Raw genomic sequence first — 57671 nt, 5'->3', positions numbered from 1 at the left:
TTTCAAAAAAAGCATTATTATCACGTGGTTACGCCGCAGCGCAGCATCACGAGTCCGCATTTTTGGGGTTTGATTGCAGGACCAGCAATGGCTAAGCTCATCCTACTACGGTGACGTAGAGCGGGGAGAGACAGCCAATGACAAGCCAGCCAACCCACGGCAAGCGACTGATTCTATGCGATTGTTCCGGGACACAGAAGATCGACCCAGAGGAGATCTCGGCATCGACCGGCCTATCTTGTTCGAAGGTTCACACCGCGCTTTGCACCCACGAAATCGACATCGCGAGCGAGGCAATTGGTAGCGGTGATGTGATAATTGCCTGCGGGCAAGAAACTGAACGCTTCCAAGAACTTGCCTATGATCTTAATGTCAGTCCGCCAGAATGTGTTGATATTCGTGACCGTGCCGGCTGGACCACTGACAAAGACGCACCCACACCAAAGATGTCAGCGCTTATCGCCGAAGGCCTATTACCGCAGTCAGAACCAAAGGTACGCGACATCACGTCGGAAGGGACTTGTCTGATTATCGGTACAGGCCCCGTTGCAATAGGTGCGGCCACACAACTGGCCGAGGTCTTAAGCGTGACCTTGCTTTTGACTGCAGCGGATAACGCCCCAATGAGTAGCAGTTTTGATACAGTTAAAGGCCAAGTCACCCGTGCGGTCGGTAGCTTGGCACATTTTGAAATCCATTTCGACGCCCTTCAAGAGGTCGACCCAACTGGCCGCGGCGTGCAGCAATTCACCGCCCCCCAAGATGGCGCGCAATCACATTGCGATATTATCCTTGATCTAAGCGGCAACAGCCCGCTGTTCCCGGCACATGAAAAACGCGACGGTTATTTACGCGCTGATTCAAAGCACGCGCCATCCGTGGCGAAGGCTGTTTTTGATGCGGCACAAATGGTCGGCACATTTGAAAAACCGCTTTATGTCAAACTAGAAGAAAGCCTTTGCGCCCATTCACGTGCCGAACAGGCCGCCTGTTCTAACTGTTTAAACGCCTGCCCGACCGGTGCGATCACGTCCGCCGGGGATCATGTCGCAATTGACCCGCTGATTTGTGCAGGCTGCGGTGCCTGCTCAGCGCTTTGCCCTTCGGGGGCCATCGCATATGATGCGCCATCCGTTGATAACACCTTCCGACGGCTAGAAACGCTTGCGCGGACATACCGTAAAGCGGGCGGTCAGAACCCCCGCCTGTTGGTTCACGATGATGCACATGGCACCGAGATGATACAGCTTTCCGCGCGATTTGGTCGCGGTCTACCGAGTGATGTAATCCCGTTCGCAGTCTCCGCGCTGGCTGGCTTTGGTCATGCCGAGATGCTCGCCGCCTTTGGCGCTGGTTTTGCAGACGTCCACGTTCTGCTTTCACCCAAATCCGACCGAGACACGATTACACGAGAGGCAGCACTAGCCGCAACGCTAAGCGGTCGCGCGGTGCCCCTTCTTGATGTTGCGGATCCTGACGCGATGTCAGATGCATTATACGACGCGACACCAAGTATCGCAGTCGAAACCCCGATTTTGCCTATTGGCACACGCCGCCAAGTGACACGCACAGCCACCAAGGCACTGAACCCGAACGATATCATCGCGCTGCCTGAAACCGCGCCCTATGGCGCTGTTCTGGTTGATACCGACGCATGTACGCTTTGCCTATCTTGTGTTTCGCTTTGTCCATCGGGCGCATTGGCTGACAACCCGGACATGCCACAGCTTCGGTTCCAAGAAGATGCCTGCCTACAGTGCGGGCTTTGCAGCAATATCTGCCCGGAAAAAGCAATCACACTTGAACCGCGCTTCAACACGACCGACACGGCATTGACCCAAGTCGTATTGAACGAAGAAGAACCTTTTGCCTGTATCGAATGCGGCAGCCTATTTGGCGTTAAATCGACAATTGAGATGATCACTGAAAAACTGGCTGGCAAACATGCGATGTTTGGCAATCCTGACGCCGCCAAAATGATTCAGATGTGCGACAACTGTCGTATTCAGGCCCAGTATCATTCTACCGACAACCCATTCACCGGCGCAGAACGCCCACGCGTTCGCACGACAGACGACTACCTGTCCAAGCGCCGCGATCACTAATAAGGAAAACCCATGAGCGACGATTTCAACATGTCCATGCGCAAGTTTCTAAAACAGGTGGGGGTCACGTCCCAACAAGCAATAGAAGAGGCAATGCGTGGCGCGGACACTGCCGGAAAATCATTTGACGCCAAGGTCGTACTGACCATTGGGGACCTAAATCTTGAACATGTCGTAACTGGCGCCATCACGGGGCAGGACGACTAAAGTGACAATTACCCGTGACGCGGTTATCGCGACCCTAAAGACCATCAAAGACCCCATTACTGGCGACGATATCATGGCAGCGGGCCTCGTGCGGGCCCTATCCGTGGATGACGACAACGTGCGCTTCGTGTTCGAAGTAGCCCCATCGCTTGTACCGCAATTGGAACCCGTGCGTGCCGCTGCAGAGGAGGCCCTGAAAGCCATGCCCGGCATTGGGTCGGTCTCGGCCATAATGACGGCCCATAGCAGTCAAGCAGTCCCACCCGATCTGAAACCAAACCGTCAGTCGGAACCGACAGGTCCACAAAAAGTACCCGGCATTGATCGGATCGTCGCGATTGCATCTGGCAAAGGTGGCGTTGGAAAATCAACCGTTTCAGCCAATCTTGCCTGTGCGCTCGCGGCCGAAGGACGGCGCGTTGGGTTGCTGGATGCAGATGTCTACGGACCATCGCAACCACGGATGCTTGGCGTTTCTGGGCGCCCTGCCTCGCCCGATGGCAAGACAATCCTGCCGATGCGCAACCACGGCGTCACGATGATGTCGATTGGGCTTATGCAGAACGAAGATCAGGCCGTTGTCTGGCGCGGTCCTATGCTAATGGGCGCGTTGCAGCAGATGATGAACCAAGTCCAATGGGGTGCGCTTGATGTCCTGATCGTGGACCTGCCCCCCGGGACCGGCGATGTTCAAATGACGCTGGCGCAAAAGTTCGACCTTTCTGGCGCGATTGTCGTGTCCACTCCGCAAGACATCGCGCTGCTTGACGCCCGTAAAGGGATCGACATGTTCAAACAACTGCGTACGCCCATCATCGGCATGATCGAAAACATGAGCACCCACATCTGTTCGAACTGTGGCCACGAAGAACACACGTTTGGTCACGGTGGTGTCGCGCAAGAGGCCGCCAAACTGGACGTGCCACTGCTCGCAGAACTACCATTGCACTTGGATATCCGCCTTGCTGCGGATGGTGGTGCACCGATTGTGGTATCAAAGCCCGACAGCCCACCAGCGCAAGCATTTCGCGCCGTCGCACGAAAGTTGATCGAAAGCGGAGATGCATGACCGGACCCGTATTCCCTCCACTGTTCACGGGACAGGCAACCGTCGATGACCCGATGCAAGTCGCCGTAGACATGGCACGACAGGGCTGCGACGCCGGCACAATCGTGTACAATCTATCTGGCCGCGATCTACGCGCCGCGATCATCTTTGCCCCCGAGGTCCCGCTTGCGCAGGCAATGGCGATGCTGCCGGTCTGCGGCATCGGCTTTCAAAACGCCCTAGGGTCTGTGGCCCCGCCCGAGGTCGCCGTGCATCTCAAGTGGGACGGAACGATTATGGTGAATGGGGCAGCTTGCGGAGCTTTAACGGCGCAAAGCGCGACGGGGGTTCATAATCAATTACCGAATTGGCTAACTGTCGGACTGACCGTACCACTGTGGCCCGCGCATGACCCACCCGGTGAAGCGCCGGATGTGACGGCACTATATGCAGAAGGCTGTTCTGACATCACCACCATAGACCTGATTGAGGGCTGGGCGCGCCACACTCTTGTCTGGATCAACCGCTGGCTGGATGAAGGCACGCGCCCAATCCACGCTGAGTTCACGGGGATATGGCAGAAAAACGAAGGCGAACTGGGCCTTGACCCTGACCTCGGACTGTTATCCAAATATGATGATGTCATGATCCTGACGCCGCTCACCAAATTACTGGAGCCCGCATGACCGACCGCTTCCTTGCCCGCGCGATCCATTTCGACGAAAGCGATCAGATGATCTTTCATACCCCTGCACGCACTGGCGAATGGTGCATTTCGGGTGGCTTTGAATTCTCAAACTGGTCCGAAGGCGACCTATCAGGCAAATCGCGTCAGGCATTTGCAAACGGATGGCTAGGGCTTGAGACATTCGGGCGGGTTACAGTCGTCGCGATTACAAAAGTCGAAGACCAAGAAATCGATGCATTGGCACAGGCGCTGGCCGGCCATTTTGTCAGCCATTATGGTGCGCCGAGCATTGATGCAGCAATGGGCGTGGCAAAAGAAGAGATCAGCCAGATGTGCGATCTTTGTGCGGACCAGCCCCCAAACACGCTACTGATGGTAAGTCGTGAATTAACAGAGGCTGGCGTGAAAGAAAGCTACCGCATGGTTGAACCGCAATCTGCCGGGCTGGATCAGTTTGCGGTTCATGGTTCGCTGGATGAGCCAGATCAAATTTAGCTAAATTTGATCGCGCCGCCTAAAAGGCGGGCTGCGCGTTGAACGTGAACAAGGTTTCACCGTTTATGGTATAGTCGTTGATCAATGTCGCGGCACGTGGTGCCGTAAGCCACCGTTCCAATTCCATCGCCAGCTCATTCTTCACATGCGGATGCAGTTCCGGATTCACTGGGATATAGGCGTATTGGTTAAACAGCACTGGGTCGCCAGAAAACAGCAGTGCCAGATCAGCCTTGTTACCAAAGTTGAGCCAGCTCGCGCGATCCGCAAGAATATAGGCATTCATACCCGCCGCCGTGTTCAGCGATGCACCCATCCCTGCCCCAACAGGACGATACCAATCACCCCCACGTGACACGCCCGCAGCATCCCACAACGATAGCTCTTTTTTGTGGGTACCACTATCATCGCCACGGCTGACGAATGGTGCCTCTATCTGCGCGATACGGACCAGCGCATCGGTGGCAGTGGGGGCATCGGCAATATCTGCTGGATCAGTTTCCGGGCCAATGAAGACAAAGTCATTATACATAATTTCGCGGCGATGGGTGCCATAGCCACCTTCAATAAACGCTTCCTCTGAGGCGCGCGAATGCACAAGGATCGCATCCACGTCACCAGCTTCGCCAAGACGCAGCGCCTGCCCGGTCCCCACGACCAAAAGCTGTACATCAATTCCGGTGTCTTCTTTGATCGCTGGCAACAAAATTTCGGACAAACCAGAATTATGAAACGAAGTCGTCACCGCCATCTTCAAATCTTCGGCGGCAGACGCAGTACCAGTTAATGCCAACACACATGCAAGTACGCGGATCATTCTACAATATCTCCCTGAAGTAGCGCCGCAGCTTGCGGCGTTTTCGGCCCCGCGAAAAAATCCTGAGCGGGACTGTTTTCGATGATATGCCCATGCATGAGAAACACAACATCCGTGGCCAGCCGTTTAGCCTGACCAATGTCATGCGTTGCCATGATAATACGTGTCCCAGCCGCGCAGGCGTCTAGTAGGATCGTCTCAATCTCTCGCATGGCGCGCCCATCCAGATTGGCGCAGGGTTCATCCAGAAATATAATGTCAGGTTCCAGTATCAGCGCCCGCGCCAATGCGAGCTTCTGCTTTTCTCCACCGGACAATTGCGGCGCTTGCTGCTCAAGCGTACGGGCCAATCCAACCCGTAGCGCCCATTCTTCGGCCAGCGCGCGGGCCTTGACCTTCTTGGTCCCACGCAGGGTTAGTGGATAGATTAGGTTATCCCTCACGCTGCGCCGTAGCATGATCGGTGTTTGAAAGACAAAGGCTTGTCGCAAACGCGCTTCGGTCAATGGAACCTGCCACGTCACTTCGCCTTTCGATAGCCGCTCCAACCCGTGAAGCGTGCGCAAAAATGTCGTTTTCCCTGCGCCATTCGGCCCCATCACAATGGTGAACCCTGATTGTGAAACCGTCAGATCAACCGGCCCCAACAGCGTCTTACCGCGACGCTTTACCACCGCCTCTGACACCTCGAGTGGAAGGATTGGGGTCACCATTTCCCCTCACTCTCTGTCTGGCCGATCGCGTGAATTGCGATATTCACCGCGACCGCCAAAGCGATCAAGACAAAGCCCAAGCCCAGCGCCAAGGCGAAATCGCCTTTTCCTGTCTCAAGCGCAATCGCTGTGGTCAGCACGCGCGTCGCATGGTCAATGTTACCACCGACAATCATGATCGCGCCAACCTCGCCTATCGCACGGCCAAAACCAGCCAGCGCGGCCGTCATTAGTGCCCGTCTGCCATCCCAAATGAGTGTGGCAATCCGCTGTCGTTTGGTGGTGGAAAACGAGATCAGAAGGTCATGATATTCGGCCCAGATGTCGCGAACGGACTGATGGGCGATAGACGCAATAAGTGGTGTGATAATAATGACCTGCGCGATAATCATCGCGGTGGGCGTGAACAACAGGCCAAACACGCCAAATGGGCCCGACCGTGACAAAAGCAGATACACGATCAAGCCGACCACAACGGGCGGCAGGCCCATCAATGCGTTCAGTACAGCAATTGTCGCGCGCCTATGCCTGAACCGTCTGATCACCAACCAAGCCCCAAAGGGAAGCGCAATCAGCGATGCGATCACCGTCGCCGTAACTGTAACTTGCAAAGACCGTAGCGTGATTTCGACAAGATCAGGATCAAGGGTCACAACCAGCCAAAAGCCAGCGACCAATCCTTCCCAGATATCCCCCATATGTCTTGCCTACTCACCTGCCCCTAAAGGCAGGCTTTCATGCAACGCGTTTGGGATCAATAAAAATCAAACAACGGCAGCGGCTTGGCGCGTCTTGCGCCCTGCCCGGATAAACGCTGCAATGAAGATTGCTGTCAGAACAAGGATGATCGTCGGTGCAGGTGCGCTGTCGATAAAGAAGCTAATGTAGACGCCTGCAATTCCGGAAAACAATGTCACGGCCACGGCAATGGCCAGCATAAATTCGAACCGCTTTGTTAACAGAAACGCAATTGCGCCGGGCGCAATCAGCAGACCAATCGCGAGAATGATCCCAACAGCAGAGAGCGTTGCAACAATGGTAAGCGAAATCAGCGAAAGCAGCCCATAGTGCAGCCATCCGACGCGTAGCCCAACGGCTTGCGCCTGTACCGGGTCAAAAGCGTGCAGCAGGAAATCGCGTCGTTTCGCCAAAATCACGGCAGCAACAAAGCCCGCGATAATCCCTGCGGTCCACAGGTCTGCCGTGCCAACGCCAAGCATGTTTCCGAATAGAATGTGATCCAAGTGAACGTCGGTCGAGATTTTCGTGTACAGCACGATCCCAAACCCAAACATCCCGGAAAACACGATCCCCATCACAGTGTCTTGTTTCACCCGACTGTTGTCCGACAGAAAACCAGTGCCCACAGCGCAGACCATCCCGGCCACAAATGCCCCGATAATCAACGGAATATTCAGCAGATAGGCAATCACCACACCGGGTAGCACCGCATGGCTGATGGCGTCGCCCATCAACGACCAGCCCTTAAGCACCAGATAGCAAGACAACAGGCTTGTTGGCACCGCGATGATTGCCATCATCAAGAAAGCTTTGTTCATGAACGCGAACTGAAAAGGAAATAGCAGCGCTTCCATTATAACGCCCTCAATGCTTCTGCTGCGCGACGACGCGCAGCAAGATAGCCGTGCTTGGGCGCGAGTATAAAGACGGCTAGGAAGATCAGCGTTTGGAGCGTCACAATGATCCCGCCAGTTGCCCCGTCCACAAAATAGCTAAGATAGGCCCCGACAAAACTGGTCCCTGCGCCGATGGCGACACTCAGCATCAGCAGACGCGGAAAACGGTCGGTCAACAAATAGGCCGTTGCGCCCGGTGTGACGACCATCGCGATCACAAGGAATGCGCCGACGGTCTGCAATGCTGCGACGCATGACGCCGATAGCAATGTAAAGAACACCACCCGCAACAGATCAACGCGTAGCCCAATAGACCGTGCATGTGTTTCGTCAAAAAAGGTGACCATCAGGTCTTTCCACTTTGCCAACAGGATCGCCAGCGTCACGAAACCAATAATCGCCAGTTGCAGTGTGTCGGATGGCGTAATGGCAAGAATATTCCCCATCGTGATAGTCTCAACGCTCACGGATGTCGGCGATAGGGACACCATGAACAGGCCAAGCCCAAAGAACGATGTAAAGATGATCCCGATAATTGTATCTTCTTTTAGCCCCGACCTTTGGTTCAGGAATAGCATTGCCCCGGCGGCCAAGCCGCCAGCGGCGAAAGCACCCAACGCGAACGGAAGCCCCAGCATATAGGCCCCAGCGACGCCCGGAACGATTGAATGCGACAGCGCGTCACCGATCAAAGACCAGCCCTTAAGCATCAGATATGCAGACAAAAATGCACATACCCCGCCGACCAAAGCACTGACCCACATGGCGTTAAACATGTAGCTGTAACCGAATGGCTGAAGCAGCGTTTCGATCATGTGCTGTCGCCTTCGTCATGGCCATAGACAACGAAGGGACGTTCATCGTCGGTAATCACGCGGATCTGCCGTTCGTCGTCATCGTCGTGCAGATCAGAGCCACCGATCACAAAATGACGCAGGACCCCGCCAAAAGCCAATTCTAGGTTTTCGCGGGTAAATGTCGTTTCGGTTGGCCCATAAGCCAGTACCGTTTCCTTGACCAATACGGTCCTATCGCAAAACTCTGGGACCGAACCAAGGTTGTGAGTCGAAACGAGCATCACACGCCCTTCGTCGCGCATATCGCGCAGCAGCTGAACAATCGCCTCTTCGGTTTGGACATCAACACCAGTGAAGGGTTCATCAAGCAAGATGACTTGGCCTTCTTGCGCCAAAGCCCGGGCAAGGAATACGCGTTTGCGTTGCCCGCCAGACAATTCACCGATCTGACGATGGCGAAATTCTTCCATCCCGACACGCGCCAACGCTGAAGTCACCGCATCGCGGTCGGCCTGCTTAGGCGTGCGAAAGAACCCCATGTGGCCATAACGGCCCATCATCACAACGTCTTCGACCAATACTGGAAATGACCAATCGACCTCCTCAGACTGCGGGACATAGGCGACAATATTCTTCCGCAGGGCTTCTTTTACGGGCATACCAAGAACGCTGATGCTGCCGCCGGCCGCAGGGACAAATCCCATAATCGCTTTAAAAAGCGTGGATTTCCCAGCGCCGTTGACGCCCACCAAAGCAGTGATCGTTCCAGACGGAATCTCAAAACTGGCGTGGCGTAATGCTGTGTGACCATTTCGGTAAGTAACAGTTACATCGTCTGCGATAATTCCCGGCTTGACGGTCATTCAGCTAGTCCTGTTGCAATCGTTTCTGAAGTCACACGCAGCAAATCGATATAGGTTGGCACCGGACCGTCTTCTTCGGTCAGGCTATCGACATAGAGAACCCCACCGTAGTTTGCACCGGTTTCACGGGCGACCTGCTGCGCAGGCGATTGCGATACGGTGCTTTCGCAAAATACAGCCTGAATATCGTTATCGCGTACTGTATCTATCACCCGGCGCACCTGTTGCGGCGTGCCTTGGCTGTCGGCGTTGATGGGCCACAGATATAGTTCATGCATATTAAAATCACGCGCAAGATAGCTAAACGCACCTTCGCAACTGACCAACCAACGCCGATCCTCGGGTATTTCAAGAATTGCGGCACGTAGCGGCTCAATTGCTGTTGCGATCTCTGCCTTATAGCGATCGGCATTTGCGGTATAGATCGACGCATTTTCCGGATCATGCGCAACAAAGGCGTCGCGGATATTATCAACATAAATCAAAGCGCTTTCCAAACTCATCCACGCATGCGGATTGGGCTTACCTTCGTATTCACCTGCCGTGATACCGATTGGCGCGATACCATCGGTAAGTGTTACACTGGGTACGTCGCCGAGATTTGCAAGAAATTGTTCGAACCAAAGTTCAAGGTTCAGCCCGTTCCATAGGATCAAATCAGCGTCATGGGCGCGGATAATGTCACGTGGGGTCGGTTGGTATCCGTGAATCTCTGCCCCGGGTTTCGTGATGCTTTCAACAATTGCTGCATCCCCTGCCACGTTACGTGCCATGTCCGCGATAACGGTAAAAGTAGTGACCGCTTTGAACCGTTCATCGTCAGCCAAAGCAGTATTTCCCGCAAATGAAGCAATAAGCCCAAAAAATGTGCATTTTAATAGATGACGCATAGCAAAGCTCCGATCTGTGACTAGCATTAGATGCATATGAGAATTATTCGCAACTGTAAACAGCTCATCCCGGCACACAAGGGCGTTTCTACGTCATAATTAGTCGCAATTGCACAATACACATTCAACCACCGCACCCAACAATGCACGGAACCGCACAACTAGCACACGAGAGCACGCATTGATGAAAAGCCAAAACGACCGAATCTCGATGAATAGCGATAATATTTCCCCAAATAGGTACCTGTTACGCACGCAAACGGCCTGAAACAAAAAAACTCCGCCTTTCGCGTTGCAAAACATTGTGATGACCGTTTTAGTTAGAGGCGAAAATGCCAATCCTCGGGGGAACTGGTTTGTCAGAAGCCAAGAGCGACAATGCGTTCGTAGAATTTGAACGCGTACAAAAGAGTTATGATGGTGAAAATCTGGTCGTAAAAGACTTGAACCTATCAATGCCTAAGGGCGAATTCCTTACAATGCTTGGGCCGTCAGGGTCTGGGAAAACCACCTGCCTGATGATGTTGGCTGGTTTTGAAACTGCGACGCATGGGTCGATCCGGCTTGATGGTGTTTCCATCAACAACATCCCACCGCACAAACGCGGCATTGGCATGGTTTTTCAAAACTATGCGCTTTTCCCACATATGACCGTCGCCGAAAACCTGTCCTTCCCATTGGAAGTACGTAAAATCGGCAAGTCGGACCGTGAAGAAAAGGTGATGCGCGCACTTGGTATGGTGCAGATGCAAGATTTCGCAGGGCGCCGTCCTGCCCAACTGTCTGGTGGCCAACAACAACGTATCGCGCTTGCCCGTGCACTAGTATTTGAACCAGAATTGGTTTTGATGGATGAACCGCTTGGGGCGCTTGATAAACAGCTACGGGAAACGCTGCAGTTTGAAATCACAAACCTTGCGCATGAACTGGGCATTACCGTGGTTTACGTGACTCACGACCAAACCGAAGCCCTGACAATGTCCGACCGCGTCGCTGTATTCGACGACGGCCGCATTCAACAGCTTGCGCCACCTGACGAACTGTACGAAGCGCCGCAAAACAGCTTTGTTGCGCAGTTTATTGGTGAAAACAACACGCTGGAAGGCGTTATTCAGGAAATCAAAGGCAACACCTGTATTGTCAAGCTGGACAGCGGCGACGTTATCGACGCAATCCCAGTAAATGTCAGCAAAGTAGGTGAACGGACCAAAGTATCGATCCGCCCAGAGCGCGTTGAGTTTGACAAATCCCGTCTGAGCCCCGACGCCCACACACTGAAAGCTGAGGTGTTAGAGTTCATTTATATGGGTGACATCTTCCGCACACGGCTTCGGGTTGCTGGAACCGACGAATTCATCATCAAAACACGCAATGCCCCCGATCAAGTCCGTCTGACACCGGGAAGCCAAATCGAAATTGGTTGGCTTGCAGAAGATTGCCGCGCGCTCGACGCATAACGGCTGAAATAGGGCAGGCCTTCACCCGGAGGGCCGGCTCGAACGAACTAAACCGGGTATAATAACGGGAGACTACAATGACTTTGACCAAAGCACTCATGGCCACTTCGGCTCTGACGCTGGCCGGTTCAACTGCCTTTGCAGACGGCCACATGGCAGACGAAATGACCATCGTTAGCTGGGGCGGCGCATACTCTGCGTCACAACAAGCCGCGTATCACGACCCCTATATGGAAAACACCGGCGTCACGATCATCAACGACGAAAGCTCGAACGAAGCGGTCGCAAAACTGCGCGCGATGAACGAAGCTGGCAACGTGACTTGGGATGTTGTTGACGTTGTTGCATCTGACGCGATCCGCCTGTGCGACGAAGGCCTCGCGATGGAAATCGACGCGGACGAAATGCTGGCAGACGGCGACGACGGTTCAACTGCATCGGAAGACTTTGGCGACCTGATCGTTTCTGATTGCTTCATCCCGCAGATCGTTTACTCGACAACTGCTGGCTACCGCACTGACCTTGTCGGTGATACACCGCCAACATCCATCTGTGCGTTCTTCGATCTTGAAGCCTACCCAGGCATGCGTTCGCTAGAAAAGCGTCCAATCAACAACATGGAATGGGCTTTGCTTTGTGACGGCGTCGCAAAAGAAGACGTCTATGACGTTCTGGAAACAGAAGAAGGCCAAGCGCAAGCATTCGCTAAGCTTGACACAATCAAAGACAGCGTTGTTTGGTGGTCTGCTGGTGCTGACACGCCACAGCTGTTGGCTGATGGCGAAGTCGTCATGGGCACAACATACAACGGCCGTCTGTTCAGCCTGATCGTTGAGCAAGAGCAGCCAGTTGGCATGCTGTGGGACGCGCAAGTGTTTGACCTTGACGGTTGGATCATCCCAGCGGGCCTAAGCCCAGAGCGTGAAGCACGCGCATTGGACTACATCCGCTTTGCGACAGACACACAGCGTCTTGCTGACCAAGCGAAGTATATCTCTTACGGTCCAGCACGTGCATCTTCTGCGCCGCTTGTTGGTCAGCACGCGACACTGGGTATCGACATGGCACCACACATGCCAACAGACCCAGCGAACGCGACAAACACCTTCTTGTACAACTACGAATGGTGGGCTGATTACCGCGACGATCTGGATGCAAAATTCCAAAGCTGGCTTGCTCAATAAGCCATAATAACTGCGCAAGGTGGGGGAACCTGCCTTGCGTATTTTCATCTACGGGAATTCAAGATGCCAAAAGGCTATATCATCGGTCATATCACCGTGAACGATCCTGATGCCTATCAGGAGTATATCGTCAAAGATACGCCCATGATCAAAGCTTTCGGCGGTACACCCATTGTCCGCGGCGGACAGTCCGAAACGCCCGAAGGGGCCGACTTTGACCGCCACGTGATCTTTGAATTTCCAGACTTTGATAGCGCCAAAGCGCTATACTATTCCAAAGAATACCAAGAAGTCGCGCGTATCCGCCGCGAAAACGCAACCAGTATGATTATCTTGGTAGAAGGGGTCTAAACCATGGCAGAGCAAGTTCTTGCCGCAGACGGCACACCACTTAAGGCAAGCCTAAACCGCGCCTTACGCCGCCAAAAGATGCGCGCGCTGATGCTAATCGCGCCCCTGCTTTTGTTCATTATGCTAACGTTCATTATCCCGATCGGACAAATGTTGTTCCGCTCGGTCGAGAACCAGATCGTTGGCGATACAATTCCACGTACCGTCGAGGCACTTGATAGCTGGGACCACGACGCAGACGATATCCCCCCTCCCCCCGTGTTCGATGCATTGGCCCAAGATCTAATGGTCGCAGTCGAGCTGAAAGAGCATACACGCCTTGGTAGTCGCCTAAACTATGAAATGTCGGGGATTTCATCCCTATTCCGCAAATCGGGCCGCAGGGTTGACGACATCGGCGAAGTTTACACCGATCAGTTCGTGGCGCTTGATCCTGCATGGGAAGAACCCGCAACATGGGTCGGCCTGCTTGCTGATCCGAAATGGATTGCTGCACGTGAGGCATGGGATGGCACTGGCGATGAGCCGGCGTTCATCATGTCACGCGCGGCTAAAACAGTCCTACCGCAGACGGCCAGCATCTATGCTGACTTTGCCCGTGTGATCCAAACCGAAGATAACGACAGCCCAGCCGAGGAAGAGCCGTGGCATGTCGTTTACTTGGCTCTTTATAATGATCTGACCGCGAACCCATCGTTAGAGGTCACCGGCCCATTGTCAGGCTTAATCAGTTCTGCTGCCGCAGCAGTGCCTAGCTTTGAAACCGAAGATGTGGTTGCCACCTTTGAAGGTTTTGACGACGACTGGAAGAACCCCGAAATTTGGGAAACAATCTATACCTACAGCCCGGCCTACACGAATGGCTACTTCTTGAACTCTGTTGATCTTCAGAAAACAAACGAAGGCGTCGCATGGCAGCCAGAGAACGAGCAGATCTATCTGACTCTGTTCTGGCGTACCATGGTCATGTCTTTGACGATCACGTTCAGTTGCATCTTGTTAGGCTACCCCGTGGCGTGGATGCTCGCGAACCTGCCCGCACGCAAAGCAAACTTGTTGATGATCCTTGTGCTGCTACCATTCTGGACATCGCTTCTTGTTCGAACCTCCGCATGGAAAGTCTTGCTGCAGAACCAAGGGGTCATCAATGATCTGCTAGTTTGGGTCGGTTTCGTCGCCGATGATAACCGTCTGGCATTGATCAATAATGCAACAGGTACGGTCATCGCAATGACACACATTCTGCTGCCATTCATGATCTTGCCGCTGTATTCTGTCATGCAGACGATCCCAGCTACCTACCTGCGTGCAGCGAAATCGCTTGGTGCCACAAACTGGACAGCCTTCTGGCGCGTCTACTTTCCGCAATCCGTGCCGGGTATCGGCGCTGGGTCGATCCTCGTGTTCATCCTATCTATTGGTTACTATATCACCCCCGAAATCGTGGGTGGTACCAAGGGTGTCTTTATCTCAAACCGGATCGCATACCACATCTCTAGCTCGCTTAACTGGGGCTTGGCTGCGGCACTTGGCGCAATCTTGTTGGCAATCGTTCTGGCGCTTTACTGGGCCTATGACCGGATCGTCGGCATCGACAACGTGAAACTAGGGGGCTGATCTGATGAGCTTGCCAATCTACGCAACCACCGGTCAAAAGATCTGGTATTATTCTTTCCGCGTTATCGTGGGGCTGATCCTGTTTTTCTTGATCGCACCGATCATCATCATCATCCCACTGTCGTTTAACGCCGAGAACTTCTTTACGTTCACACCAAAGATGCTCGCGTTGGACCCCGAAGGGTATTCGCTGAAACACTACCGTGATTTCTTTACGAACCCTGACTGGATCAGACCTCTCAAGAACTCTCTGATCATCGCGCCGTTCGCGACGATCATCTCGGTTTCACTGGGCACGTTGGCCGCGATCGGCCTGTCACAATCACACGTCCCTTTCCGCCGTGGGATCATGGCGATCCTGATTTCACCAATGATCGTTCCATTGATTATCTCGGCGACCGGCATGTTCTTTTTCTACAGCCAGATGGGCCTGTGGATGGAAGAAACCTTTGGTATCTCAAAGTCACTGTCCGGCTATATCAAGGTCATCTTGGCACATGCTGCATTGGGCATCCCCTTTGTCATCATCACTGTGACCGCGACGCTTGTTGGCTTTGACCAGTCACTGACACGTGCGGCTGCAAATATGGGTGCTACGCCTACTGTGACGTTCTTTCGGGTGCAAATGCCACTGATCCTGCCTGGTGTGATCTCAGGCGGCTTGTTCGCCTTCATCACGTCGTTTGACGAGGTCGTCGTGGTGCTGTTTGTGGGTGCCGCTGCACAGAAAACACTGCCATGGCAGATGTTCACAGGCCTACGCGAACAAATCAGCCCGACGATCCTAGCGGTTGCGACTGTGTTGGTTGGCATTTCGATCTTGCTGCTGGCCACTGTGGAACTGCTGCGCCGCCGGTCAGAGCGCCTGCGCGGTATGTCACCAAGCTAACAATTCTACATCCTGAACGCAAAAGGCGGGCCAATCACGGCCCGCCTTTTGCGTTTCTGATCGTCCGTATCAGGGAAGAACGTGCAACCAGCCCCAGACGGTAATGATCGATAGTCCCGTCCCCATCAACACAGCCGAAGCCGCAACGCGACGCGCCCGACCATACATGTTAGCAAAGACGTAAGCATTCACACCGGGCGCCATTGCGCTGGTCAGGATCGCTGAACGCGAAGCGGATACGCTCAAGTCGTTGATATCGGCAAGCACCCAAACGATTGCCGGATGCAATAGAAGCGAAATCGACACCACGAACAAAATCGCGCGCATGTCGCCCTCGGGACGATAGCGGTAAAGCACGCCACCCAATCCAAACAGCGCCGCAGGCAAAGCCGCCCGCGCAATCAGATCGACCGCATCAGTTAGAACGCCAGGCAGCGGGATGCCACCAAGGTTAACGACAAACCCAAGGCAGATACCAATAATAAGTGCGTTGCTAAACATCGCCGTCAGCACCTTGCGCGGCAGCGTCGAAATGCTTCCGCCCCAATTGCGCACGATCTCCATCGCGGTAATGCCCACGCCGTAACAAAACGGCGAATGGATTGCGATAATGGCATAGTTGGCTTCTAACGCATTAGGACCATAAGCACGTTCGGTAATCGGCAACCCCAATAACAACGAATTTGAAAACAATCCGCAAAAGCCGAAAGTCACGCAATCTTCCCAGTCACGCTTAAACAATACGCGCGCCCCGAAAAAACCAGCGACGAACCCTGCCATGGCACCTGTGTAGAATGAAAATAGCAATGCGACGTCAAAGCTTTGCTGCAAATCCAACGTCGAAATCGCACGGAACAAAAGGCACGGGATAGCAAATCCCTGCGTGAACTTCATCAATCCGTCGACAACGATTTCGTCAAAGTACCCCTTCCAAACGGCAAGGTATCCAAACCCAATCACAAAAAAGACGGGTAAAATAACATCAATAAGCGCGGTCATCAGTAGCCATTCCTTTAGATACGGCTGCGCCGCAGATCTTTGCTAAACCCACCTCTGTTAAAGGTTAGGTCACGTCGAACGTCAGGGTCATACCATCATAGGCGGGCACGACATGCGCGGGCGTCTCAGCTGCCACCGTCGTGTAATCCAAATCGTTATGCATATTTGTAAGAACTGCCTGTTTTGGCTGCGCCTTTGCGATCCAATTCAGCGTTTGTTCAAGATGTGAATGCGAAGGATGCGGCGCACGGCGCAGCGCATCAATAATCCAGCAGTCTAGGTTTTGGAGTTGATCCCATGCAGCTTCGGATATCCCAGAAACGTCGGGGATATAGGCAACGTCATTCATCCTGAAACCAAGCGCGTCGATCTCACCGTGGCGGACGGTGAAGGACGACAGCGTAATCGCGCCGCCTGCCCCGTTAACAGTCACGTCTTGGGCGATTTCTTTCAATTTACAAATCGGCGGGTAGGACGATCCTGCCGGCGTTTCAAAGATGTACCCAAAACGTTTGCGTAAACCCGACGCCGTTTCGGGATCGGCCCAGACCGGCAGCATGGTACGTGTGTTGAACACGATCATCCGCAGATCGTCGATCCCGTGCACATGGTCAGCATGGCCATGTGTGTAAACCACGGCATCCAATGTCCCAACATCGGCATCTAAAAGTTGGTCGCGCACATCAGGTGACGTGTCGATCAAGACCCGCGTTTCGCCCTGCCCGTTCGATCGGGTCAGCAGAATAGAACAACGGCGACGCCGGTTCTTGGGATTGGTCGGATCACAGTCCCCCCACAGTCCACCAAGCCTTGGCACCCCACCAGAGGAACCACAGCCCAGAATAGTCACCGTGAGCGTATCTGTCATTGCGCGGCTTTCCAGAACAGCCGATCAAAGTTCTCGGTCGTTTGGCGGGCAAAGTCGGCGTAGTCCATGCCAAAGGTTTCGGCCCCCACGCGCGCGGTCAGTGCCGAATAGGCGGGTTCATTCCGTTTGCCGCGGTGCGGCGGTGGCGCAAGGTAGGGGCTGTCCGTTTCAACCAAGACCCGGTCAATCGGCGCGCTCGCGAAAATATCGCGCAGGTCTTTGCTTTTGGGAAATGCCGCAATGCCGGACATCGACAGATAAAACCCAAGATCAAGCGCCGCCTTGCCCAGTTCGGCAGAGCTTGAAAAGCAATGCATCACACAAGTGTAGGCACCGTTCGCATATTCCTCGGCCAGGATCCGCGCCATATCATCGTCAGCGGCACGCGCGTGGATAATCAATGGCAGTTTGGTTTCACGTGCAGCGGCAATATGCACCCGCAAGCTTTCTTGTTGAATGCCCATGCTTTCGGCGGTGTAGTGGTAATCTAGACCCGTCTCACCAATCCCGACAAACTTTGGGTGTTCTGCCAATTTGACCAATTCATCGAACGTCGCCAGCGGTTCTTCAGCCGCGCTCATCGGGTGGGTGCCTGCGGCATAATAGACGGGCGCGAATTCTTCGGCGATTGCACGGACTTGAGGTTCCAGCCGTAGGCGGGTGCAAATTGTCACCATCCGTTCGACACCAGCATCAAGTGCACGCTGAATGACGTCCGGGCGTTCCGCATCGAAATCCGAAAAATCTAGGTGGCAGTGGCTATCGACGATTGTTGGTTGGCTCATGGCGCGGCTTTCAGGCTGCTGCGACGCCGAGCGCCGTCTCTTCTATCTTAAAAATGATATCAAGGATCAGCGCAGCAGGGTCAAGGTTCACCGCACGCCCATGCCGAGATCGGTTCGACAAATCTTGTTGAAGCTGCGCCCACTTGCGGGCCATCCGGTCATCCGGTGATATCCGGGTCAGCAAACGGGCCTCGCCCATGGCGCCTTGGGCGTTGGGTTCACCCATCAGCCCTGCCCGCGCGGCACGCGACAAGAACAGATCGATCAAATCGAGCGTCATACCAAAGCGCACGTCAGCCGCACGCCCTGTGCAGCTATCCGCAAGTTTGAGCGCCGCTGGCCGGTCGATACGCGGCATTCCATCGAACAGTTTGACCAGTTCGCCGTACAGCTGCAGGCCGTCATGATTCAATAGCCGGATCGCATCGCCTGCCGAACCGCCAGCCAAGGCCGCTAGGCTTTCGGCATTATCGGCGGCGTGACCGGATTGTTCTAGCGCTTGCTGCAAGTCAGCCGCATTTAGGGTGCCACAGCGCAATTCGCGGCAGCGTGACCGGATCGTCGGCAATAGCCGTGACGGCTGATGCGCGATCAGCATAATCACCGTATTCGCGGGCGGCTCTTCCAGTTCTTTCAGGATTGCGTTGGCAGCGTTGCGGTTTAGTTCATCCGCCGCATCAACAATCACAACACGTCGCCCGCCATCCGCTGATGACATCTGAAAAAATGTTTTAAGCGTACGCACAGCATCTACAGTGATTTCACTGCGCAGCTTCTTTGTCTTTTCATCCCAAGGACGACGGATTACCGATAGGCGCGGATGCGCGCCAGAATGCACCAACCGTGCGTCTGGATGCTCTGGATCGACATAAAGCGTGGGATCACCGAACAGCCCGGCGCCTTCGTCAGCCAGCAAGAACGTGGCTATCTTCCACGCAAGTGTCGCCTTACCAACACCACGCGGCCCCGTGATCAACCAACCAGAATGCATCCGCCCGGATTGAAACGCGTCTAGAAAATCAGCTTCGGCTTTTGACTGTCCAAACAGGCGGGCTGTTTCACGCGGATGGGGTGCGCCCTCGATCCTGTCGGGTTCAGGGAGTGTATCGTCAGTCATAGGTGGGCCGCGATTTCGCTGGCAATTTGTTCAGGCGTCCGATTGCCATCGACAAGTACACAGCGATTTGGATGCGCATGTGCCAGCGCTAGAAATCCGTGGCGCAGCGTTTCTTGGAAACCCAGACCGAAGTCTTCGAACCGGTCTTCGCCAGATTTACGCGCTAGACCACGCTCGAGCGCCGTAGCCGGGTCCATGTCGATAATAAAGGTCAGATCAGGTTCGCGCCCGATCATCAGTTCATGCAGGCTGTCGACCATCGCGCGAAGATCACCACGTGTCGCGCCCTGATAAACGCGGGTGCTATCGGCAAAGCGGTCACAGATAACCGTCTTTCCAGCAGCCAAAGCCGGCTGGATCGTTTTTTCTAGATGATCACGACGGGCTGCAGTGAATAGCAAAATCTCAGTCTCGGCAGACCAGCGGTCCGGGTCACCAGTTAAAACAAGTTGCCGGATTTCTTCGGCACCGGGGCTACCGCCCGGTTCGCGCGTTAAGATGACATCATGCCCCTGCGTCCGCAGATGATCTGCGAACAACCGTGACTGCGTAGATTTTCCGGAACCGTCGATGCCTTCAAACGTAATGAACTTGGGCGTGGTCATGCCTCTTCGGGTGCCTCTGATGATTGTGGGCCAAATTTGGTCCATAGCACCGTTGCAGCCGTACGCAACCGTGTCGCAAAGCCGCCTTCGGATACCGCAGCGTCAGCGATAAGCGGAACACGTTTTTCGGGCAGGCCGTCAAGGTTGATCACAAGCTCTGCCAATTGGTCGCCTGCAGCAATGGGCGCTTCGATTGGTCCGTTATAAACAACCTCGGCCTCGACCGTTCCTTGGTTCAGAACTGGCACCAGCAAAGACAGATCTTCGGCGACAGTTAGCCCCACGGTCGGCGCAGCACCACGCCAAACATCTGCTGTTGCAATACGGTGCCCGGCATCGACCACATCCTTTTGTGCAAATTGGCGATAGGCCCAATTGACCAGACGCTCTGCTTCTTCGGCGCGTGCCTGCTCTGACGAAAGCCCCGTTAGCACGAAAATAATACGACGATCGCCCTGTTTCGCAGACCCGACAAGGCCATAACCAGCCTCTGAGGTGTGGCCTGTTTTCAAACCGTCAGCACCGATACCTAACGATAGGACCGGGTTACGATTGCGCGAGTTCGCAGGAACACGGCCATCAAAGGCAAATTCGCGTTCGGCGAACAGCGGGTAATAGGTTGGAAAATCACGGATTAGGTGATCGGCTAGAATACCAAGATCTTCTACAGACATGCGATGTCCAGCGGCCGGCCACCCGTTAGAGTTAGCAAAGGTTGAGTTGACCATGCCCATCTGATGCGCACGTTGGGTCATCATGCGTGCAAAACCAGCCTCTGATCCATCAGGGGACAGCGCCTCGGCCAGAACGGCGCTCGCGTCATTGCCAGATAGAATAATCACGCCACGCAACAGATCTTCGACCGTGACCCGATCGGTCGTGTCCAAGAACATCGACGACCCAGTATAGGCCGCAGCATGCGACGACACGGGCAATTCTTCATCGATGGTCAAACGCCCATCCGCGATTGCCTCAAACGCCATATAGACGGTCATGAGCTTGGACATTGACGCAGGTGGCAGCGGTACGTCTTCTTCTTTTGCCAACAGCACAGTGCCCGTTGTCTGGTCAAAGACATATGCAGCACGCGCAGCAGTATCAAAAGTTTGCGCGAAACTGGCAGTGGCACCAAAGCAAAGCGCAATCGCGGCGAAACGTAGTTTGGATAAGATCATTTGATCAATTCTCCGAATTTTGGGTGTTACTCTGCGGGAACAACAAACGCGTCAACAAAACCAATGGATTTCAGCTGCTCTAGCGCAGCATCATCAGACACGGGTCCAGCAACAACACGCCACACGGTACGACCACCGGCATCAAGCGGTTCCACATTAGCCTTTATGCCAGTGTTACGAATTTCTTGCGCAGCGCCGTTTGCATTCCGCTCAACGCTAAAGACACCGACTTGTGCAAATGGAGCCGTCGCTTCACCGGTTGCGGTTGCAACAACGGGCACTGTGACCTCGGTCGTGACAGAACCACCTGCCCCTCCAGCCTCTGCCGCAGCGATAGCGGCAGCAGCGCCCGCAATGGGATCAATCGAAGGCGCATCTGGTGATGCGACCGCGGCAGGACTATCGATATCAGCCTCCAAGCTGGTTTCAGCGACGCCAACTGGCGCAGCAAGGCTTGCAACAACAGGATTTTCGTCTGGTGTTTCAACGGGTTCTTCAGGCACTTCAATTTCGACGCGACGTAAAGCCACCACATTTAACTCTGTCGGGGCACCTGCCAATAGGCCTAGTTCCTCGGCGGCATCGGATGACACTTGCAACAAAGGACCAGGGTTTTCACGTTCACGGCGGAACAGCGCACCAATAACCGACTTTCCGTTTTCGGGGTTCCGGATCATGACACGTTCTGGGTCAGACACATCTGGATGCGCCACCCAAACGCCGCCCAAAGATGGGCGACCATCCCATAAACCACGGTCAGTCACTTCAAATACATCGGGTCGTTCGACATCGCTATCAGTTTGAACAAGCTTCCGTGTCGGCTGACGACTTGTCTCAGTCGCCGCATCATCTTTGCTTGGAACCGAAAACCCGCCATTTTCATCACAAGCTGCCAACCCGGTCAGCGTCACAAGCGCCAAAACCAGGGGTCTTGAGACACTATTGGAATATTTTTTGCCCGTCATTTTTTTCGCCCCTACGTTGCGCCCCATAATTAAGGGGATTTTGACTGTTTACCAGTCGCTTTTATTTCTGCCCGCCACGGGTTCGGATTGACCACAAAATAACGCCAAACACCAACGCAGCACCTGTCTGCGTGGACGATAACGCCCCCTCGCCCGTTATGGAACCCTACTGCGAAAATTGTCGGCGGAATTCCCCATTGCAAAAAGATGCTTTTCGAATCATTTCGGACCCGTTAGAGACCGCCCAACGGAGGCTTGGCAGAGTGGTCGAATGCACCGGTCTTGAAAACCGACGAGGGTGAAAGTCCTCCCAGGGTTCGAATCCCTGAGCCTCCGCCACCCACTCATTTTTAATCGTACAATCGGCCCTTTGGCCGATTTTGTTTGTGGTGTGGCGACGCACTAGGCATCTCTTTCTTTGCATTTTCAGGACATATCATGGCGCAGAAATCCACCATTTATAAAGTTGAACTTTCCGTGTCCGATATGGATCGTCATTATTATGAAACTCACAAACTAACCGTTGCCAAACACCCTTCTGAAACGGATGAGCGGCTCATGGTGCGCATTCTTGCTTTCGCGCTGAACGCGGACGAGCAACTGGAAATGACGAAGGGCATATCCACCGATGACGAGCCTGATATTTGGCAAAAAAGTCTGAGCGGTGAGCTTGAGCTATGGGTTGCGCTCGGGCTTCCTAGTGAAAAAATCGTCCGCCAATCCTGTGGTAAAGCTGACAAGGTGGTGGTTTACAGCTACGGCGGCAGGACCGCTAACATGTGGTGGGAAAAGATCAAAAACAGCACCACCCGCTTTGATAACCTACAGGTCGTGAACTTTTCCGAGGATCACACAGCTGAGCTAGCAAAACTGGCAAATCGGTCCATGAAGCTGAACGTAACCATTCAGGACGGCGAAGTGATGGTAAGCATTGATGACAGCGTCGTATACGTCACACCCGATAAATGGAAAACTGCGGATCATTAAAGTGTGAACACTCCCAAAAGCAACGATGCACCAACATTTCAATGTTGATGCATCATCGTATTTTCAAATGGTCGTAGTGACCGCTCGCAAACCCTAGGCTTACTTTTGTCCGAACTGATCCAAACGGTCCCACAGGGTTTCATCAAGCATGATGCGCATCCGAACATACATGCCTTCTTGGGTCAGCGGGCTGTTGATCGGCGACCGACCGATGGATTTGTTGTAACCCAACGATAGCATCGCGCCTTCGTCGAACGCGTATCCTAGTTCTGCACCGATTGCATTTGTGCTTGAGTCCGCGTCATCCCAAAGATGCATCAGGTTCAGACCCGCAATCCATTGGTCGTCGCCAAAGTCCCACTCGATGCCTGCTTGCACGAGCTGTGTCATGGTTTCAGCGTTCACAGTGTTTGCACCTTCGCCTACTTTGATTTCGGTGGCTTGGCCGGCATATTTTGCATTCAGTTTCACTGTTTCACCGGCTTCATATGTGCCGTCAATGGACCACAGATGTGTTGTGTTAGTCTGCTCGCGCTTTTCAAGCTGCTGTTCATACCAAGCAAGCATGTTCAAACGCGCATCATCGACAGGCCGATATGCAACACCTACACGCGCGCGGTGACGTATGTGGTCTGGGCCATCGCCGCGACGATCAACACCGATGCGCGAACGCGCAAGGAATGTCAGATCAGGAGAGATTTGCGCAGCGGTGCCAAAGTCCCCGTAGATCGTCCGCCCTGCATCTTCGAATGTTTGGTCAACATCCATGTCAACGATCCAAGACCGGTCTTCTGCTTCCCACGATGCGCCAACAGATAGGCTTGTCAGCGCGCTGCCGTCGTCATCCAATGGCTGTGTGTGCTCAAAGTTCGCTTGTAGCTTAAGCTGCTCGGTCATCGCCCAATCTGCGCGGAACCCTTGCACCACTTGGGCACGTTCAAGATCGTTCCCATTCGCAGTGTAATTGGTGTAGCCAGAAACCAGCTCTCCAATGCGGTAATCTGCACTGAGCTGTACATTAGTCACTTTGTCTTCGTTGGTTTGACTGTTGGATTCAATGTCCACAGATGCGCCCAACGTCCATCCTTCACCGAAACGGTAGTTCGCACCAAGGTTAGCCGTTGAGACCGGGCCTCCCTCGACCGGAACTTCAAGTTCAGATGTGAACGTCAGTGATGGTGCAGATTCAGGCTGCCAAGTACTGCCCAACAAAACATAGGTCTCTGTTGGTTGTCCTGCCGCTGACAGGTCAACGTTGCTTCGCACACCAATGCTGCTGCTTAACCGGTCATTTACCTTGCGGTTGTAGGTTAGTTCCAAGCTGGCGGTTTCCGTATCAGCAATGCGGTCAGCCAGATAACGTGCGCTTGTGGTCACGCTTGTTTTACGCGTGAGCTTGCGATCAAAGTCGATGGTCACGAGATCGCTGTCAGCGCGCGTGTCTGCGCCTGACGGGTCAAAATATTCATCGGTACGCGTTGCCTCGATTTTCAGCGTACTAACCGCACCATCGAATTCATAAGCAATACGGCCCGCGTTTCCTGTATCACCAGCGTTATTTTCAGACTGCGCCAGTTCCAGCTCTACGTTCGAAGCACGGCTAAGTTCAGTCCGCGTATAAACCGCACGAATACGTTCACGTTCGGCGGACACACCATCAGCGTCAGCATGCACAACGCGCGCGCCGATTTTTGTCGCTTCGGTCGCTTGGTAAGACACTTCACCGCCATACAACCAGTAACGATCGTTATCATCGCCTTCCGTTTCATAGGTCACGCGAATACTAACTGGGTTACCATCGGCATCGGCTTGCGCCACCGGCGTGTTGAACACGATTGCATCGCGAAAGAAATCCAGCACATAGTCAGTTCCACGGCGCTGCGCGAATGTTTCCAGCACGTCGCCCGTTTCACTGTCGCGGATCAGGATTTCGATCTTTTCTGAACCTTCTAGATATCCATCAAGATCAAGATCATATGGCCCAGAGATACCCCGCCCTGCAATTTCACGCACCTGCTGTTGCTGCGCGATATGTGCGGCAAAAACGGACACAGACACATCATTACTTTCCCAGTGCGCCTTTGCACCGGTTGCGACGCGGTTGTACCCACCTAGGCGGAAAGCAGAGCTTTCGGCTTCGATCGCCATGTCCCCATACAGAACATAAGACTGTCCATTTTCGATTTTGACATAAAGATTACCAGATGATTGCGCGTCAAAGCCACGCTCTGAATTATCGCCGTAAACAGGATAGTATTCGTCGCCGCGAATATCACGGAATAACCGATCATCTGTATCTTTGTCAGAGCTATAGCGCAGGGTCAGCAGTGCATCCCCCAGAATACGGCCCTTAAGGTATACTTCGCCGCGCAGGCCTGTTGCGGTGTCCTCGAACGGGCTAATGCGGTTTTCCTCGATCAGATCGCCGCGACCGTTCAGTGCAACCGCCCCCTCGATTACACCAACCATGATACGTTCATCCAAGTCTGGAGTGAACAAGATCTCGGCTTCGACATTATCAAAGCTACTGCGCACCTCGATCAGGTCCGGACCTGTCGTTTGCGGTGCACGCAATCCAAATGTCGCTTCGCCATTGTCGATGTAAACCTGTACACCGGGCTGGTTGTCACGGATATCGGTGACATCCCACGTCGCGTTACGTGCACGCAGTGTGACAGTGCTAGACGCGTCAAGCGGCATGCCAGCCTCATCAAGAATGCGTACAACAACTGGTACAATTGAGCCCGGCGTCGCAGACGCAGTTTCGGGAACGATCAATTCAATCTTTGACGGATCACCGGGCGCAGTCAGCGTGATTTCTTCACGAACGCGCTCGTTGCCAAACGGGTCTGCACCCACCAAAACAACAGAGTTCTTACCAGCACTCAGCGGAACCGCGATATATGCCATCGCTTGCAGGTTTTCACTCGCGAGAACAGAACGTTCGCCGATCTGGGCTGCCGAAATCGTATCGCCATTCACGCGAACGCTTAGTGTCAAATCAGCTGGGCCTTTCACCTGAATATTGACGGTGCGGCGGCTCATGGCTTGGCCATCGGTTAGACCAATGAAACCGGGCTCATTGGTGAGGCTACGCATCAAAGGCTCAAGACCTTGACGGATGGCCGATGTTGCTCGGGCCTTTTCGGCAAGCTCTGGTGCAGGTGTTGCACCTGCACGCCGGTTTGCAGTGTAAATTTGCGTTGTCGTCGCGATCCCCGCCTCTGTACGAGCCGAACGCTGATCGCCACGTGACGGTGTCATTGGCAAATCAGAGATCATGTTGCTGTCACCGCTGTGACGGTCTGCGAATGTGGTTACACGGTCAGCCACGTCTGCCAATGCCTCAGGCGTACAGGACGCCAAGGCAAAGTTTTCTGTCTGCAATTCACCACGTGTCAGCGGCACCAAACGTGAACCACCCCGGCGCATATCTGTTGTTCGTGTGACTGTGACCTCTGTTTCAACAGGCAGGGTATCTGCCATAACCGCAAGCACATGCGATACAGGGCGCAGACCAAACAAAGAATATTTACCGTCGATGTCTGTCACGACTGACAACCCGCTTTGGGTCACAATTTTCACCCCAGGCACCCCGCGTTCTTCTGGGCCGTCGCGCAGACCATCACCGTTACAATCCATAAACACAGACCCTATGATTGATGCTTCGCGGGCAAACACACCGCCAGAATTATCGTGCGTGACATAGGTGCTTGCGACGTTAGATGAGAGGTAATCACCTGTGCCCGCCTGACGACCGTCAAGGATCGCAGTATTATAGTTACGGCCAACACGTGCCTGCGACGTGAAGCTTAGAACATAGGTCAGCTCACGTTCTTGCAGGGGCAACATAGTGCCAATTTCAAAGCGATAATCACCAGTGCCATCTGCGATTGGATCCGGCCATGCCTGCCCATCAAGCAATGTCGAACCAGCAATATAAACTGCGCCAGCCGGTAAACGGTCTAGGATTTCAGCGCCAATCAGCGCCTCGTCCATGTTGTTGGTTGCATCGATTGTGTACACAACGAATTCGCCTGTGCGAACTTGGTCTTTGTCTGCTGATTTCTCAAGCGAAAGTGGCACGCCATAGGATGGGTCCAGTGGAATATCCGCAACATGCATTGCACCACCAGCGTGACGGAACGCTTGGCCGTATGACACTTCGTTGTCAGTTTGGCGGTCGTAGTTCGGAAAGCTCAGGCGTGACGAAGGAAAAGCAAAGTCACGTGGCGGTGTGACCGAGTAAGAGTAAGTTCCCGCGGTAACTTCACCCAAGGTGAAGAACCCGAGTTGATCAGTCGTAGCTTCGGCGATAACGTCACCCGACGAATTTACAACCCGTACAAGCGCGCCCTCTACTGGTGCGTTGGTCACACTGTTAAAGACAAAATTCCCCGGGTTTATTATCAAAGCATCAGTGACAGTTGCGCCGCTACACGAAGTGTAGCTATCCAGCACATCGCCGTCTGTCGTCGCCATGACGCCATCACCAAAAACAGGATCAACCATAGATGCCATCGGCAAAGCGGTCGTATAGAACAGACCTGTATTCGGACCTGTTTCGCGTGCACTGATTGTCTCTGTGTCGCCTGTGATGCGGCTCGTTACGGTGATATCCACGTTATCGGCACCCAACGTTACGTTACATGCACCAGCGCTAAGGCGCAGCATCGTATCAGATCCGTTGATACCATAGTCAGCGCTTTCACGCGTATCAGGGGAAACAAAATCAAGAGAAACACCCGCCTCCGAAGAATAACGTAAAGTCACGGTGTTGGACTGAATAGTATCGACACCACTCGCGTTTGGTTGGTAGGTCTCAGCTGTGTTGTGAACGATCAGATCACCCAAATTATCCTGAACAAACACAGTAAAGTATAAATCCGTCGATCTACCAACAGCGTAATCTTGCGGAAGCAAAAATGCGACCGCATCAACATCAGCCAATGTTGCAGGTAGTGCGGTCTGATAATCTTGCTCTAATTGACCTTGAACATGGTAAAGTGGTTGGAATTCACCAGAGCTTCCGAAGTCCACAAATACTGTGTTCAACGGCACTGTATCACGGACCAAAACGCCACGTTGTTCGCTGCCGTCAACACGAATGATGTCCCCATCAATTGCGTCATAGGTGGAGATCACAGATTCTGAATTGTTACGCAGCGCTATTTTATAAGTCAGCTCTTCGCCCGCTTCGATCACACGGCGCGATGCTGATTTCAAAATTTCCAACCCGCCGTCAACGACAACGACTCGCCCAAATGCTTCGTGGCTACCAGCAACTTCGGTATCAGACGTGCTGCTGCGCGGCGTAACGTTCAAACGAGAAAGCGCGATATCGCCCGGCGCTACGTCATCATTCACATTCAGACTGTAGATGAAGCTAACGCTTTCCCCCATGGCCAAAAGTATTTCATCGGTCGGATCGATCCTTGGCTCGCCGTCATCAATGATGCCATCAGCATCTTGGTCCCAAAACAACGTTCCATTCCGCAAAACACCATTTTCTTGCGAAGTGTCCATGGCGGCGTTTAACGCAAGTTCAGTGTTGCCAGTATTTTGTATTTCAAAGTGATGTTGATCAACTGCGCCCCGCGACAGCGTTAGATCGGAATAGCCGACTACGTCGATTGCAGGAACTTCTGCAACGATCGCTTCAACCGGGTTCGAGTAAACAGTCTCGGTCACACCAAGATTAGCATTAAAATATGTCGCCCCCGCGACATTTACGATGCGCACCCCCGACGCCACAGGCGCGGCAGATACATCAGCGACATAACCAAATAGCGCTACCCCGAACGCGAACCCAATGTTGGCAACCGATGATTTAAAAGACCTAAAATTTTCCATCTTGTAACCTTCAACCAAGGAACACGCGAAAACGTTGGAAACTGTCCCCCCCGGAACGCAACGGAGGGGACTTTATCGTGCAGCTACCCAAAAAATGCAGCTGTAGTGGCAACTTACTCGTCAACCCTCACGGTGAATTCGAGCGTCGCAACACTGCCGGGATCTACGGTACCATGCGCGCTTGAGATACTAGGCGCAGTCGCCGTTGTCACAGTGCTGGTCGCCGATGGTGTCACTGCTGCATCACAGCCGCCACCGCAGCTTTCAAACGTGGTGTAAGCAGGAACAACATCCTTGATTTCAACGTTTGCAACGGCGGCCGAACCCGTATTACTTGCTTCGATACGGTAGCGAATGCACTGCCCCGGATTGACGTCTTGACGGTCCTTGCTAAAGGTTCCGGCAGCGCCGGTGCAGCTTGGATCAATGGCTTGGGTTTTCACCAAAGTCACATCCCCAGAAACGACCACGATGCGGTCCTCAACTGTATTGTCGGCAGTATCACCATCAGTTTCCGCGCCAGCATTCAAGCTTGTCGCCAAAGTCAGCGTACCCACTTCGGAGACACCTGGAACAGACCCGGCCTGAACACGATAGATCAACGAAGCTGAAACGCCTGCGGCAAGGCCACCGATGTCATCAAAGTTATCGATCACCGGATCTGATGGGTCTAGGACACCATCCGCGTTCTGATCCCAGTAAATCGCGCCTGAGAAATCAACCAGACCACTTTGCGTGATTGCACCTTCGGTAATTGTAACATTACCTTCGTTGGTGATTGTGTGACGGATGTCCACAACGCCACCCGGCGCGGCCTGAACTGTTTGGTCCGCAACGATTGCGACATCGATAACTTCGTTCACAGTAACTTGGTTCACGATGCTATCGCTTTGACCAGAAACCGGTGACGTCAGCACAATTTCGACCAGCTGGTCTTGTGGAGCCGCACCATCATCTGATGTGATGATCGCAACAATGTTTTGTGTCGCACCTGCTGGAACGGTACCTGTGTTCGTAACCACAGTTCCATCCTCAAGCTGGAACTCGACGGACCAACCTGTTGGCAGAGGTGCAGCCAAAGACAAGTTATAGCTGTCAGAGGTCGGACCTTCGTTTTCAACTGACATCGGGAAACTAATCGCAACGCCCGGATCGCTGCTTGTTGTTACCCATGGGTTTCCGCCGTTCGTAGGTGCAGCCCCATCACCCTCCGAACCGACAACGCGGTTTTCAAGATCGACTGTAGCGGCAAGAACAGCGCCAGTGAATTCGGCAACCGCACTATTCACCTGACCAGATGCTTCCGACGTTGCATCAACTGTCGCTGTATAATTGGTTGCACCAGCTGCCGCAGGCGCAGCGTTACCCGGAAGTGTCGCCAGCAATGTCACTTTGGTTGCTTCACCCGGCGCAAGAGGACCGACGCTTCCGACAACAGGCGTGATGCCGTCTGCCCCGACAAAGCGGAATGACGTACCTGGTGGAAAATCATCGTCGGTAAAGCCAAGCGTGTAACTGTCAATTTCATTTGAATCGTTCCCGATGACGAATTCAAACCCAATCACAGCACCCTGCGACACATCCGTGGTTTCGGTGACTTCATCATCGCCAGCGGCACCATCATCAGTCGCAGACCGTACGACTGTGGTGTCAGCTTGCGTATAGGTGTCGTCCATCACATGCGCATACTGCGGGTCAACCGTTATAGACGCAGTGTTTGACGGTGGATAGGCACCAGTTCCGTCAGACTGCGTTGCAGTGTTTTCGATCAATCCAGCATCAGCAAGCGCGTCGATTGTGGTTTCAAATGTCACCGACCCTGTACGACCTGGAGCAACACTAGAAATCGTGAAATCGATCGTGTTTGTTGCCGCGTTGACTTGGTAAACGATTGTTTCACCAGAGCCGTTTGTTGCATCAACGCCAGTGCCGTTTGTTTCATCCAAGCCACCCGCGACGGTCCGATCGGACCACTGAGCAGAGGTGACAGTGTATGGCAGGTTCGTATCGATAATATCTTCGACCGCATAGGCTGAAGCAGCCGCCAAACCAGTGTTCGAATAGGTCAAAGTGATTGTGACTGTATCACCAGCGTCAACGATACTTGGGTCGCCAGCGCTTTTATCGACAACCATCGATTTGACCAGTTCCATGATGGCCTGCGATGATACCGTCAGCGTGTCAGTGTTCGACGACGTGACAGCCGCCGTTAGGATACTGGCCGCTGCGACTGTCAATGTTTCTGTCTGACCAGCCGTTGCTGTTGATGGTGCTGTCGCGTCAATGACGACACCAAAGCGTTCGCCAGCGGCCAGTGTCGGTGTTTGAGTGATTGGCGTGGCGCTATCGGCGACACCATCCATATCTGCATCAGCGTAGAAGGTAACTGACGCAAAATTGTAACCACCTGCGCCTTCGGTTGCAGTTAGCGTAAACGCGTCAGGTCCGTTACCGTCGTTGGTAATAATGTGTGGTAGAAAGGCTTTCCCCCCCGGAGCCACATTTTCAGTATTGTCAGATGTGATCGTCACACCTGCAACCTGCTGCACTACGGTCTCAACTTTATTAGAGGTGACTGTGATCGTGTCCCCTGCGCCGTTTGTGTATGTCGCAACCGCTTGGTTACCAATCACTGTGCCAGCTTCGGGTGGTGCTGCAAAGGCCGCTGTTCCGGCGAATGCTACGGCAACGAGAGCGCTGCTAGAGAGTAACGTTTTTTGATATTTCACTGTCTTGTACCTTTTCTACGATTTAATTTTTACAGACTTGGTCATTCCAAGCAGGTGCGCCCGCTTAGTTAACAACCACCCGATATGTATTCAGAGCAGCCTCCCCCCCAGCGAGCGCCGCTTCCAAATTCCAACGCACGGCCTCTATGGCCTCGGCGGGAACAGGTTCTTGGATCTTCGTGCCATCTTCGCTGATGACGGTGCGCATTGCAGGCAAGGTCGACCATTCCAGTCCTTCTTGCTCAGGATCAATTTCGGCTTGAATTTCGAATTGCGCCTGAACACTTGAAAAGTCGCTTCCAATGGTAAGCGTGACACCGTCGGGGACAGGTGCAAACACGGACAGCCCAGACATATCCATTTCAGAGTTGTTGCTGTGGATCAGCGTATATTCAATAATTTCGCCCGGTCGCACTTCGCTACGCTGTACCAGCATCTCCTCACCGTCAGCAGAAAACTCAACGATTTTGAAATCTGCGGAGCTGCTCAGTTCTTGCGCAACGGCGGTATGTGCAACAAGCGCCAACGCCGGAGCGAGCGAAAGCTTTAACGATGATGCAATAGCCTGAATTGACATTATCTTTATTCCTTCTCTCAAGGGCCGACGGAACGCCGGCTAGGCATTTAAAATTTGACTACCGTAGGGCGAGCCCACGTAGTTCGATGTTTCAATTTTTCTTGAAAGCAAGGCAGAGCGATATCCTCTCAAAAGGTCACCGCATGGCTCTTTAGGTATTCGACTATACGAAAGTGTAGGACAGCATACTCGCCTTAGGCGCGTTTATTTGGATGATCAAAACGGTCCATTAGTGAGTTTAATCACAGCAAAACAAAAAAATTAGGTATATTTATACTTTTTATGGGGATGACAGCATCAACAGCTATACGAACGCGCGGGCAATATACCAAAGCAGTAGCAATCTATACTTCCACTTTGCAGTACAATACATTCCATAGTGCTAATGTATTCTAACCCCGATGTTACCACCACATAGACTTTAGCAAACACAATCCTACCAGCTTACCGATTACACAGCGCGTCAAAAGTCAGTCGGCCCAAGATGAGAAGAGAGAGCCATAAGTATGAATCAGTATTTAGTTGCAGCCGTAATTGCCGCCACGGCAAACCCGCTTTTTGCAGAAAATTGTGAGATTATGAAACCTGATGGCATTGCAGTGCTGTTAGGGTCCCATCACGTAAACGCCCAGCAAGATTTCGACGAATTCAATCCCGGTATCTTTGTTTCGTGGAATTGTGATATCGCGAGCATACGACTAGGCGTGCACAGAAATAGCTTTTCGAACATCGCCACATCGGCCACGTTCACATCAGATTTTATTAGCCTAAGCGCTGGTGGGTTTCACGTGCACCCATTCGTTGGTATTGCACATTACCCGCAAACAGGCAGCGACACTCCGATAAGTGTTGGAGGGTCCGATATAATTGGTATCGGCGGATTGGAATTTACACACGACAAAATTCCGGTATTCGTCCAGTATCTTCCGGGCGACATAGAATTAGGGAACTACGAACATTTGTGGACATTTGGCTTAAAGTTCGCAATCTAGACAGGTATCGACCGCCGATTTAGTCGAAACTGGCATAGCAACCAGCGTGTATATCGTCGGTTGCTATGTATCAGATCATATTCCGATCACGCGCTATCATGGCCGCATGTGTCCGGTTCTTTGCATGAAGCTTACGACAGAGCGTTTTGACATGCAGCTTAACGGTAACTTCTTGCAGGTCGATATCACGAGCGATTTCCTTGTTAGACTTTCCTTCAGCGATGCCCTTGAGCACCTGCTTTTCACGCAATGACAAGTGGCTGGCAGCAACGTTTTCTTCCTCTTCAGCAGTCATGAAATCTAACGGGGCATAAATTTCCCCCAATGCCATAAACTTTATGGCATTAATCATAGACTTAGCCGCCATTGTTTTCGGTAGAAATCCAGCGGCCCCCATACCTAGGGCCTGCTCGGCAATTGCCCGATTTGCGGTTCCTGAAATCAAAGCAACGGGGTTTCCACCATTTTCCACAAGTGCCTTTTCCAGCCCGTCAAGCCCATTCATCCCTGGCATATCGTAATCAAGTATTACGACAGCAAAAGGAGGACTATTTTTAATGGCTATAAGGGCATCATCGAGATTTGCCGCTTGGGTAATGTGCTCTCCGTGTTCATTTTGCAAATATAAGGCAATCGTCTCGCGCACCATGTCGTGATCATCGGCAATTAAAATTTTCATCAACTCCCTCGTCTATCCCGTATTTTTCCTTCAATTACAGGGACGAATGCGCGCACCCATCTCGTCCTACTGAATCTCAGCCAAATACGTCTTGCGGACAATCACTAGCAACCGTGAACGTCCTGTATGCCCCCATACAAAAAACACTTGCGCGAGAAAATTCACACGCAACCATTAATTGCAGTCAGCGTCGCATGCGCCACGCGCGACCTCAATAGGAATTCGGCGAAATATAGCCAAAATGGCAGAACAAACACGAATTCACGAAGAACTTTCGCTGAACATAGGCGACGATTTACGCACCCCAATGCAACCCTAGACTGCACATTCCAGCATTCAAAACTATCCTAAAGGTGATTGGACTATCCTTTATTCTCTCCACTTATCCTTTCTTTAGTCAGTCGCCAGCATTCAAGCATGGCAGGATATCCTAAGTAGAAATGCACATTGTTTGGGTGACTAGGGATACGAGTATGACCGGTTTTAAACGACATATTTTCATTTCACTTTTTGCGTTGTTTACCGCACCTGCGGCCGCGGAAACCATTGATTTGTCTTCACTCGATCAGTTCACGAGCAGTCACGACTGGGACACTCTATCAACGGCCCAATTCTGGAATGCAGCGCAAACACAGCGCGGTCTTGACCAATGGGCAGCACAACGGCGGCCATCTCAACCACGGTTAGACTTCCAATCGAGTGGTGACGATATATCTCGGCTAAAATCGCTGATTGCAGTCGCAGAGGCGGATTCACGTGGTTACGATACAATTCATCGCGGCGCAGCACGGCTACCGCATGAACTGCCGACTGATATGACTGTCGGGCAAATCATTGATTGGATTGACGCAACCCCACATCAACCTCACGCGATTGGACGATATCAATTTATCCCCTCCACGCTCAGAGATTTGATGCGCCGTAGCGGCTATTCATACAATATGAAGTTCACGCCTGCGTTGCAGGATAATCTTGCTGACATCTTACTGAAAGATGCCGGATACGAAGAATTTGTCGAAGGCCACATTGGCCGCACACGTTTTATGAACAACCTCGCACAGGTTTGGGCTGGTTTGCCGACAAGTACCGGCCGGTCCTATTATGATGGCTATGCTGGCAACCGAGCAACCATCACTTGGGCCACATTTGACCGGGAAATGGCGTCTATTTTCAGACAGCCAGCTGCCCCCCAATTGCGCTTCTGAATGTAGTCTGAACCGCCGACCAAGCGAGTGTTGTGTTTGTCCCCGGTTAGCTCTCGACCGGGGACAAACCGTATTTCTGTCCGGTACTGGGAAATTACCTGTGATACTATCCAAAAGTATAGCTTATCGCTCGAATGCGCCGATGTATGTGCATCCGCTCTTTGGTGCATCGTGATCCGATTTACTAGGATGATCTTTAGAAAAGCTATACATCACGTCTAACAGGCCACAATCATAGGTTTAAGTGCACATAGACTGAGGTGAGAATTGATTTATGTCGTGCCTGATGATCGGCACGTACAGAAAGGTTGATGTTGTGTCGATTATAAAGAGTTTTCTCGTTCCGCGCTCCTTTGGTCGCAAGGCGGCGTTCGGGCTTATCATGTTCACATCATTAAGCTCTGTTGGCACAACGACGAAAGTGAATGCTGGTGACTTTGGGCTGGACTGGAGCGTCATAGATTGGCCCGAAGGGGCACTTGGCCCGTTTACATATGTGCTCAAAGATCAGTACGGCTTTGAGATTGACACGACCATTCAAGCTGCTGGAACATTCGCAAGCTACGGCCCAGCATCACCAAACGATGACACCATTTTTGGTGGGAACGTCGAAAGTCTCGTTATTGTGGCAGACGCGCCAGCGGGTCAGGCCAACATTGGCGATGCAACAGTGAGCACGTCGATTAGCTTCACATCTGGTGGGATCGTTTTTCCAGTCGACGGATTACAGCTTAGAATTATTGATATTGATGCATCCGACAATAATAACGCACAAGATCGATGTGACTTTATCACAGTAACGGGGAACAATGGAAACCCGACGCTTTCGGCGGTATCGGCAACACCTGTCGTACTGACCGGGCCTGGGCCGGGATCTGGTGGCACAGGGGCGCTGGCACCGAACCAAGCCCAGTGCATCTATATTGATGGGACGACCACATCTCCAACCTCTCCAAATGACGACACTGGTACGGTGCTCGCGAGTTTCCCGAACGATACGTCTTCTGCGACAATATTCTATGATGAATCAATTGGGAACGTACGCCCGCTTTTTCTATTTGAGGATCCTGCCGCGCGCGGCGGTGGCTTCTTTTCGGCTGTCGACTTTAGTGTCACACAAACAATTTCACTCGGCCGGACAGTAACACCCACCACCGGACTAGCGGGTGACAGTGTTACTTATGAATATACCGTAACAAATAACGGCGCCCTGCCCTTTAACGTCGGTCAAGACGTCATAATCGAAGACGACCTGATCGGAACCGTGACATGCCCTGCAATTGCAGCGCCTATTGCACCTGGCGGAACCGTGACATGTACTTCGCCGTACACAATAACCGCAGCAGATGCGCTAACCGGCACCGTCGATAGCACGGCCACTGCCGGGGTCGGCGCAATCGGCCAACCATTCGTTTCGCGGCTTCAATCTAACCCCCAATCCCTATCGCTTTCCGCACTTACCCTGCCAGGTCAACCGGGGCCGCAAACATGCACACCCGTCTCTGTTTTAAGCCAACCCCGTACCCAGCTTAGCGGATCAGGCAGTGCTTCATCCCCGACAACCAACGACATTTTCTTGTTTGATAACGTCACGACAGACGCGAACGGAAACGCTATCGACGTCATCTTTCAGTTAACACAGGTAAGCAACGCCACAGATATTCGCCTTTCGACGGGGCTCGAAGCCAGAATGACGCCGACCGACAATGGTTATGTCACCTACAACTTGCGTTTAATTCAGGATGGATCTGCAACGGCTTCAAATCCCCTTGGGACGCTGATCGATCAAAGCCGGATTAACGGCCTCATATTTCAACAGACGGATGTAGACAGCCGCGGTACGGGCGACGATTCTTCAGATGTCGTCGGTACAATTGAACCCGCCACGGTCATATCATTCTTCAATACGGCACTCCTCTCATCTTTCCCTTCTGGCGGATCGGCTGTTGCGCAGGACCCAGCCAAAACCGGTAATCCTTTGGATTGGACAGATGAACCAAACGAGACAGATTTTGACAACTACGTCACGTATGAATTTGATACCTTTACCGAAGGCGAATTCGTTCACGGGTTCACTGGGACATCAACCGTACCAGCAACACGCGGCTCAGGAATTTTGCTTTGCGCTATTTCAAACATTTCGGCCAACGTCATCGCCGAAGATGACGATTACAGTGCATCCCCGATCAATACACTTGCTGGTGGCACAGCCGGCGAAGTAATGGCGAATGACACAATCAATGCGATCCCTGCAACGCCACTTAACGCAACCGTAAAAGTAATAACCCCAGCGACCCCTGCCAACACAGGTGATCCAGTACCAACGATCGAAACAACAGGTGCTGACGCAGGTCGTGTTACCGTCCCTATAGGCGTACCCGCTGGCGTATATGAAATAGAATATGAACTATGTGACGCGGTGACCCCAACCGATTGCGATCGCGCAAAGGTCACAGTGTCCGTATACGATGGGAACGGCTTTGACTTTGGCGATGCGCCTGTCAGCTATTTGACAGCATCACATTCTGTCCCGGACACACCTACGATATTTTTGGGAACCGTTGCACCTGACGCAGAACTAGTTGCGCAGTCAGACGCCGCGGCTACAGCCGATGATATTCTCAACATTGATGATGAAGATGGTGTGGTTTTTCCGGTTCTAACCCAAGGCACTATCAGCACGCTGGACGTAGATGTTACCGGGCTGGGCAACTTGCAGGCTTGGATCGACTTCAACGGCGATGGCTTATTTGAAGAAACACTGGGTGAACGCATTGCGGTTGATTTACGTGACGATGGTACGGCCTTCGACAATGTTGCCGGGGATGGCGTGATACAAATCGATGTCTCAGTACCAACGGATGCAACGACCAACACGACATATGCGCGCTTTCGGTACTCAAGCAGCGCGAGCCTCACGACAACATCATTTGCTCCTGACGGAGAGGTCGAAGACTATTCTTTGGTCATTGCTGCGGCTGATTTCGTTGACCGTGGTGATGCACCTGCCAGCTATGGCGATCCGCGCAATATAGTTGTGAACGACATTTACCTTGGTGCTGGAATACCCGACACAGAAATCACCCCACAGCATAGCGCTGAAGCTGATGCCGATGATTTCGCGGGTGCTGACGACGAAGATTCTGTTGCTGTCTTCCCGGTCTTTGAAGCGGGTACTACGGTATCATTGACGGTTCAAACACACGAAACCCTAAGCTTGCAACTTGCGCTTGGAATCCCCGTGACCGAGGGGGTTACGAACTTACAGGTTTGGGTTGATTTCAATCAAAATGGTATCTTCGATGCGTCAGAACAGGTCGCGACAGATTACCGTGATGGCGGAACCGGCGATACCGACGGGACATTCAACAATCAGATCAGTTTTGACATCAACGTCCCCAATACAATCGACAGCGGTTTTACCTATGCGCGAATTCGCTGGTCAACCACAAGCGGTGTCACTGCCGACCCATTTGACGGGCTGAACTTTGACGGCGAAGTCGAAGATTATAAGGTCGTACTTTCTGACGGCGCAGTCCCATTCACCTGTGACGGGACACTGTACCGTGTCGCTCGGGTCGATTCACAACTTCAGCGTTTAGTCTTCTCTGACAACGGGTCTGGCAGCTACACGATTGACGTCACCAACATCGGCTCACCTGCAGGGGTCGCGTACAACGGCGGCTGGGGCTACAACGCTGTTGATGGGTTGTTCTATGGTGTGCGCGAATTTGAACGTGATCTCGTACGACTTGACTCGCTCGGGCGGTTTAGCGTGGTGGCGACAATCCCGCCAACTGCGGCACCCGGTTATAACTCCGGCGATATTCTATCCAACGGTGTGATGATCTATCGGGTGCAAAATACAAACGACTTTCAGCTTTTAGATATAAGTGACCCTCAGAACCCTGTCGATCTGGGGCGCGTGACGCTCACATCATCGGTCGATCCGTTCGATATTGCCTTTAACCCGAACGACGGAATGATCTATGGGGTGAACCACGTCACAGATCGCCTATTTTATTTTGATCCAGCTGACGGCGCGCCCGGCACACGCACGCCCGTTGAATTTGGTCCAGCAATTTGGACAGCGGACTATGGCGCGATTTGGTTTGACTTTTACGGTCGCATGTATGTGAACCAGAACATCTCAAATGAGATGTACGAAGTTGATGTCGGCATCGCAGGGAATGGCTCGGCGGCCCGTCAGCTTATCAGTGTCCTTAGCATCAGCGAAGAATTCCGCAACGACGGCGCAGGTTGTCCTTCACGGCTTGGCCCGCTTCCTCCAGAAGGTGCCTTAGCTGGGACAGTTTACGAAGATACCAATGGGTCTGGCGCGTTCGAGATTGGTGAAACAGGTATCCCGAACATATCGGTCGACGTATATAATGACAACGGCACGCCGGGAACGACTGTAGACGACACGCTGGTTACATCTGTCGTAAGCACCGCCGACGGTAGCTATCTTGTGGAAAACCTTTCGGCGCAAATCACCTATCGGGTCGAAGTCGAAGACAATGATGCCGACCTCCCGGCCGGGTACACCACTGTGACACCAAACCCGCTGTCTGGGATCAGGGTAACCGCAGGCAGCACACGTGGCGGGCTAGACTTTGGCTTTAGCGCCGGTCTCGCAGATCTGTCTATTACCAAAACTGTCGAATTGGCGTCCGATGGATCAACAGTAACATCTGCCCAAGCGGGTACAGAACTCGACTTTGTTTTGGCTGTCACCAACGATGGGCCAGCAGCTGTGACGGGCGTTACTGTGAATGACATCCTGCCTAGCGGGTTTTCATATGTATCAGATGATGCAGCCGCACAGGGCGATACATATAATGCGGCGACCGGAATTTGGACCATCGGAAGCGTCGCTATCGGTGCGACCGAGACGCTTAGAATTCGCGTGACGATGTTGGCATCCGGAAATCATACCAATGTCGCCGAAATCACAGCAAGTTCGGTCGAGGACCCTGACAGTGATCCGGGCGTCGGCATTGTCACCGATGATCTGAACGACGGTATTGCTGATGACGACGAAGCAAGTGTGACAGTCGTTCTTGATACAGGCGAACGCTTACTCTCTGGAACCGTATTCTTGGACAATGGCATCAATAGCGGCACGGCGCATGACGCAGTGCTAAATGGCACCGAAGTCGGCACTCAAAACGCGGTCCTGTCGATCTTGGACGGGGCGGGTAGCCTAATTGCTAATCCAACCATCGCAGCAGACGGAAGCTGGGCCTACGGATTGGACGGTGCATACACTGGAGCGTTAACAGTCGCGGTCACGCCACTTCCCGGTCTAATTACGGTCTCTGAAAACACAACTGGCCTACCTTCTTTAGTCAATAGTGATCCGCATGACGGTCGTTACACTTTCACGCCAGATGCAAACAGCAACTACGCAGGGTTAGACATGGGCGTGGTAAAGGCGCCCACCCTCACGCGTGATCAAGAGGCGAGTGTTGAAAGCGGCCAGGTCGTAGCACTACGTCACGAATACACCGCGTTCACATCTGGAACTGTAGGCTTCTCCTACGCCAACCCCACGATGTCACCGGCCAATAGCTTTGGTGCGACGCTCTTTCGGGATGCCGATTGTGATGGGACACCAGAAAGTGCCATCAACGGTCCGATAACTGTATCTGCTGGGGATCGCATTTGCCTTGTCTCACGGGTCACTGCGAACTCCGGCATTGGAGCGGGAAGCACATACACTTACGATATAATCGCATCGACATCACTAACCAGCACAACCGTGGTAAGCACGGTCAAAAACACGGACCGCGTTGTTGCCGGGGGCGGCGAAGGTCGCCTGGAACTATCAAAGACCGTCCGAAATATTACTCAAAACACTCCCGAAGGTGCGTCAAACGGCGGTGCGATAGGTGACATTTTACGATATAGAATCTACATCTCCAACCCAAGCGACACCGCGGCAACGGATGTGATCATCTATGATAGAACCCCTTCCTACACGACGCTAGCGGCCCCTATCGCAAGCCCAACGACATTAGGGAATGGTCTAATTTGTGTGGTATCAGAGCCAACGAACAACGTGGCAGGATACGTGGGATCGCTACGCTGGGATTGCACAGGCGCTTATGAGCCAGGGGAAGCAGATTCCGTGTCATTCGACGTCACGATATCTCCATAGATATGGCCGACAGGCGATGATCTGTCGCTGCTCTTGTCATAACGGAAAGCTGCGAGATGAATGCCTCAATGAAGCGCCTGGGCACGCTGTCCGGGTAATCCCCCCATTTTTAATGGGGCTCAGCCGTACACTTGAAGAATGGTAGGAAGATTACAATTGGTGCAGACCACATTCAGCCTTGGGGAACCTGACCCAGATGGCATTCTTGCAGAGAAAGAGCACGGGCAAGATGGTCGCCTAAGGTCAAAGATTTAACCCCAAGGCCTCCGCGCAAAGCTGGAGAAAACTTGGGGCTAAGGTCAGCGAAACACTTAAATACGTCAAGGATCAAAGACTATATCCCGAAGGCCACAAAAGCCCTACCGGATATAGCCAATTTAAATGCTTTCTTTAACGGCATTCCAAACTGCTGGTAGCGCCATGATGACCGTGGCAACCTTGTCGTTTTGATCAGCCTTGGCTGCGTTCTCAATATCGATCAGCGCCGCACGATAGTCAGTCGCTCCAAAAACCGCAGCGCTACCTGCGACCTTGTGACAGCGCGCAGCAATTTCATTCAACTCATGGTTCGGGTGATCAACCAACCACGTATGAAGCTCATCCACCTCTTCAATGAATTGAACTTTCAATTGTTCATATGTTTCATCACCCAAGATTTCACGCATATCATTTAGGTTTTCATTCTCATCCATGACTATTTCATTACCTCGAATTTCGTCTGAAATGCGTTGCAGCACATCTTTTAACGCGCGACGAGACAGCGGTTTTGTTAACACGCCATTCATCCCGTCTTTGATAAACGCTTCCTGCTCTTTTGCCATCGCATTCGCAGTAAGCGCAACGATTGGCACATTTGAACGCTTTCCCGCTCCGCTACGGATTGCGCGCGTTGCAGCGCGACCATCCATAATGGGCATACTGATATCCATCAATATTAAGTCAAAGTCTTTTTTAGCTGCAATCTCGACAGCTGCGGCGCCATCATGCACTTCGGTCGCGGTATGCCCGTCAGCATGCAGCATTCCTCGCACAACGGCACGGTTAATCTCATTGTCTTCAACAATAAGAACATGCAATCCAATTTGCGGATGCTGGCTAATCGGCTTTGGTGCATCAGCAGTAATAGGGTCAGTCACCTTAAGAGGAAGTGTTACCCTAAACGTACTCCCCTCTCCGACAACACTATCAACTGTAATCTCGCCCCCCATAGCCGTTGCAAATCTGCGGGCAATACTCAGCCCTAGCCCCGTGCCACCAACCTTTCGATCATAGGCTGTCGTTCCTGTGACGAAGTCATCGAAAATGCGTTCTTTGAGTTCATCATCAATCCCTTGTCCGGTGTCTGAAACGGCAAACTGCACTTCGTAGGTATCAGCATCAAGGCTCTTGGCCGATATTGAAACAGCGACCTGACCATCGTGGGTAAACTTTACAGCATTTCCAACGAGATTCATCAAAATATGCTGCAAGCGGTCGGGGTCAGAAAGAACCCATTCTGTTGGTTTTCCAATCCACTTCCATTCTATCGATGTATCGTTCGATGCCGCCATCCCAGTCTGATTATCAACAATCGCTTGGACCAGATCGCCAATATTTACCGGGACTTCACGCACTGCGAGCTTTCCAACATCGTATCGCGAAATATCAAGAACATCAGTAACATGGCGAAGCAATAAATCCCCGGACGTTTCCATGTTACGAATATATCGCTGTTGTTGCGGCGAAAGTTTCGTATCCTGTATCAAGGCAAGGTTACCGAGTAAGCCATTGAGCGGTGTACGAATTTCATGGCTCATGGTCGCCAAAAAATCTGTTTTCAACCTGTCGGCGGCTAATGCCTGATCGCGTGCAGATATGAGTTCCTTCTCGGCCTTAACGCTTGCTGAAATATCGCGAACGAAGGCTACGAATATCTCACCAGCCTCTGTGTTGGCGGCCTGCACGGCGAGCTCAACTGGGAATACTTCACCATTTGATCGTTTTCCTTCCAGTTCTACCCGACCTTTACCAACGACATATCGCTCGCCACCGCTGCGAAGACGTTTCATCCCTTTGCTATGGGCGGCCTGTAAATGATCTGGCACGATCAAAGGGCCAAGCGTTTTTCCCATCACTTCTTCGGTACGATACCCAAAAATAGACTCTGCCGCGGCATTGAAAGCAAGAATATGACCCGTACAATCGACAACGATCACGCCATCTAGGGACGTTTCGATAACGGTGTTCATTCGTTCCGCGGATTCCTGGAGTTCACGGCGACGTTTGATGTTTGAAAGGTTCAATCGCCTTAAATAATAGATTGCCAACGCCAACACAAAAATCAGCACCAAAACCAGTACCGCCAACTGCAAAAGAGTCGTGGCAAACACTTGGCGGCGTCGGTCTGCCTCTGTCGCGAAATAATCAAGCGCAGAATTTGCAATCTGACGAACCTCGGGGCGAATGGCTTCGGCCTTGAGGATCATTTCAGAAATATTTTCTCGCAACACAACCTCGTCGCTGTCAATCAGCGGTACCAGCTCATCAAGAAACCTGCGGACACTTTGCAGCGCCGTCGCATAGTCCGGTTCAGTTTGAAGCGCCAGATAAACTGAAGCAGACTCCAACGTATCAATACGACTATAGAACACGTCAAAGCGCCTGCGCATTTGCTGCAAACTAGCCTCTGGCCTTTGCGCGACCACAGCCAGTTGCTTTCTAAATTCTAAGAATTCCACTTCTGTTTGAGAAATAGTCCACTGAACGTTATCTGAACTGGCAGACTCCAATTCATCCAAATCTTTTGCGACGGTGGCAGCTAAAAATATGATCGCCCCTAAAATGGCAAAGCCAGCAAGCACGAGATATGCTTTGCCAATCCATTTTTGTTTAAAGACGCCCATCGTCATGGATCAAAGACCCAAGTCTGCTTGTACGAATTCGATCCGGTCAAGTTGCCAAATACTGCGCGAATAAACGACTTCTGTACGATACTCAGCGCTGTCATCATATGGATATACCACCCACAACGGTCCCTTGTCGCGAACGGACATCAGCTCATCGTTCAATTTATACGCAATCATTGGGCCGCCTTCCACCACGTCAGAAACGGGAATTTCAACGGTATAGTCATTGATCGCAGTCGCCAAAATGGTGCCAGAAGTCACGCCTAGGCAATCAAGCAAAACATGCAGAGGCACGCCTTGAAACTTCTGAACACCGTCGGTCCATATCGTGGACGTTTCAATAATCTGCGCATCAATATCAAACAGCATTTCAAGGTCGAATTGCGCTGTATCTTCTACATTCGTAACGCTGATATCGCCACTGATGGTCAAAACTACATCATTTGTAGGCAAAGCAAGATCATCCGCATGTGCGCTTGAAAAAAAGGTTACTATGGAGATTAACCCAAGTAAGAAAACTTTTGACGCGTAGGACATGGTAGCCTCCAGATTACTCAATCATCGTCACTATCACACAAAAGGGCTGACTACTCATTAAAGCATCAGGATAGCCACCTACCCCTTGGGGTAGGTGGCTTGTGCCTAAGAAACATGGCTAAATGCTTCGTATAAGCACCCTGAGGAACCCCATTACTAAGATAACACACTAAAAAATCGAAACTATTTTTCGTGGATGCGTACAAACAGTTCCGCTACTGATCTTTACCGTTCAAAAATGCCACGAAATGGCTGATCATCCAACTGAGCTTTAGGATAGATGTTCGAAGCAAAAGCATCGTACGCGATCCATATAGGTAGCCGCCCCTGCCCCAAATGCACAAAAGCGGCAAAATGTTACGTGACGTTCGTGGCGAAATCAGTACATAGTCATTGCCAACGATGACTTAGTGCCCGAAAGGACCGCCCGTGAGAGTGCTAATAGCTGACGATCATGATCTATTACGCGATACGCTTGTTATGTTCTTAGAGAACAGCAACAGCATACAGGTCGCTGCGGTAGGAACACTTGATGCCGCCCACAAGCGTATAGCAAACGACCCGCCGTATGATCTTGTCCTACTTGACTACAACATGCCGGGAATGAATGGGCTTACAGGACTAACGGAAACCCTTGCACTGAAAGGCGGCCAACGTGTTGCCCTTATTTCTGGCGAGGCGACGCGCGAAATCGCAGAACAAGCGCTTGAAGCAGGTGCTGCTGGATTCGTACCAAAGACTTTGCCCGCAAAATCAATGATCAATGCGGTCCGCTTTATGGCAATGGGCGAACAATACGCCCCTCTCGATTTCATGACGAACGTTGAAGAAACCCCAACAAATGCGCTTGCCGCGAAACTAACCTCGCGAGAACTTGATGTGCTAAAGGGTGTAACAGAAGGCAAATCAAATAAAGAAATCGCGCGTGACTTAGACATTACAGAGCCGACTGTGAAGCTCCACATGAAAACACTATTTCGCAAGGTAGATGCAACAAACCGAACCCAAGCTGCGCTAATCGCGCGCGAGGCCGGGCTATTTTAGCTACCCGAAAGGATAGCGTGCGGTCGCTTTTGAGCACAAAACAAGTCCTTTGCCCAAGTGTACAGGTAGGTTCATTTCTTTATCTTAAATTATAAGAAGAAATCTACTTAGGTGCCTTACGCAAACACCACTCCCGGAAATGACCTTCATCTGATGATTTAGGAAATGGCGCGCCTTGTTAGACATTACGATTACGACCGACGACCTGCCCGTCTTGGTGTAATTGCGCTTCTTAGCAGAGTGGTAACTTCACAGTACGACTGCCACTACGAAGTTACTACTCTGCACCTTCCACGCAAATCTTGCGATTAAGCACCAACAAGCGATGCGTTGTTCTTCCACGTTTCCAAAAGCGCGCGATCGTTTTTCGCATGGCGCGCAATTAAGTTGCGACGCGCAGGACCTTCGATAAGCGGCAACGCCGGCTCACAACAATAATCTATATCCACGATCTGCGGGAATATCGTTAGAATTTCCTCGCGCGCTTCTTCAGAAACAGACCGGAGTGCCTCAGGGCCCGTAAAAAGGCTCTCTGATGGGGCACCATTCGCCAGAACCACCTCATGTTTTTCAAACATCATGTGGTAATAAGTAATGTTATCAACGGCTTCATCGATGAAGATACCGGGCAGTTCAGTCAACTTAATCGCGGCAACAAGAACATCTTGCTCGCCGAACATGCGCTGCGTAATTTTGGATGATACCTGCATACGGTGCTGACGCGAAACCAACAGATCTTGTGTGGGTAATCCGTTCCCAAGCGCACCTGCGGTAATACGAACTGGACGCAGTTTCGGGTTATTAACAAGCTCTTGTGCGGTCACCTCGCGCCCACCGATCCACTTGATCTCCAGCGACTGACCTGCAGTGTTTAAGATAAAATCACCAGAGGATAGACGATTTATTTCCTGCTCACCTGAAGTCGTTTCAATCAACGTATCCGCTGCAAAACATGCGACACCCGTTTGTTCAAGAAGCTCTGAGGCTGTGATACCATTCAAGCCGGACAAACCGGTGATTGTACCGGTAAGCTCTGTATTATCGGTAAGATCGACGTCATCGCCAGTTGCGCTTTGGTTCAGCAAACCATCGTCGGCCAAATCGGCCTCAAGCTCTTTTTGATTTGTGTAGTATGGGGTCAGATCAATGTAATCATTATTGGACGCGTCGCCATCATTGGCGTCAGTCGCTCCAGTCCCAAAGTCATTGATCGTCAGATCTTCGCCGTTTGTATAAACAAACGTATCATCCCCGCCACCGCCAGTAGCGGTGTTTGTCCCAGCACCGCCATTGATCGTATCGTTACCGGCTCCGCCGCTCAGAGTATCGTTGCCTTCGCCCCCATCAAGCGTGTCGTTCCCAGAACCACCATCAAGCGTATCGTTACCGCCCCCGCCAACAAGCGAGTCATTACCCCCTCCGCCAGCGAGCGAGTCATTACCAGCTCCACCGTCCAGAGAGTCGTTTCCGGTGCCACCGATTAACGTATCGGCACCAATCCCACCTGCGAGCGTATCATCCCCCGCCCCACCATCAAGGATGTCGTCAGAACCACTTGAAACTGGATCAAAGCTGAGTTCGGTTAGATCAACACGCTGGCCACTGGTTTCGCCGTTGCTGTATTCAATCGTGATCGACGACACTGGCCCGTCGATCTCAACCAACAACGAACCGTTCTGATCAGCAGAGTTTAAGTTGTTGCCGGTGTTATTCGCCCGAGCAGTGTCATTACCGGACACGCCATCAGTGTCCGTCAACGTCATTGTTGGGCTACCTGTTAAGGTTACCTCAACCGGATTACCGTTCTCGTCAAACGCCTGAATTCGGATGACATCGTTCCAATTATTGTCATCGATGTCGTTGATGCGGAATGATACATTTTCAACTTCGTCAGGAACATCCGGGTTCTCGGGCGAAAAGCTAATCGTTGTTGTCGAGGTCGGTGTAACACCGTTACTTGCGTTACCGCCGGTTAGGCGAATAGCATGTTGATCAACCTCGTCATCTAGGCCGTTAATATACTGCGCTTCATTTGTCTCGTAGGTGAACGTCGCGTTGCCACTTTGATCGACAAAGGAATAACTTACATCAACGTTCCCTGCATTCACGGTAAATCCGTTGCTGACGTCATCGCCGTTGTCGATGGTTGATCCATCGCCATCAGGATCAGGGATATCACTATAATCTACCGCAGTGGTTTCGCCCGGCGTCCCGCCGTCACCGGTTAAAGTATCGTTTCCGGCACCGCCCGAAAGGGTATCGTTTCCATCACCACCTGTTAATTCATCATCACCCGAGCCACCCGTGATCGTGTCCGCCCCACCGCTACCGTCGGCAACTAAATTGGATGTGGTCCCCGATGCGTCAATAACCTCGTCAGCATTGGTCAGTGTCAGATCATCGACCATCTCAAGTGATTGCGTATCGGTAATATCGATACCGTTCTCAAATGTGGTGGTAACAACTAAGGATTCCACCGTGCCATCAAGATCATCGTCGTAAAACCAGTTGGATTGCCCAATCAAATTTGAATCGCGTTCGACATCATCAGGAACCGCATCAGTACCAAGGTTTTGGCTACCTATTTCGACACCATTTTTGATGATGGTAAACTGCCCGGTGTCATCAATAGTGACGTTCCAAGTTGCAGTTTCGCCTTCAATGATCGCATCTTCAACAATAATTCGATAGCGCGTACCATTGTCGGAGCCACCAGAACTATTATCATAAACTTCGAAAAAGATGTCGTTCGAATTGCCGAGCTGACCGAATACAATGGCGTCATTCGCAGGACCGGGGCCAGTACTAAAATCAAAAATACGCTGCCAGCTTCCACCTGATAAATCGTCAAAACGGGCGACAGCGGTTGCTTCAAATACAGTTGCCATATCTCTTGCCTAGTCCACGATCATCATTATAGTGTCATTTGCCCTTACCAACCGACCCGCTGAGACACCACACAAAGTACAAGTGCAACCTAGCCTTTTGCGCAGCAGTGCAATCCAGAGACGACCCCCACCCACGTCATGCTCGCAAGAGGTTACCGATCGCTTAAAAAGCAGTCATGACAGAAGCCAAATGTCATAGTTAATGACCTCCGCCAGACAGCCTGCGCCAATATAACCCAGCCCGAAACGCGCTTCCTTTATTGCCCCTTTACGCCCAAGGCATTAGAACCAGCCCAAACGCGCGTCATTCTTCGGAATCGGCGCCGTCGCAGAGTAGCCAACACGAGGAGAGCCAAAATGGCAGATGCAGCCATCCACGGCGACGAACATCACGACGACCGGGGGTTCTTTACCCGGTGGTTTATGTCGACAAACCATAAAGATATCGGGATTCTGTACCTGTTCACCGCTGGTGCACTAGGTTTCGTTTCCGTGCTATTCACAGTCTATATGCGTCTAGAATTGATGCATCCGGGCGTTCAATACATGTGTCTAGAAGGCGCGCGTTTCATTGCTGATAGCGCAGCTGAATGTACACCAAATGGACACCTTTGGAACGTGATGATCACCTATCACGGCGTTCTAATGATGTTCTTTGTGGTTATCCCTGCTCTTTTTGGGGGCTTTGGTAACTACCTTATGCCGCTGCAAATTGGTGCTCCGGACATGGCATTCCCACGTCTGAACAACCTGTCCTACTGGATGTTCGTTGCGGGTGCTTCACTGGGCGTGGCTTCAATGCTGACACCGGGCGGCAACGGTCAACTGGGTTCCGGCGTTGGTTGGGTTCTATATCCACCACTGTCGACATCCGAAGCTGGCATGTCGATGGATCTTGCGATCTTTGCGGTTCACCTTTCTGGTGCCTCTTCGATCCTTGGCGCGATCAACATGATCACGACGTTCTTGAACATGCGTGCTCCGGGCATGACCCTGCACAAAGTGCCGCTATTCGCTTGGTCTATCTTTGTTACATCATGGCTGATCCTTCTTGCCCTGCCTGTTCTGGCTGGCGCGATCACAATGCTGCTGACTGACCGTAACTTTGGCACCACGTTCTTCCAACCAGAAGGCGGCGGCGACCCGATCTTGTATCAACACATCCTGTGGTTCTTTGGACACCCAGAAGTGTACATCATCATCATCCCTGGCTTCGGTATCATCAGCCACATCATCGCGACGTTCTCTCGCAAGCCAATCTTCGGCTACCTGCCGATGGTTTACGCGATGGTTGCAATTGGTGTTTTGGGCTTTGTCGTTTGGGCGCACCACATGTACACCGTTGGTATGTCGCTGACACAGCAGTCCTACTTCATGCTGGCAACAATGGTTATCGCGGTGCCAACCGGGGTTAAAATCTTCTCTTGGATCGCGACAATGTGGGGCGGCTCGATTGAAGTGAGAACGCCAATGCTTTGGGCGTTCGGGTTCCTATTCCTGTTCACCGTTGGTGGCGTTACAGGCATCGTTCTTTCTCAAGCGGGCGTCGACCGCGTTTACCACGACACATACTATGTGGTTGCACATTTCCACTATGTTATGTCGCTCGGTGCGGTGTTCTCGATCTTTGCGGGTATCTACTTTTACCTGCCTAAATTCTCGGGCCGCATGGCACCGGAATGGGCTGGTAAGCTGCACTTCTGGATGATGTTCATCGGTGCAAACCTGACCTTCTTCCCACAACACTTCTTGGGTCGTCAGGGTATGCCACGCCGTTACATCGACTACCCCGATGCATTCGCAACTTGGAACCTTGTTTCTAGCTGGGGCGCATTCCTGTCATTCGCTTCGTTTGTCTTCTTCATCGGCGTGATGGTTTGGACACTCACCAAAGGTAAGCGCGTGACTGAGAACAACCCATGGAACGAGTTCGCGGATACACTCGAATGGACACTGCCGTGCCCTCCTCCAGAGCACACATTCGAGATGCTTCCAAAGCAGGAAGACTGGGACAAGCAACCCGCTCATTAAACTGCATATGATCCAAAAAAAGGCCTCGCAATTTTGTGGGGCCTTTTTTTATACTCTGGTTCCCCGCCTATACCGCCAAGTGCGCGCCGGGTAAGTAATACCCGACTACCGCTTCAAAGGAATTAATGCTGAAATCCGTATTATTATTTAATCAATTTATGGAGATTTTAGATGGCTTGGATACAAAATAGATGGAGCTTGAAAGTAACAGATCCTGACGAAGGCGACCCGGGCGAGACGGCCGCGAAAGATGAACCTAGCCTGCAATTTGCTTTTATTACGCACTTTGGATCAGAAGTCAGAGTTCACGGCTATACGACAGGTAACCTGTTTCCGACAAACCATGGGGTCGGTGCCGGCGATCCACGGCGACCAGACAAGGTCGGAATTGTCAGCTCTAAAAACGTCCCAACGACAAGAAACCCATTTTTCGGATTGGTTGTCAGGGCTGTCGAGCAAGACAGGTCATTGGACCGAGACCGTGAAGACGACAACCAGCGTTTCTATGATGCCGTGGGACAACTCACACAAACCGTATTTGATTCAGGTGGTGTTCCGTTAGCAGAACAGCTTATGTTCGCGGGTGAATCCGTAGAACTCAATGACAGGATTTTTCGCAACGATGATGATCGTATTGGCGTCGGCGCGATGGTTTTTCCAAACTACGGAAGTGAAACCATTCCTCTTATTCCCGAAGATGAATCTTCGTTGTCTGCTGGCGCAAGAATTCCCGGAACCATTCGCACCTTCGGGTTTACCTTCAGGACCAGCGCTGCAAGATACCTCGTGGGCTGTAACATTCGGTTGGTGACCAATGACCCAGATGCACCGAGACTGATCGGTGAAACGACAATAGAACCGTAGTGACGTTCAGTTAGTAAAATTAGACAAACGACATCACGCCGTTCGTCTTCAACGGCTGAAACACATCAAAATATCCGCAACCAACCATTCTAAGACGCGCAACTGTTTACCTAGCCAAGCTTATCCTGCGATCAGACGCGACAAACACGCACGTTTCACTCGGGTGCGGCGCGGCGTATAATATCGATATGCCCTACGAATGGACCCCACATCCGACTGATGACCAAGCAAATTGGCGGCTTAGCCTTTGGCCTTACCGGTCATTGTTGCGCAAAGACTTTGTGATTTTCATGGGTGGCACGGCAACGCTGACCTTGATCCCGCTTATTGGTATGCTGGGAACCGGCGCGATATGGTATGTTTTACCGTTCTTTATCTTGATGTTTTCGGGTCTTTGGTGGGCTATCAACGTCAGCTACAGCCGGGGTGAAGTTCTTGAGGAACTATCCGTCGACAGCACGACTGCCTATTTAATCCGCAATAATCCAGATGGCAGTAAGCAAATTTGGCAAGCAAACCGATACTGGGTTACTGTCCATTTTCACCCAAAAGGCGGCCCTGTCGAAAATTACATCACACTTCGCGGCAGCGACCGCGAAGTTGAAATTGGCGCATTTTTAGATGTGTCAGAACGCGCAGCGTTATTCGATGATCTTAAACGGGCGTTTCGTTAGCAAGCGCCCGGGATCATTATCCTAACCGCGCCTTTACCATTGGGCCGGCTTTGCCGAAATCCATACGGCCCGTGTATTTGGCTTTCAAAACCGCCATCACCTTGCCCATATCCCGAATACTTTCTGCACCGGCATCTGCAATTGCAGTCTCGACGGCCTGCTCGGCCTCATCTGGCGATAGCTGGCGTGGCAAAAAGTCCTCTATCACTTTGATTTCAGACAGTTCCTTTTCAGCCAACTCGAGCCGCCCGCCTTCTTCATAGGCGCGCGCGCTTTCTTGGCGCTGCTTGACCATTCTCCCCAGAATACCAAGCACGTCTGCGTCGCTCACACCGCCTTCTTCATCGGCAGTGCCACGCAGGGCAATATCTTTATCTTTGATGGCTGCATTAATCAGCCGCAATGTCGAAAGGCGGTCAGCCTCTTTTGACTTCATCGCATCCTTAAGGGCCAAAGTTAGCCGGTCGCGCATGTCCATGAGTTTTCCCGATCACGAAGCTTAAAACGAAAGGCCACCTTAATCCGGGTGTTTGCGTATGACAAGCCGAGTGTGCGCAGCGTCACCCCCTTGTTTCAAAGGGCGCGATACGGCCTTGACCCTGCCTTCTTGCCCTCGTAAACCCGGCCCAATTTGACTGATCGGAGACATGGGATGACGCAGAAACCAACAGCCTGCTTGGCACTTGCGGATGGCACGATCTTTTACGGGATCGGATTTGGTGCAACCGGCGAAACCGTTGCAGAGCTTTGCTTTAATACGGCAATGACTGGGTATCAGGAAATCATGACTGATCCGTCATATGCCGGGCAAGTCGTCACATTTACGTTCCCACACATCGGCAACACCGGTGTAACGCCCGAAGATGACGAAACTGCGGACCCAGTTGCCGAAGGTATGGTTGTCAAATGGGACCCGACAGAACCATCAAACTGGCGCATGACCCAAGACCTGACGACATGGCTTAAAAGCCGAAATCGGATCGGAATGGGCGGGATCGACACACGTCGGTTGACCCGTGCAATTCGCCAGCAAGGCGCGCCACATGTTGCCTTGGCACATGATCCAGACGGTAATTTTGACATTGCGGCACTGGTTCAAAAAGCCCGTGATTTCGCGGGCCTTGAAGGCCTCGATCTTGCAAAAGAAGTCACCTGTGCGCAGTCATATAGCTGGAACGAAACCCGCTGGGCATGGCCCGACGGGTTTGGCACCCAAACAGAGCCACGCCACAAAGTTGTTGCCGTTGATTTTGGTGCAAAACGCAACATCTTGCGTTGCCTAGCGAGCGCTGGCTGCGATGTCACTGTTCTGCCCGCTACTGCGACTGCGGAAGACGTGCTTGCCCTGAACCCGGACGGTGTCTTTTTGTCAAATGGCCCGGGCGACCCGGCTGCGACAGGCGAATACGCGGTTCCAATGATCAAGGGTGTGCTTGGTGCGGATATCCCAGTATTCGGAATTTGCTTGGGTCACCAAATGCTTGCGTTAGCTTTGGGTGCTAAGACAATCAAAATGAACCACGGCCACCATGGTGCGAACCACCCGGTGAAGGACAACGAAACTGGCAAGGTTGAGATCACATCGATGAACCACGGGTTCACGGTGGATGCACAAACACTGCCCGAAGGTGTGGTCGAAACACATGTATCGCTGTTTGACGGTAGCAACTGCGGGATTAAAGTCTCAGATCGTCCGGTATTCAGCGTTCAATACCACCCAGAAGCCAGCCCTGGTCCACAAGATAGCTACTATCTGTTTGAACGCTTTGCCGCGGCAATGGACGCCTAATCGTTTCCGGCAATTAATGAAACTTTAACTGACCTAGGCGCATGATCTGACTGGTATAACAGCTAGGTCGGTCATGTTAGGCGTTCAAAACAAAATCGCAATTCATGGCGCCCGTCAACCGATGGGCGCCAACCTTAGCCCACTATCACAAGAACTACTTCTTCTTGGTGCCATTTCGGAAGAAATAGCGGCTGATGCCGAACGCGTCGCCCGGGTCCGAGGGTTGCGACTTGCCGATGTTCTCGCGAACCGTTTTGGGGTGTCACATTACTCCATAAGCACCGCACAGTCAGTTCAACATAAAACCCAACTAATTGATCCACTGTCTACACCTGCGAATACCGATCTCGTTCACATGTTTGGACCAACCAGATGTTTGCAAGCAGGGATATTACCTTGGCGAAAAATTGGCGGTCACACGATCATACTATCAGCGCGCCCCGACGAATTTCACCAACACCTACCGGAGCTGACTGAATGTTTTGGCCGTGTCCGCATGGCAATTACAACCAATGACCAACTTAATCGCTCTATTGCCCAACACTGTGCAAGCTCTCTCGTGATCGAAGCGGAATCCAAAACACCTGCGCGTGAAAGCTGCCGCGATTGGAGCCCATCGCGCGGCTTTATTCTGGGCATCACGGTGGTCGCAATATTGATCGTATCCGCCGTGTTTGTTCCAGTCGTACTGCTTACATTTTTTATCGTATGGGCAATTGTGACGCTTATACTCTCAACCGGATTAAAAGCCTCCGCTGCGATAATCGGATGGCGTGCCCCTCTGACATCGTTGCCAAATGTCACCCCTGCCCGCCTGCCCACAATCACCATGCTTGTCCCCCTTTACAATGAAACAGCGATTGCTGAACATTTACTAGCGCGGTTAAACGCATTGAATTACCCGCCTGAATTGCTTGAGGTTTTCCTTGTGCTTGAGGCTGACGATTTGACCACCCGTGCGACCATGGCGCGCACAACACTCCCTAATGGCATCCGCCCAATCATCGTCCCCAAGGGGACCATCAAAACGAAACCACGCGCACTAAACTATGCGTTAGATTTTGCGCGCGGTAGCATTATCGGCATTTGGGATGCAGAGGACGCACCGGCGCAGGATCAACTGCATACAGTTGCCAAAGCCTTTGCAAATGCGCCTCCAGATATCGTTTGCCTTCAAGGAACGCTCGACTACTATAATTCTGATTCAAATTGGCTAACCCGCTGCTTTACAATCGAATATGCGAGTTGGTTTCGGGTTATTCTACCAGGATTACAACGGCTTGGCCTAACTGTTCCGCTTGGTGGTACAACATTGTTTTTCAAGCGTGAGGCACTACACGAACTTGGCGGCTGGGACGCACACAACGTTACCGAAGACGCCGATCTTGGGATAAGACTTGCACGACATGGGTATCGTACAGCATTAATTGATACGGTAACCCAAGAAGAAGCTAACGGTCGCGCATGGCCGTGGGTAAAACAACGATCACGTTGGTTGAAGGGCTATGCAATTACTTATGGCGTACACATGCGTAACCCACGTGAACTGTGGCGTGATCTCGGGGCCTGGCGTTTCTTTGGTGTTCAGCTTTTGTTTTTAGGAACACTTTCTCAATTTGTACTTGCGCCCCTTTTATGGACATTTTGGTTACCAACAATGGGATTTGCGCATCCCCTATCTGCATACATTCCAACTTGGGCGTTTTGGTCTCTCGCCAGTCTATTTATTACCTCAGAGATAATAGGTTGGCTGGTGGCATTCGTTGCGCTGCGCAAGGCGAACAAACGTTGGCTGTTCAAATGGGCGTTCAGCCTAACTCTGTATTTCCCTTTAGGGTCATTGGCTGCCTACAAAGGTATTTACGAACTTATCGTAAAACCATTCTATTGGGATAAAACAGCGCATGGTGTGCTTTTGCCACAAAGCTGGAACAAGGACGCTACTCAGCCGCCTCAACCGCTTGGGCGTCCAACCGCAGACGGGTAACAAAGGCCTCGGAAATGTGGTCACGCAATGCCGTATATGCCGCGTCACCATCGCCGGATTCAATCGCTTCGACGATGACGGTATGCTCATCTAGCGTTTCCGCCCCGCGGCCTTCGGCGGCAAGTGAGGTCGTTGCCAACAATGCCATTGACCGGTGCACCAAATCCAGCTGACGCACCAAGAATCTATTGTGCGACGCAAGATGGATTTGTTTATGAAAACGCCGATTAGCACGGCTAAGCGCCATAGGATCACCGACCAGTTTCCTGTCGTCTTCGAGCATATCCCGCAGGACCTTGATTTCTTCTGGTGCCGCGTGACGCGCGGCAAGGCGGGCGGCAAGCCCTTCCAGTTCACCACGGACAACATAAAGTTCAGACAATTGCGTATGATCAAGCGAAGCTACAATCAATGACCGACCATCACGCGTTAGCAAGGATTGCGTCTCAAGTCGTTGCAATGCCTCGCGAATCGGGGTGCGCGACACGCCAAATCGTTCAGCCAATTCGCTTTCAACCAGCCTGTCACCCGGCTTGTAGATGTGACTATCTATAGCCTCCAGGATGAGGGCATAAGCATCTTTTTGGGTTCCGCGTGGATCGTGCATGGCGTTAGGCCTTTCTTGATCCGCCGACCCTACCCTTGCCCGCCCCCTGCAATCAACCCAAACTGATTGTACAGTGCGAAACAGTCGCATAGGTTCCGGGCATGGTTGCTGAACACTTTGAACATATCGACACTTGGGTCTTTGACCTCGACAATACGCTGTATCACCCATCGGCTGATTTATTTGGGCTGATGGATCCTAAATTTGCTGCCTATGTTATGCGCGTCACCGGCTTTGACGAAGACCGCGCAGCCAAGCAAGCGAATGCTTATTGGCAGATGCATGGTTCTACGCTGGCAGGACTGATGAAAGAACATAACGTCGATCCGCATCACTTTCTGGCCGAGGTGCACGATATCGACATTTCGCACCTGACCAAAGCCCCCGATCTGGCCGAGGCTATCGGCATCTTGCCCGGCCGCAAGATCGTTTACACGAACGGATCGAACTATCACGCAACGCGGGTACTAAAGGCGCGCGGTTTGTCACATGCGTTTGACGCCGTTTATGCGATTGAACATGCCGAACTTACGCCCAAACCCCATGCCCAAAGCTTTGCCACCGTCTTTGCACGCGCAGAAGTGACCCCTACTTCTGCCGCGATGTTCGAAGATGAGGCACGCAATCTTACGGTTCCCCATGCACTTGGCATGCGGACGGTGCACGTGCATGAAACGCCACTGGATGCGCCATATGTCCACCATAGCACCGATGACCTGACAGATTTCTTGTCGCAGGTAACCCGCTAACCCTTTCCGCGCCGCGATCAACGCCCTATGTCAGACCTATGGAACGCAAATCGACCGATATTTTGATCGCGGGCGGCGGTGTCGCTGGGCTAACAGCTGCAGCTGCATTTGACACCGCGGGCTTTGACGTTACAATCGTTGATCCGACCCCTCCGGTGA

The 57671-nt window shown here is 52.2% G+C and carries 45 protein-coding genes and 1 tRNA gene (1 of these 46 only partly in view); 23 read left to right on the top strand and 23 right to left on the bottom strand.

The window, feature by feature from the left end; genetic code table 11:
• The first annotated feature begins 137 nt into the window (after positions 1–137).
• The 5 genes from CYQ09_RS02790 to CYQ09_RS02770 are packed head-to-tail and all read left to right on the top strand — an operon-like array spanning position 138 to position 4543.
• The gene (locus CYQ09_RS02790) at positions 138–2105 is read left to right on the top strand and encodes a 4Fe-4S binding protein (protein ID WP_106743927.1); all 1968 of its coding nucleotides are present in this window, start codon (positions 138–140) and stop codon (positions 2103–2105) included.
• A gap of 12 nt (positions 2106–2117) precedes the next feature.
• Positions 2118–2312 carry a DUF6494 family protein gene (locus CYQ09_RS02785; RefSeq protein ID WP_106743926.1) on the top strand — a complete coding sequence of 65 codons (195 nt, stop codon included), beginning with the start codon at positions 2118–2120 and terminating at the stop codon, positions 2310–2312.
• Between the two features lies 1 nt (position 2313).
• Positions 2314–3381: an Mrp/NBP35 family ATP-binding protein gene (locus tag CYQ09_RS02780; protein WP_106743925.1), complete on the top strand. Its 1068-nt coding sequence runs from the start codon at positions 2314–2316 to the stop codon at positions 3379–3381.
• A complete protein-coding gene (locus tag CYQ09_RS02775) occupies positions 3378–4046 on the top strand; it encodes a biotin/lipoate--protein ligase family protein (protein WP_106743924.1) in 669 nt (222 codons plus the stop codon). Before CYQ09_RS02780 ends, CYQ09_RS02775 begins: the two co-directional genes overlap by 4 nt.
• Entirely contained in the window at positions 4043–4543 is a 501-nt protein-coding gene (locus CYQ09_RS02770; protein WP_106743923.1) for a DUF6505 family protein, read from the top strand. Before CYQ09_RS02775 ends, CYQ09_RS02770 begins: the two co-directional genes overlap by 4 nt.
• A 19-nt stretch (positions 4544–4562) precedes the next feature.
• Here CYQ09_RS02770 and CYQ09_RS02765 read toward each other — a convergent pair whose 3' ends face one another.
• From CYQ09_RS02765 to CYQ09_RS02735, 7 genes are all read right to left on the bottom strand, one after another.
• A complete protein-coding gene (locus CYQ09_RS02765; protein ID WP_106743922.1) occupies positions 4563–5360 on the bottom strand; it encodes a substrate-binding domain-containing protein in 798 nt (265 codons plus the stop codon).
• Entirely contained in the window at positions 5357–6073 is a 717-nt protein-coding gene (locus CYQ09_RS02760; RefSeq protein ID WP_106743921.1) for an ATP-binding cassette domain-containing protein, read from the bottom strand. Before CYQ09_RS02760 ends, CYQ09_RS02765 begins: the two co-directional genes overlap by 4 nt.
• Positions 6067–6771, bottom strand: coding sequence for an ABC transporter permease (locus CYQ09_RS02755; RefSeq protein ID WP_106743920.1), 705 nt, complete (start codon positions 6769–6771; stop codon positions 6067–6069). Before CYQ09_RS02755 ends, CYQ09_RS02760 begins: the two co-directional genes overlap by 7 nt.
• A gap of 66 nt (positions 6772–6837) precedes the next feature.
• Complete coding sequence (locus CYQ09_RS02750) at positions 6838–7668, bottom strand: metal ABC transporter permease (protein ID WP_106743919.1); 831 nt, start codon at positions 7666–7668, stop codon at positions 6838–6840.
• Positions 7668–8525 carry a metal ABC transporter permease gene (locus CYQ09_RS02745; protein WP_106743918.1) on the bottom strand — a complete coding sequence of 286 codons (858 nt, stop codon included), beginning with the start codon at positions 8523–8525 and terminating at the stop codon, positions 7668–7670. Before CYQ09_RS02745 ends, CYQ09_RS02750 begins: the two co-directional genes overlap by 1 nt.
• On the bottom strand, positions 8522–9370 hold the full coding sequence (locus CYQ09_RS02740) for a manganese/iron ABC transporter ATP-binding protein (RefSeq protein ID WP_106743917.1): 849 nt from the start codon (positions 9368–9370) through the stop codon (positions 8522–8524). Before CYQ09_RS02740 ends, CYQ09_RS02745 begins: the two co-directional genes overlap by 4 nt.
• Positions 9367–10260: a metal ABC transporter substrate-binding protein gene (locus CYQ09_RS02735; protein ID WP_162617551.1), complete on the bottom strand. Its 894-nt coding sequence runs from the start codon at positions 10258–10260 to the stop codon at positions 9367–9369. The genes CYQ09_RS02740 and CYQ09_RS02735 overlap by 4 nt, the downstream gene beginning before the upstream one ends.
• A 332-nt stretch (positions 10261–10592) precedes the next feature.
• Between CYQ09_RS02735 and CYQ09_RS02730 the strand changes: the two genes are divergently transcribed.
• The 5 genes from CYQ09_RS02730 (at position 10593) to CYQ09_RS02710 (ending at position 15758) form a co-directional block, all read left to right on the top strand.
• Positions 10593–11717 (top strand): ABC transporter ATP-binding protein, encoded by a 1125-nt coding sequence (locus CYQ09_RS02730; protein ID WP_430383320.1) that lies wholly within the window; start codon positions 10593–10595, stop codon positions 11715–11717.
• 77 nt (positions 11718–11794) lie between these two features.
• Complete coding sequence (locus CYQ09_RS02725) at positions 11795–12901, top strand: extracellular solute-binding protein (protein WP_106743915.1); 1107 nt, start codon at positions 11795–11797, stop codon at positions 12899–12901.
• A 63-nt stretch (positions 12902–12964) separates the two neighbouring features.
• Positions 12965–13252, top strand: a complete 288-nt coding sequence (locus CYQ09_RS02720) for a DUF1330 domain-containing protein (protein WP_106743914.1) — start codon at positions 12965–12967, stop codon at positions 13250–13252.
• 3 nt (positions 13253–13255) lie between these two features.
• Positions 13256–14869, top strand: a complete 1614-nt coding sequence (locus CYQ09_RS02715; RefSeq protein ID WP_106743913.1) for an ABC transporter permease — start codon at positions 13256–13258, stop codon at positions 14867–14869.
• A 4-nt stretch (positions 14870–14873) separates the two neighbouring features.
• Entirely contained in the window at positions 14874–15758 is an 885-nt protein-coding gene (locus tag CYQ09_RS02710; protein ID WP_239495836.1) for an ABC transporter permease, read from the top strand.
• Between the two features lie 69 nt (positions 15759–15827).
• Here the strand turns inward: CYQ09_RS02710 and CYQ09_RS02705 are convergent, their stop codons facing one another.
• From CYQ09_RS02705 to CYQ09_RS02675, 7 genes are all read right to left on the bottom strand, one after another.
• Entirely contained in the window at positions 15828–16757 is a 930-nt protein-coding gene (locus CYQ09_RS02705) for an AEC family transporter (protein WP_106743911.1), read from the bottom strand.
• A 64-nt stretch (positions 16758–16821) separates the two neighbouring features.
• The gene (locus CYQ09_RS02700; protein WP_106743910.1) at positions 16822–17625 is read right to left on the bottom strand and encodes an MBL fold metallo-hydrolase; all 804 of its coding nucleotides are present in this window, start codon (positions 17623–17625) and stop codon (positions 16822–16824) included.
• A complete protein-coding gene (locus CYQ09_RS02695) occupies positions 17622–18410 on the bottom strand; it encodes a TatD family hydrolase (RefSeq protein WP_106743909.1) in 789 nt (262 codons plus the stop codon). The genes CYQ09_RS02700 and CYQ09_RS02695 overlap by 4 nt, the downstream gene beginning before the upstream one ends.
• A 10-nt stretch (positions 18411–18420) precedes the next feature.
• Positions 18421–19527, bottom strand: coding sequence for a DNA polymerase III subunit delta' (locus tag CYQ09_RS02690; protein ID WP_106743908.1), 1107 nt, complete (start codon positions 19525–19527; stop codon positions 18421–18423).
• A complete protein-coding gene (gene tmk / locus CYQ09_RS02685; RefSeq protein WP_106743907.1) occupies positions 19524–20132 on the bottom strand; it encodes a dTMP kinase in 609 nt (202 codons plus the stop codon). The genes CYQ09_RS02690 and tmk overlap by 4 nt, the downstream gene beginning before the upstream one ends.
• Positions 20129–21307 carry a D-alanyl-D-alanine carboxypeptidase family protein gene (locus CYQ09_RS02680; RefSeq protein WP_106743906.1) on the bottom strand — a complete coding sequence of 393 codons (1179 nt, stop codon included), beginning with the start codon at positions 21305–21307 and terminating at the stop codon, positions 20129–20131. The genes tmk and CYQ09_RS02680 overlap by 4 nt, the downstream gene beginning before the upstream one ends.
• 26 nt (positions 21308–21333) lie before the next feature.
• Complete coding sequence (locus tag CYQ09_RS02675; protein ID WP_106744546.1) at positions 21334–22272, bottom strand: SPOR domain-containing protein; 939 nt, start codon at positions 22270–22272, stop codon at positions 21334–21336.
• A 249-nt stretch (positions 22273–22521) separates the two neighbouring features.
• Here CYQ09_RS02675 and CYQ09_RS02670 point away from each other — a divergent pair.
• Positions 22522–22611: transfer RNA gene (locus CYQ09_RS02670), tRNA-Ser, on the top strand.
• Between the two features lie 99 nt (positions 22612–22710).
• Complete coding sequence (locus CYQ09_RS02665; RefSeq protein ID WP_106743905.1) at positions 22711–23259, top strand: YaeQ family protein; 549 nt, start codon at positions 22711–22713, stop codon at positions 23257–23259.
• A 99-nt stretch (positions 23260–23358) separates the two neighbouring features.
• Here CYQ09_RS02665 and CYQ09_RS02660 read toward each other — a convergent pair whose 3' ends face one another.
• From CYQ09_RS02660 to CYQ09_RS02650, 3 genes are all read right to left on the bottom strand, one after another.
• Positions 23359–29112, bottom strand: coding sequence for a carboxypeptidase regulatory-like domain-containing protein (locus tag CYQ09_RS02660; RefSeq protein WP_106743904.1), 5754 nt, complete (start codon positions 29110–29112; stop codon positions 23359–23361).
• A 113-nt stretch (positions 29113–29225) separates the two neighbouring features.
• Positions 29226–31841 carry a beta strand repeat-containing protein gene (locus tag CYQ09_RS02655; RefSeq protein WP_106743903.1) on the bottom strand — a complete coding sequence of 872 codons (2616 nt, stop codon included), beginning with the start codon at positions 31839–31841 and terminating at the stop codon, positions 29226–29228.
• A gap of 64 nt (positions 31842–31905) precedes the next feature.
• Entirely contained in the window at positions 31906–32418 is a 513-nt protein-coding gene (locus CYQ09_RS02650; protein ID WP_106743902.1) for a hypothetical protein, read from the bottom strand.
• A 506-nt stretch (positions 32419–32924) separates the two neighbouring features.
• On the opposite strand from CYQ09_RS02650, the gene CYQ09_RS02645 reads away from it, so the two are divergent.
• The gene (locus tag CYQ09_RS02645) at positions 32925–33410 is read left to right on the top strand and encodes a hypothetical protein (protein WP_106743901.1); all 486 of its coding nucleotides are present in this window, start codon (positions 32925–32927) and stop codon (positions 33408–33410) included.
• A 70-nt stretch (positions 33411–33480) separates the two neighbouring features.
• Here CYQ09_RS02645 and CYQ09_RS02640 read toward each other — a convergent pair whose 3' ends face one another.
• On the bottom strand, positions 33481–34089 hold the full coding sequence (locus tag CYQ09_RS02640) for a response regulator transcription factor (RefSeq protein WP_106743900.1): 609 nt from the start codon (positions 34087–34089) through the stop codon (positions 33481–33483).
• A gap of 473 nt (positions 34090–34562) precedes the next feature.
• On the opposite strand from CYQ09_RS02640, the gene CYQ09_RS02635 reads away from it, so the two are divergent.
• Positions 34563–35294: a hypothetical protein gene (locus CYQ09_RS02635; RefSeq protein WP_106743899.1), complete on the top strand. Its 732-nt coding sequence runs from the start codon at positions 34563–34565 to the stop codon at positions 35292–35294.
• A 382-nt stretch (positions 35295–35676) separates the two neighbouring features.
• Positions 35677–41457, top strand: a complete 5781-nt coding sequence (locus CYQ09_RS02630; RefSeq protein WP_106744545.1) for a GEVED domain-containing protein — start codon at positions 35677–35679, stop codon at positions 41455–41457.
• Between the two features lie 377 nt (positions 41458–41834).
• Here CYQ09_RS02630 and CYQ09_RS02625 read toward each other — a convergent pair whose 3' ends face one another.
• Positions 41835–44345: a hybrid sensor histidine kinase/response regulator gene (locus tag CYQ09_RS02625; protein ID WP_239495835.1), complete on the bottom strand. Its 2511-nt coding sequence runs from the start codon at positions 44343–44345 to the stop codon at positions 41835–41837.
• 3 nt (positions 44346–44348) lie between these two features.
• The gene (locus tag CYQ09_RS02620) at positions 44349–44879 is read right to left on the bottom strand and encodes a molybdopterin-dependent oxidoreductase (protein WP_106743898.1); all 531 of its coding nucleotides are present in this window, start codon (positions 44877–44879) and stop codon (positions 44349–44351) included.
• 429 nt (positions 44880–45308) lie between these two features.
• Here CYQ09_RS02620 and CYQ09_RS02615 point away from each other — a divergent pair, with 429 nt between their 5' ends.
• Positions 45309–45923, top strand: coding sequence for a response regulator transcription factor (locus CYQ09_RS02615; RefSeq protein WP_106743897.1), 615 nt, complete (start codon positions 45309–45311; stop codon positions 45921–45923).
• Positions 45924–46231: 308 nt separating this feature from the next.
• Here CYQ09_RS02615 and CYQ09_RS18525 read toward each other — a convergent pair whose 3' ends face one another.
• Complete coding sequence (locus CYQ09_RS18525; RefSeq protein WP_106743896.1) at positions 46232–48811, bottom strand: Hint domain-containing protein; 2580 nt, start codon at positions 48809–48811, stop codon at positions 46232–46234.
• A 357-nt stretch (positions 48812–49168) separates the two neighbouring features.
• Here CYQ09_RS18525 and ctaD point away from each other — a divergent pair, with 357 nt between their 5' ends.
• The 3 genes from ctaD (at position 49169) to CYQ09_RS02595 (ending at position 52380) form a co-directional block, all read left to right on the top strand.
• Positions 49169–50842, top strand: coding sequence for a cytochrome c oxidase subunit I (gene ctaD / locus CYQ09_RS02605; RefSeq protein WP_106743895.1), 1674 nt, complete (start codon positions 49169–49171; stop codon positions 50840–50842).
• Between the two features lie 171 nt (positions 50843–51013).
• On the top strand, positions 51014–51706 hold the full coding sequence (locus CYQ09_RS02600; RefSeq protein ID WP_162617550.1) for a hypothetical protein: 693 nt from the start codon (positions 51014–51016) through the stop codon (positions 51704–51706).
• A 188-nt stretch (positions 51707–51894) separates the two neighbouring features.
• Positions 51895–52380, top strand: coding sequence for a DUF2244 domain-containing protein (locus CYQ09_RS02595; RefSeq protein ID WP_106743893.1), 486 nt, complete (start codon positions 51895–51897; stop codon positions 52378–52380).
• A 16-nt stretch (positions 52381–52396) separates the two neighbouring features.
• Here the strand turns inward: CYQ09_RS02595 and CYQ09_RS02590 are convergent, their stop codons facing one another.
• A complete protein-coding gene (locus CYQ09_RS02590) occupies positions 52397–52858 on the bottom strand; it encodes a GatB/YqeY domain-containing protein (protein WP_106743892.1) in 462 nt (153 codons plus the stop codon).
• A 174-nt stretch (positions 52859–53032) separates the two neighbouring features.
• Here CYQ09_RS02590 and carA point away from each other — a divergent pair, with 174 nt between their 5' ends.
• Both carA and CYQ09_RS02580 read left to right on the top strand, forming a co-directional pair.
• Positions 53033–54169: a glutamine-hydrolyzing carbamoyl-phosphate synthase small subunit gene (gene carA, locus CYQ09_RS02585; RefSeq protein WP_106743891.1), complete on the top strand. Its 1137-nt coding sequence runs from the start codon at positions 53033–53035 to the stop codon at positions 54167–54169.
• Between the two features lie 73 nt (positions 54170–54242).
• Entirely contained in the window at positions 54243–56156 is a 1914-nt protein-coding gene (locus tag CYQ09_RS02580; protein WP_106743890.1) for a glycosyltransferase family 2 protein, read from the top strand.
• On the opposite strand, the gene CYQ09_RS02575 is transcribed toward CYQ09_RS02580, so the two are convergent.
• Complete coding sequence (locus CYQ09_RS02575; RefSeq protein ID WP_106743889.1) at positions 56110–56763, bottom strand: GntR family transcriptional regulator; 654 nt, start codon at positions 56761–56763, stop codon at positions 56110–56112. The genes CYQ09_RS02580 and CYQ09_RS02575 overlap by 47 nt on opposite strands.
• A gap of 101 nt (positions 56764–56864) precedes the next feature.
• Here CYQ09_RS02575 and CYQ09_RS02570 point away from each other — a divergent pair, with 101 nt between their 5' ends.
• Both CYQ09_RS02570 and CYQ09_RS02565 read left to right on the top strand, forming a co-directional pair.
• The gene (locus CYQ09_RS02570) at positions 56865–57512 is read left to right on the top strand and encodes a pyrimidine 5'-nucleotidase (RefSeq protein ID WP_106743888.1); all 648 of its coding nucleotides are present in this window, start codon (positions 56865–56867) and stop codon (positions 57510–57512) included.
• 38 nt (positions 57513–57550) lie between these two features.
• Positions 57551–57671: the start of a UbiH/UbiF family hydroxylase gene (locus CYQ09_RS02565; RefSeq protein ID WP_106743887.1), read on the top strand. 1073 nt of this gene lie beyond the right edge of the window; the window shows 121 of its 1194 coding nt (coding positions 1–121); it begins with the start codon at positions 57551–57553; its stop codon lies beyond the right edge, outside the window.

The sequence above is a fragment of the Yoonia maritima genome, from assembly GCF_002933395.1.
Classification (GTDB): Bacteria; Pseudomonadota; Alphaproteobacteria; order Rhodobacterales; family Rhodobacteraceae; genus Yoonia; species Yoonia maritima_A.
This window is presented reverse-complemented; position numbering and strand designations above follow the sequence as displayed.

What these genes read in the sequence shown, in the direction of transcription:
- CYQ09_RS02720 (WP_106743914.1), top strand. Translation starts at nt 12,965, where the DNA reads ATGCCAAAAGGCTATATCATCGGTCATATCACCGTGAACGATCCTGAT.
- CYQ09_RS02745 (WP_106743918.1), bottom strand. Translation starts at nt 8,525, where the DNA reads ATGATCGAAACGCTGCTTCAGCCATTCGGTTACAGCTACATGTTTAAC.
- CYQ09_RS02790 (WP_106743927.1), top strand. Translation starts at nt 138, where the DNA reads ATGACAAGCCAGCCAACCCACGGCAAGCGACTGATTCTATGCGATTGT.
- CYQ09_RS02710 (WP_239495836.1), top strand. Translation starts at nt 14,874, where the DNA reads ATGAGCTTGCCAATCTACGCAACCACCGGTCAAAAGATCTGGTATTAT.
- CYQ09_RS18525 (WP_106743896.1), bottom strand. Translation starts at nt 48,811, where the DNA reads ATGGCAACTGTATTTGAAGCAACCGCTGTCGCCCGTTTTGACGATTTA.
- CYQ09_RS02760 (WP_106743921.1), bottom strand. Translation starts at nt 6,073, where the DNA reads ATGGTGACCCCAATCCTTCCACTCGAGGTGTCAGAGGCGGTGGTAAAG.
- CYQ09_RS02785 (WP_106743926.1), top strand. Translation starts at nt 2,118, where the DNA reads ATGAGCGACGATTTCAACATGTCCATGCGCAAGTTTCTAAAACAGGTG.
- CYQ09_RS02695 (WP_106743909.1), bottom strand. Translation starts at nt 18,410, where the DNA reads ATGAGCCAACCAACAATCGTCGATAGCCACTGCCACCTAGATTTTTCG.
- CYQ09_RS02705 (WP_106743911.1), bottom strand. Translation starts at nt 16,757, where the DNA reads ATGACCGCGCTTATTGATGTTATTTTACCCGTCTTTTTTGTGATTGGG.
- CYQ09_RS02635 (WP_106743899.1), top strand. Translation starts at nt 34,563, where the DNA reads ATGACCGGTTTTAAACGACATATTTTCATTTCACTTTTTGCGTTGTTT.
- CYQ09_RS02750 (WP_106743919.1), bottom strand. Translation starts at nt 7,668, where the DNA reads ATGGAAGCGCTGCTATTTCCTTTTCAGTTCGCGTTCATGAACAAAGCT.
- CYQ09_RS02775 (WP_106743924.1), top strand. Translation starts at nt 3,378, where the DNA reads ATGACCGGACCCGTATTCCCTCCACTGTTCACGGGACAGGCAACCGTC.
- CYQ09_RS02715 (WP_106743913.1), top strand. Translation starts at nt 13,256, where the DNA reads ATGGCAGAGCAAGTTCTTGCCGCAGACGGCACACCACTTAAGGCAAGC.
- CYQ09_RS02730 (WP_430383320.1), top strand. Translation starts at nt 10,593, where the DNA reads ATGCCAATCCTCGGGGGAACTGGTTTGTCAGAAGCCAAGAGCGACAAT.
- CYQ09_RS02640 (WP_106743900.1), bottom strand. Translation starts at nt 34,089, where the DNA reads ATGAAAATTTTAATTGCCGATGATCACGACATGGTGCGCGAGACGATT.
- CYQ09_RS02580 (WP_106743890.1), top strand. Translation starts at nt 54,243, where the DNA reads ATGTTAGGCGTTCAAAACAAAATCGCAATTCATGGCGCCCGTCAACCG.
- CYQ09_RS02680 (WP_106743906.1), bottom strand. Translation starts at nt 21,307, where the DNA reads ATGATCTTATCCAAACTACGTTTCGCCGCGATTGCGCTTTGCTTTGGT.
- CYQ09_RS02625 (WP_239495835.1), bottom strand. Translation starts at nt 44,345, where the DNA reads ATGACGATGGGCGTCTTTAAACAAAAATGGATTGGCAAAGCATATCTC.
- CYQ09_RS02755 (WP_106743920.1), bottom strand. Translation starts at nt 6,771, where the DNA reads ATGGGGGATATCTGGGAAGGATTGGTCGCTGGCTTTTGGCTGGTTGTG.
- CYQ09_RS02735 (WP_162617551.1), bottom strand. Translation starts at nt 10,260, where the DNA reads ATGCGTCATCTATTAAAATGCACATTTTTTGGGCTTATTGCTTCATTT.
- CYQ09_RS02765 (WP_106743922.1), bottom strand. Translation starts at nt 5,360, where the DNA reads ATGATCCGCGTACTTGCATGTGTGTTGGCATTAACTGGTACTGCGTCT.
- CYQ09_RS02725 (WP_106743915.1), top strand. Translation starts at nt 11,795, where the DNA reads ATGACTTTGACCAAAGCACTCATGGCCACTTCGGCTCTGACGCTGGCC.
- CYQ09_RS02660 (WP_106743904.1), bottom strand. Translation starts at nt 29,112, where the DNA reads ATGGAAAATTTTAGGTCTTTTAAATCATCGGTTGCCAACATTGGGTTC.
- ctaD (WP_106743895.1), top strand. Translation starts at nt 49,169, where the DNA reads ATGGCAGATGCAGCCATCCACGGCGACGAACATCACGACGACCGGGGG.
- CYQ09_RS02600 (WP_162617550.1), top strand. Translation starts at nt 51,014, where the DNA reads ATGGCTTGGATACAAAATAGATGGAGCTTGAAAGTAACAGATCCTGAC.
- CYQ09_RS02575 (WP_106743889.1), bottom strand. Translation starts at nt 56,763, where the DNA reads ATGCACGATCCACGCGGAACCCAAAAAGATGCTTATGCCCTCATCCTG.
- CYQ09_RS02630 (WP_106744545.1), top strand. Translation starts at nt 35,677, where the DNA reads ATGTTCACATCATTAAGCTCTGTTGGCACAACGACGAAAGTGAATGCT.
- CYQ09_RS02595 (WP_106743893.1), top strand. Translation starts at nt 51,895, where the DNA reads ATGCCCTACGAATGGACCCCACATCCGACTGATGACCAAGCAAATTGG.
- tmk (WP_106743907.1), bottom strand. Translation starts at nt 20,132, where the DNA reads ATGACCACGCCCAAGTTCATTACGTTTGAAGGCATCGACGGTTCCGGA.
- CYQ09_RS02700 (WP_106743910.1), bottom strand. Translation starts at nt 17,625, where the DNA reads ATGACAGATACGCTCACGGTGACTATTCTGGGCTGTGGTTCCTCTGGT.
- CYQ09_RS02570 (WP_106743888.1), top strand. Translation starts at nt 56,865, where the DNA reads ATGGTTGCTGAACACTTTGAACATATCGACACTTGGGTCTTTGACCTC.
- carA (WP_106743891.1), top strand. Translation starts at nt 53,033, where the DNA reads ATGACGCAGAAACCAACAGCCTGCTTGGCACTTGCGGATGGCACGATC.
- CYQ09_RS02620 (WP_106743898.1), bottom strand. Translation starts at nt 44,879, where the DNA reads ATGTCCTACGCGTCAAAAGTTTTCTTACTTGGGTTAATCTCCATAGTA.
- CYQ09_RS02690 (WP_106743908.1), bottom strand. Translation starts at nt 19,527, where the DNA reads ATGACTGACGATACACTCCCTGAACCCGACAGGATCGAGGGCGCACCC.
- CYQ09_RS02770 (WP_106743923.1), top strand. Translation starts at nt 4,043, where the DNA reads ATGACCGACCGCTTCCTTGCCCGCGCGATCCATTTCGACGAAAGCGAT.
- CYQ09_RS02645 (WP_106743901.1), top strand. Translation starts at nt 32,925, where the DNA reads ATGAATCAGTATTTAGTTGCAGCCGTAATTGCCGCCACGGCAAACCCG.
- CYQ09_RS02665 (WP_106743905.1), top strand. Translation starts at nt 22,711, where the DNA reads ATGGCGCAGAAATCCACCATTTATAAAGTTGAACTTTCCGTGTCCGAT.
- CYQ09_RS02675 (WP_106744546.1), bottom strand. Translation starts at nt 22,272, where the DNA reads ATGACGGGCAAAAAATATTCCAATAGTGTCTCAAGACCCCTGGTTTTG.
- CYQ09_RS02590 (WP_106743892.1), bottom strand. Translation starts at nt 52,858, where the DNA reads ATGGACATGCGCGACCGGCTAACTTTGGCCCTTAAGGATGCGATGAAG.
- CYQ09_RS02650 (WP_106743902.1), bottom strand. Translation starts at nt 32,418, where the DNA reads ATGTCAATTCAGGCTATTGCATCATCGTTAAAGCTTTCGCTCGCTCCG.
- CYQ09_RS02740 (WP_106743917.1), bottom strand. Translation starts at nt 9,370, where the DNA reads ATGACCGTCAAGCCGGGAATTATCGCAGACGATGTAACTGTTACTTAC.